This window comes from Algoriphagus chordae (assembly GCF_003254055.1).
GTDB lineage: Bacteria > Bacteroidota > Bacteroidia > Cytophagales > Cyclobacteriaceae > Algoriphagus > Algoriphagus chordae.
Map to the genome: position 1 here is coordinate 230,686 of NZ_QKZT01000002.1, position 57,671 is coordinate 288,356.

The 57,671-nt window shown below is 41.1% G+C and carries 56 protein-coding genes and 2 tRNA genes (2 of these 58 only partly in view); 29 read left to right on the forward strand and 29 right to left on the reverse strand.

Annotated elements, in window-relative coordinates:
* The 3 genes from gldG to gldA all read right to left on the reverse strand — a co-directional run.
* Positions 1-734, reverse strand: partial view of a gliding motility-associated ABC transporter substrate-binding protein GldG gene (gldG, locus tag LV85_RS03025; protein ID WP_111316708.1) — the 5' end (the start) only. It extends 955 nt beyond the left edge of the window; the window shows 734 of its 1,689 coding nt (coding positions 1-734); it begins with the start codon at positions 732-734; its stop codon lies off the left edge, out of view.
* 155 nt (positions 735-889) lie between these two features.
* Entirely contained in the window at positions 890-1,609 is a 720-nt protein-coding gene (gldF, locus tag LV85_RS03030) for a gliding motility-associated ABC transporter permease subunit GldF (protein ID WP_111316709.1), read from the reverse strand.
* A gap of 1 nt (position 1,610) precedes the next feature.
* Positions 1,611-2,519, reverse strand: a complete 909-nt coding sequence (gene gldA / locus LV85_RS03035; RefSeq protein ID WP_111316710.1) for a gliding motility-associated ABC transporter ATP-binding subunit GldA — start codon at positions 2,517-2,519, stop codon at positions 1,611-1,613.
* Between the two features lie 196 nt (positions 2,520-2,715).
* On the opposite strand from gldA, the gene LV85_RS03040 reads away from it, so the two are divergent.
* The gene (locus tag LV85_RS03040; protein ID WP_111316711.1) at positions 2,716-3,936 is read left to right on the forward strand and encodes an ATP-binding protein; all 1,221 of its coding nucleotides are present in this window, start codon (positions 2,716-2,718) and stop codon (positions 3,934-3,936) included.
* On the opposite strand, the gene LV85_RS03045 is transcribed toward LV85_RS03040, so the two are convergent.
* Together LV85_RS03045 and LV85_RS03050 are read right to left on the reverse strand one after the other, a co-directional pair.
* On the reverse strand, positions 3,924-4,454 hold the full coding sequence (locus LV85_RS03045; RefSeq protein ID WP_146260414.1) for a peroxiredoxin family protein: 531 nt from the start codon (positions 4,452-4,454) through the stop codon (positions 3,924-3,926). The genes LV85_RS03040 and LV85_RS03045 overlap by 13 nt on opposite strands.
* Positions 4,455-4,617: 163 nt before the next feature.
* Positions 4,618-5,316, reverse strand: a complete 699-nt coding sequence (locus tag LV85_RS03050) for an SDR family oxidoreductase (protein WP_111316713.1) — start codon at positions 5,314-5,316, stop codon at positions 4,618-4,620.
* 147 nt (positions 5,317-5,463) lie between these two features.
* On the opposite strand from LV85_RS03050, the gene LV85_RS03055 reads away from it, so the two are divergent.
* On the forward strand, positions 5,464-6,762 hold the full coding sequence (locus LV85_RS03055; protein WP_111316714.1) for an amidohydrolase: 1,299 nt from the start codon (positions 5,464-5,466) through the stop codon (positions 6,760-6,762).
* An 82-nt stretch (positions 6,763-6,844) separates the two neighbouring features.
* Here LV85_RS03055 and LV85_RS03060 read toward each other — a convergent pair whose 3' ends face one another.
* Together LV85_RS03060 and LV85_RS03065 are read right to left on the reverse strand one after the other, a co-directional pair.
* On the reverse strand, positions 6,845-8,008 hold the full coding sequence (locus tag LV85_RS03060) for an alpha/beta fold hydrolase (RefSeq protein WP_146260415.1): 1,164 nt from the start codon (positions 8,006-8,008) through the stop codon (positions 6,845-6,847).
* A gap of 84 nt (positions 8,009-8,092) precedes the next feature.
* The gene (locus LV85_RS03065; protein WP_111316716.1) at positions 8,093-9,466 is read right to left on the reverse strand and encodes a DEAD/DEAH box helicase; all 1,374 of its coding nucleotides are present in this window, start codon (positions 9,464-9,466) and stop codon (positions 8,093-8,095) included.
* Between the two features lie 47 nt (positions 9,467-9,513).
* On the opposite strand from LV85_RS03065, the gene LV85_RS03070 reads away from it, so the two are divergent.
* The 5 genes from LV85_RS03070 to LV85_RS03090 all read left to right on the forward strand — a co-directional run bounded on the left by LV85_RS03070 (position 9,514) and on the right by LV85_RS03090 (position 15,764).
* Positions 9,514-10,857 carry a dihydroorotase gene (locus LV85_RS03070; RefSeq protein ID WP_111316717.1) on the forward strand — a complete coding sequence of 448 codons (1,344 nt, stop codon included), beginning with the start codon at positions 9,514-9,516 and terminating at the stop codon, positions 10,855-10,857.
* Positions 10,858-10,933: 76 nt separating this feature from the next.
* Positions 10,934-11,009, forward strand: a tRNA-His gene (locus LV85_RS03075).
* A 339-nt stretch (positions 11,010-11,348) separates the two neighbouring features.
* The gene (locus tag LV85_RS03080; RefSeq protein ID WP_111316718.1) at positions 11,349-13,265 is read left to right on the forward strand and encodes an amylo-alpha-1,6-glucosidase; all 1,917 of its coding nucleotides are present in this window, start codon (positions 11,349-11,351) and stop codon (positions 13,263-13,265) included.
* A 10-nt stretch (positions 13,266-13,275) separates the two neighbouring features.
* The gene (locus tag LV85_RS03085; protein WP_111316719.1) at positions 13,276-14,562 is read left to right on the forward strand and encodes a glycosyltransferase family 4 protein; all 1,287 of its coding nucleotides are present in this window, start codon (positions 13,276-13,278) and stop codon (positions 14,560-14,562) included.
* Positions 14,559-15,764, forward strand: coding sequence for a glycoside hydrolase family 57 protein (locus LV85_RS03090; RefSeq protein ID WP_111316720.1), 1,206 nt, complete (start codon positions 14,559-14,561; stop codon positions 15,762-15,764). Before LV85_RS03085 ends, LV85_RS03090 begins: the two co-directional genes overlap by 4 nt.
* A gap of 339 nt (positions 15,765-16,103) precedes the next feature.
* On the opposite strand, the gene LV85_RS03095 is transcribed toward LV85_RS03090, so the two are convergent.
* The 5 genes from LV85_RS03095 to LV85_RS03115 all read right to left on the reverse strand — a co-directional run bounded on the left by LV85_RS03095 (position 16,104) and on the right by LV85_RS03115 (position 20,337).
* Complete coding sequence (locus LV85_RS03095; RefSeq protein WP_111316721.1) at positions 16,104-16,688, reverse strand: hypothetical protein; 585 nt, start codon at positions 16,686-16,688, stop codon at positions 16,104-16,106.
* Positions 16,689-16,718: 30 nt separating this feature from the next.
* Positions 16,719-17,540, reverse strand: coding sequence for a 3-methyl-2-oxobutanoate hydroxymethyltransferase (gene panB / locus LV85_RS03100; RefSeq protein WP_111316722.1), 822 nt, complete (start codon positions 17,538-17,540; stop codon positions 16,719-16,721).
* A gap of 4 nt (positions 17,541-17,544) precedes the next feature.
* Positions 17,545-18,036: a phosphoribosyltransferase family protein gene (locus LV85_RS03105; RefSeq protein ID WP_211318366.1), complete on the reverse strand. Its 492-nt coding sequence runs from the start codon at positions 18,034-18,036 to the stop codon at positions 17,545-17,547.
* 61 nt (positions 18,037-18,097) lie between these two features.
* Positions 18,098-19,021, reverse strand: a complete 924-nt coding sequence (gene rsgA / locus LV85_RS03110) for a ribosome small subunit-dependent GTPase A (protein WP_111316724.1) — start codon at positions 19,019-19,021, stop codon at positions 18,098-18,100.
* Positions 19,022-19,092: 71 nt separating this feature from the next.
* The gene (locus LV85_RS03115; RefSeq protein WP_111316725.1) at positions 19,093-20,337 is read right to left on the reverse strand and encodes a 3-deoxy-D-manno-octulosonic acid transferase; all 1,245 of its coding nucleotides are present in this window, start codon (positions 20,335-20,337) and stop codon (positions 19,093-19,095) included.
* A gap of 179 nt (positions 20,338-20,516) precedes the next feature.
* Between LV85_RS03115 and LV85_RS03120 the strand changes: the two genes are divergently transcribed.
* Entirely contained in the window at positions 20,517-21,002 is a 486-nt protein-coding gene (locus LV85_RS03120) for a low molecular weight protein-tyrosine-phosphatase (RefSeq protein WP_111316726.1), read from the forward strand.
* Positions 21,003-21,135: 133 nt separating this feature from the next.
* On the opposite strand, the gene LV85_RS03125 is transcribed toward LV85_RS03120, so the two are convergent.
* Positions 21,136-22,260, reverse strand: coding sequence for a Gfo/Idh/MocA family protein (locus tag LV85_RS03125; protein ID WP_111316727.1), 1,125 nt, complete (start codon positions 22,258-22,260; stop codon positions 21,136-21,138).
* Positions 22,261-22,353: 93 nt separating this feature from the next.
* Entirely contained in the window at positions 22,354-23,622 is a 1,269-nt protein-coding gene (locus LV85_RS03130; protein WP_111316728.1) for an aspartate kinase, read from the reverse strand.
* Between the two features lie 57 nt (positions 23,623-23,679).
* Between LV85_RS03130 and fbp the strand changes: the two genes are divergently transcribed.
* Entirely contained in the window at positions 23,680-24,717 is a 1,038-nt protein-coding gene (gene fbp, locus LV85_RS03135) for a class 1 fructose-bisphosphatase (RefSeq protein WP_111316729.1), read from the forward strand.
* 66 nt (positions 24,718-24,783) lie between these two features.
* Positions 24,784-25,950, forward strand: a complete 1,167-nt coding sequence (locus LV85_RS03140) for a PQQ-dependent sugar dehydrogenase (RefSeq protein ID WP_111316730.1) — start codon at positions 24,784-24,786, stop codon at positions 25,948-25,950.
* A 186-nt stretch (positions 25,951-26,136) separates the two neighbouring features.
* Here LV85_RS03140 and LV85_RS03145 read toward each other — a convergent pair whose 3' ends face one another.
* From LV85_RS03145 to LV85_RS03155, 3 genes are all read right to left on the reverse strand, one after another.
* On the reverse strand, positions 26,137-27,195 hold the full coding sequence (locus tag LV85_RS03145) for an NAD(P)H-dependent glycerol-3-phosphate dehydrogenase (protein ID WP_111316731.1): 1,059 nt from the start codon (positions 27,193-27,195) through the stop codon (positions 26,137-26,139).
* Positions 27,173-28,870 carry a 1-acyl-sn-glycerol-3-phosphate acyltransferase gene (locus tag LV85_RS03150; RefSeq protein WP_111316732.1) on the reverse strand — a complete coding sequence of 566 codons (1,698 nt, stop codon included), beginning with the start codon at positions 28,868-28,870 and terminating at the stop codon, positions 27,173-27,175. Before LV85_RS03150 ends, LV85_RS03145 begins: the two co-directional genes overlap by 23 nt.
* Before the next feature lie 83 nt (positions 28,871-28,953).
* A complete protein-coding gene (locus LV85_RS03155; protein ID WP_111316733.1) occupies positions 28,954-29,436 on the reverse strand; it encodes a DUF4199 domain-containing protein in 483 nt (160 codons plus the stop codon).
* 147 nt (positions 29,437-29,583) lie between these two features.
* On the opposite strand from LV85_RS03155, the gene LV85_RS03160 reads away from it, so the two are divergent.
* From LV85_RS03160 to LV85_RS03175, 4 genes are all read left to right on the forward strand, one after another.
* On the forward strand, positions 29,584-30,558 hold the full coding sequence (locus LV85_RS03160; RefSeq protein WP_111316734.1) for a polyprenyl synthetase family protein: 975 nt from the start codon (positions 29,584-29,586) through the stop codon (positions 30,556-30,558).
* 84 nt (positions 30,559-30,642) lie between these two features.
* Entirely contained in the window at positions 30,643-31,602 is a 960-nt protein-coding gene (locus LV85_RS03165; RefSeq protein WP_111316735.1) for a glycosyltransferase family 2 protein, read from the forward strand.
* A complete protein-coding gene (locus LV85_RS03170) occupies positions 31,592-32,398 on the forward strand; it encodes a carbohydrate deacetylase (protein WP_111316736.1) in 807 nt (268 codons plus the stop codon). The genes LV85_RS03165 and LV85_RS03170 overlap by 11 nt, the downstream gene beginning before the upstream one ends.
* Positions 32,399-32,539: 141 nt before the next feature.
* On the forward strand, positions 32,540-33,505 hold the full coding sequence (locus tag LV85_RS03175) for a Fic family protein (RefSeq protein WP_111316737.1): 966 nt from the start codon (positions 32,540-32,542) through the stop codon (positions 33,503-33,505).
* Between the two features lie 144 nt (positions 33,506-33,649).
* On the opposite strand, the gene LV85_RS03180 is transcribed toward LV85_RS03175, so the two are convergent.
* The 4 genes from LV85_RS03180 to thrA form a co-directional block, all read right to left on the reverse strand.
* Positions 33,650-33,988: a hypothetical protein gene (locus tag LV85_RS03180; RefSeq protein WP_146260416.1), complete on the reverse strand. Its 339-nt coding sequence runs from the start codon at positions 33,986-33,988 to the stop codon at positions 33,650-33,652.
* 79 nt (positions 33,989-34,067) lie between these two features.
* Positions 34,068-35,363, reverse strand: a complete 1,296-nt coding sequence (gene thrC, locus LV85_RS03185) for a threonine synthase (protein ID WP_111316839.1) — start codon at positions 35,361-35,363, stop codon at positions 34,068-34,070.
* Between the two features lie 4 nt (positions 35,364-35,367).
* Complete coding sequence (locus tag LV85_RS03190; protein ID WP_211318367.1) at positions 35,368-36,306, reverse strand: homoserine kinase; 939 nt, start codon at positions 36,304-36,306, stop codon at positions 35,368-35,370.
* Positions 36,303-38,753: a bifunctional aspartate kinase/homoserine dehydrogenase I gene (gene thrA, locus LV85_RS03195; protein WP_111316739.1), complete on the reverse strand. Its 2,451-nt coding sequence runs from the start codon at positions 38,751-38,753 to the stop codon at positions 36,303-36,305. The genes LV85_RS03190 and thrA overlap by 4 nt, the downstream gene beginning before the upstream one ends.
* A gap of 419 nt (positions 38,754-39,172) precedes the next feature.
* On the opposite strand from thrA, the gene LV85_RS03200 reads away from it, so the two are divergent.
* A complete protein-coding gene (locus LV85_RS03200; RefSeq protein WP_111316740.1) occupies positions 39,173-39,595 on the forward strand; it encodes an META domain-containing protein in 423 nt (140 codons plus the stop codon).
* A 7-nt stretch (positions 39,596-39,602) separates the two neighbouring features.
* On the opposite strand, the gene LV85_RS03205 is transcribed toward LV85_RS03200, so the two are convergent.
* Genes LV85_RS03205 through LV85_RS03215 form a run of 3 tightly spaced genes read right to left on the reverse strand, consistent with a single transcriptional unit; the run spans position 39,603 to position 41,211 of the window.
* Positions 39,603-40,058: a hypothetical protein gene (locus tag LV85_RS03205; protein ID WP_111316741.1), complete on the reverse strand. Its 456-nt coding sequence runs from the start codon at positions 40,056-40,058 to the stop codon at positions 39,603-39,605.
* Between the two features lie 6 nt (positions 40,059-40,064).
* Positions 40,065-40,523: a nuclear transport factor 2 family protein gene (locus LV85_RS03210; protein ID WP_211318368.1), complete on the reverse strand. Its 459-nt coding sequence runs from the start codon at positions 40,521-40,523 to the stop codon at positions 40,065-40,067.
* 10 nt (positions 40,524-40,533) lie between these two features.
* Positions 40,534-41,211: an SDR family NAD(P)-dependent oxidoreductase gene (locus LV85_RS03215; RefSeq protein ID WP_111316742.1), complete on the reverse strand. Its 678-nt coding sequence runs from the start codon at positions 41,209-41,211 to the stop codon at positions 40,534-40,536.
* A gap of 59 nt (positions 41,212-41,270) precedes the next feature.
* On the opposite strand from LV85_RS03215, the gene LV85_RS03220 reads away from it, so the two are divergent.
* On the forward strand, positions 41,271-42,164 hold the full coding sequence (locus LV85_RS03220; RefSeq protein ID WP_111316743.1) for a mechanosensitive ion channel family protein: 894 nt from the start codon (positions 41,271-41,273) through the stop codon (positions 42,162-42,164).
* Entirely contained in the window at positions 42,145-42,483 is a 339-nt protein-coding gene (locus tag LV85_RS03225; protein ID WP_111316744.1) for an MGMT family protein, read from the forward strand. The genes LV85_RS03220 and LV85_RS03225 overlap by 20 nt, the downstream gene beginning before the upstream one ends.
* Here LV85_RS03225 and LV85_RS03230 read toward each other — a convergent pair whose 3' ends face one another.
* Complete coding sequence (locus LV85_RS03230) at positions 42,484-43,926, reverse strand: sodium:solute symporter (protein ID WP_111316745.1); 1,443 nt, start codon at positions 43,924-43,926, stop codon at positions 42,484-42,486.
* Positions 43,927-43,979: 53 nt separating this feature from the next.
* On the opposite strand from LV85_RS03230, the gene LV85_RS03235 reads away from it, so the two are divergent.
* The 3 genes from LV85_RS03235 to LV85_RS03245 all read left to right on the forward strand — a co-directional run bounded on the left by LV85_RS03235 (position 43,980) and on the right by LV85_RS03245 (position 45,108).
* Entirely contained in the window at positions 43,980-44,273 is a 294-nt protein-coding gene (locus LV85_RS03235; protein WP_111316746.1) for an ATP-dependent Clp protease adaptor ClpS, read from the forward strand.
* 12 nt (positions 44,274-44,285) lie between these two features.
* A complete protein-coding gene (gene recR / locus LV85_RS03240; RefSeq protein ID WP_111316747.1) occupies positions 44,286-44,906 on the forward strand; it encodes a recombination mediator RecR in 621 nt (206 codons plus the stop codon).
* Between the two features lie 128 nt (positions 44,907-45,034).
* Positions 45,035-45,108: transfer RNA gene (locus tag LV85_RS03245), tRNA-Ala, on the forward strand.
* 86 nt (positions 45,109-45,194) lie between these two features.
* On the opposite strand, the gene LV85_RS03250 is transcribed toward LV85_RS03245, so the two are convergent.
* Together LV85_RS03250 and LV85_RS03255 are read right to left on the reverse strand one after the other, a co-directional pair.
* Entirely contained in the window at positions 45,195-46,481 is a 1,287-nt protein-coding gene (locus LV85_RS03250) for a type II toxin-antitoxin system HipA family toxin (RefSeq protein ID WP_245942121.1), read from the reverse strand.
* Positions 46,478-46,795, reverse strand: coding sequence for a helix-turn-helix domain-containing protein (locus LV85_RS03255; protein ID WP_111316748.1), 318 nt, complete (start codon positions 46,793-46,795; stop codon positions 46,478-46,480). The genes LV85_RS03250 and LV85_RS03255 overlap by 4 nt, the downstream gene beginning before the upstream one ends.
* Before the next feature lie 199 nt (positions 46,796-46,994).
* Here LV85_RS03255 and LV85_RS03260 point away from each other — a divergent pair, with 199 nt between their 5' ends.
* From LV85_RS03260 to LV85_RS03275, 4 genes are read left to right on the forward strand one after another with little or no spacing between them, the layout of a single operon-like run.
* On the forward strand, positions 46,995-47,414 hold the full coding sequence (locus LV85_RS03260) for a hypothetical protein (protein WP_111316749.1): 420 nt from the start codon (positions 46,995-46,997) through the stop codon (positions 47,412-47,414).
* Between the two features lie 44 nt (positions 47,415-47,458).
* Positions 47,459-47,881, forward strand: a complete 423-nt coding sequence (locus LV85_RS03265) for a hypothetical protein (RefSeq protein WP_111316750.1) — start codon at positions 47,459-47,461, stop codon at positions 47,879-47,881.
* A 16-nt stretch (positions 47,882-47,897) separates the two neighbouring features.
* Complete coding sequence (locus LV85_RS03270; protein WP_111316751.1) at positions 47,898-48,170, forward strand: hypothetical protein; 273 nt, start codon at positions 47,898-47,900, stop codon at positions 48,168-48,170.
* Entirely contained in the window at positions 48,170-49,006 is an 837-nt protein-coding gene (locus tag LV85_RS03275; RefSeq protein WP_111316752.1) for a Cof-type HAD-IIB family hydrolase, read from the forward strand. The genes LV85_RS03270 and LV85_RS03275 overlap by 1 nt, the downstream gene beginning before the upstream one ends.
* A gap of 59 nt (positions 49,007-49,065) precedes the next feature.
* Here the strand turns inward: LV85_RS03275 and LV85_RS03280 are convergent, their stop codons facing one another.
* Positions 49,066-49,743, reverse strand: a complete 678-nt coding sequence (locus tag LV85_RS03280; protein WP_111316753.1) for a DUF2461 domain-containing protein — start codon at positions 49,741-49,743, stop codon at positions 49,066-49,068.
* 132 nt (positions 49,744-49,875) lie between these two features.
* On the opposite strand from LV85_RS03280, the gene LV85_RS03285 reads away from it, so the two are divergent.
* On the forward strand, positions 49,876-50,202 hold the full coding sequence (locus LV85_RS03285) for a DUF6364 family protein (protein WP_111316754.1): 327 nt from the start codon (positions 49,876-49,878) through the stop codon (positions 50,200-50,202).
* Positions 50,192-50,611 (forward strand): type II toxin-antitoxin system VapC family toxin, encoded by a 420-nt coding sequence (locus LV85_RS03290; RefSeq protein ID WP_111316755.1) that lies wholly within the window; start codon positions 50,192-50,194, stop codon positions 50,609-50,611. Before LV85_RS03285 ends, LV85_RS03290 begins: the two co-directional genes overlap by 11 nt.
* Here LV85_RS03290 and LV85_RS03295 read toward each other — a convergent pair.
* Positions 50,604-51,899, reverse strand: a complete 1,296-nt coding sequence (locus tag LV85_RS03295) for a UDP-N-acetylmuramoyl-tripeptide--D-alanyl-D-alanine ligase (RefSeq protein ID WP_111316756.1) — start codon at positions 51,897-51,899, stop codon at positions 50,604-50,606. The two genes, LV85_RS03290 and LV85_RS03295, sit on opposite strands and share 8 nt — an antisense overlap.
* Before the next feature lie 94 nt (positions 51,900-51,993).
* Here LV85_RS03295 and LV85_RS03300 point away from each other — a divergent pair, with 94 nt between their 5' ends.
* From LV85_RS03300 to LV85_RS03310, 3 genes are all read left to right on the forward strand, one after another.
* The gene (locus LV85_RS03300; RefSeq protein WP_111316757.1) at positions 51,994-54,078 is read left to right on the forward strand and encodes a T9SS type A sorting domain-containing protein; all 2,085 of its coding nucleotides are present in this window, start codon (positions 51,994-51,996) and stop codon (positions 54,076-54,078) included.
* Between the two features lie 60 nt (positions 54,079-54,138).
* A complete protein-coding gene (locus tag LV85_RS03305; RefSeq protein ID WP_111316758.1) occupies positions 54,139-55,842 on the forward strand; it encodes an amidohydrolase in 1,704 nt (567 codons plus the stop codon).
* Between the two features lie 429 nt (positions 55,843-56,271).
* A protein-coding gene (locus LV85_RS03310; protein WP_111316759.1) for a S9 family peptidase crosses the window boundary here: on the forward strand, positions 56,272-57,671 show its 5' end (the start). 1,534 nt of this gene lie beyond the right edge of the window; the window shows 1,400 of its 2,934 coding nt (coding positions 1-1,400); it begins with the start codon at positions 56,272-56,274; its stop codon lies beyond the right edge, outside the window.

A 57,671-nucleotide genomic window follows, 5' to 3' on the forward strand; every position in this document is an offset into this window, starting at 1 on the left:
ATAAAAATCATCTTGAAATGGGCCAAATCTGCTGGCTTTTCTGCCTGCTCCAATGGCACCTTATACAATTCAAACTCTCCATCGAGTGCCTCCACCATACCATAACCATCGTCCGAACTCATCTCTCCATGTCCCATAATCATGGCTATGGAGGATGACTCAGGAGAAATCAGCTTGCGAATAGCATTGCTCAACTCAAACTCTAAATTCTCAATGGATTGATTCAGTATCTGATCAGAACTCATTCCACGCTCTCCTTTTAGAATCAAGGCTCCTGTTTCAAATTCTTCATTACTTACCAAAACCCCAGGGAAAATCAGTTGAGTCTGTAAACCGGTTGCTTGATTGACGGAAAGATTGGTAGGAACAATACCGTATTGAGTCAGTGAGAGCACAAACTCCTCTTGCTCTGCAGACTCAATGCTTAGCGGATCAAAATAAGAAAAGCTGATTTTCTCAGGGCTGTAAGCATTGAATGTACGAACCGTTTCCTCAACTGATTTTTGCAATCTTCGAATTCCTCCTGGAAGATCATTACCCACCAAAAGTATATCCACGTGAAGTGGCTCTGTGATTTCGGAAAGCACTTGTTCAGTTGCAGGATGAAGTGAAAAACGTTTTTCCTCCGTCAGGTCAATTCTGAAGTGAAGGAATTGCGCCAGCAAAAAGAATAACAGAATCCCTCCGAAAAGGAATAACCAAGGCTTGGCGGTATTTCCATTTGACTTTTTCATTTAAAGGCACATCCGGTTTTTGTCAGTAAAAGGACAAAAGCAACTTTTGCTTTGTTTAACACTAGAATATAGGCCGCTTCGGTCTTCGGTCTTCGTTCTTCCGTCCTCAAAATCAAGGGCAAGATGGCTAATATCGTGATGTTGGATAGTCTTCTTCATTTATTTCTCAAAACCAAAACTGCCCCAGCCAAAAACAACCATATCATCCCCAGCATAAAGAAGATGTCTCCTGAATATACTACCCCCCTACTCAAACTGATGTAATGATAACTCAAACTCATTTCCTCCACCCAATAGCCGATATCCCCAACCTGCATTTCTGCAAAAGCTGAAAACCCGAAGTATAGCACAAAGCATAAAAACACGCCTAAAACAAAGGCAACTACCTGCTGAGAAGTAAGCGAGCTAGCGAATAATCCCACCGCTGCGAATACTGCTCCGATCATAAGCAATCCAATCCATGAACCGAAAAAGCCAGCTTGGTCAATATTCCCAATAGGATCTCCTAATTGAATAATGCTGTAGAGATAAAGTAAAGTCGGCAAAACTGCCACCAAAACCAGACAAAGCAGCGCGAAATATTTTGCCAATACAATCTGCACTAAAGAAAGAGGCGAAGTTCTCAGTAGCTCCCATGTCCCAGTCTTGCGCTCATCGGCAATTGCCCGCATGGAGAGTGCCGGAATCAAAAAAGTAAATACGTAAGGTGTATAAGTAAACAGTGCTTCCAGATCTGCAAAACCATATTCTAGCACGCTACTTTCTGGGAATACCCAAACGATCAAACCAATCGCTACCAGAAACAAGGCTAACACTAGATAGCCAAGTAGGCTTCCGAAAAAGGCATTGATTTCTTTCAGAAAAAGGCTTTTCATACTATGCGTTGGTGATTTCTCGAAAGATTAACTCCAGATTTTTCTTGCGTTGATTGAGGCTGATTAGGTTCAATGAACGCTCAGTAATGACCTGCATAATGGCTTTTCTGGCAGAAGATGGATCGCTGGTAGAAATAAGCAATTCATTTTTCCCTTTTGCACCAAAATCTACCATTCCAATATTTTGAAACCAGTCGCACTGCATATCCTCCTCTGTTTCCAGAATTAAGATCGTTTCTGCGGCATTGGATTTCAAATTCGAAAGTGCGTCGGACACCAAGATTTTACCCTTATCTATGATGACCACATCATGACAAATTGCCTCCACTTCCTGCATGATATGGGTGGAAAGAATAAGTGTTTTATCCTTCGCCACTTCTTGAATCAGACTCCTGATTTCCACAAGTTGATTGGGATCGAGACCTGTAGTAGGCTCATCCAGAATAATAACCTGCGGATCATGGATCAATGCTCTAGCCAAGCCTACTCGTTGTCGGTAACCTTTGGAGAGCTGAGCAATCTTCTTATGTTGCTCAGGTTCGAGACCGGTACGATGCAGTAATTCCTGCGTTCTGGATTTCAATTGCTGTCCAGACACCCCATACAGTCCACCAGAGAACTCTAAGAATTCCCGCACATACATATCAAGGTAAAGTGGATTATGCTCTGGCAGATACCCTATCAATCGACTAACTTCCTTGGGCGAATTTAGCGCGTCCTTGCCCATCACTTTCACCTCGCCCGAATCAGCAGACAAAAACCCAGTTATGATTTTCATCGTGGTGGATTTCCCTGCGCCATTTGGCCCCAAAAAACCAAGTATCCTTCCCGGCTTTGCCGAAAAAGACACTTCATCAAGTGCTTTTTGTTTTCCGTATAGTTTGCTGAGTTGGGAGACTTCTAGTGACATGTAGCTTTTTTTGTCAGGTCAAAAGTAAGGAAAAAATAGAGTTTTCATTAGGTGAGACAGGTTTGGAGCATAATATCTAAGTCCAAGCTTTTACTTTCCGACTTTCTTTTATTGTCAACACCTTGTATTAGAGATACATGATACCTTGTATTTCAAATACAAGATATTATATTAGCATTGATTTACAATAAGTTATATGATACAAAAGCAAACACTTGGGGAAATAATCTTAGACCAGAACGAGAATTTCCTGCAAAAATCTCTAATCGAAAGAGAGGAAACCTTACCTGACTACACGAATCAAATCGTGATAGTTAGTGGTGTAAGGCGTTGTGGGAAAAGTGTGCTAATACGTAACAGCTTTTCTGAAAAGCAATCTGGTCTATATCTAAATTTTGAGGATCCAAGACTGGTAAACTTTGAGCCAACAGATTTCCCCAAACTGGAAGAGCTAAGACAAGATTTTGGGAAAACGACCATCCTTTTAGATGAGTTGCAATGGGTAGAGGGTTGGGAGGTTTTCGCAAGATCATTACATGAAAAAGGACAGCCGTTGTACATCACAGGCTCCAATGCCAGTATGCTCAGTCGTGAATTAGGAACACGGCTTACCGGCAGATACAAGCAAATAGAACTATTCCCATTCAGTTATACCGAGTTTTTAAGCTTTAAAGGCTTAGCTCCCGAGGAAGTAAGTTTTGAATCCTATTTCCAATTGGGAGGCTTTCCTGAATATCTACAAAACCAAGATCAGGAATACTTGAGGACATTGATGCGTGATGTATTGACCCGTGATGTGGCCGTACGAAGAAACATCTCTAACGAAACTCAACTGATCCGATTGGGAGTATTCTTAGCGTCCAACATTGGAAAAGAATTCAGTTATTCTAAAATGTCACAACTGCTCGAAATCAAGTCAGTCAGGACAGTGATAGATTATTGTGATTACTTAGAAGAAAGTTACTTATTTGATTTAATTCCTATGTATTCCAAATCTATCAAAAAGCAACTGGCTAATCCTAAGAAGGCATATTGCGTAGATCCTGCATTAGCATCAGCAAATTCGCTTTCCTTCAGCAAGGATCTAGGACGAAGACTAGAAAACTTCGTGTACTTACACCTGAGAAGATCATTTCAAACAATCCATTACTACAGAACTAAAAACTCTGAATGCGATTTTCTAATCAAATGGAATGAAGAAATAATAGGCGCAGTACAGGTCTGTTGGGAATTAAACCCCGACAATCTAAATAGAGAAGTAAAAGGAATCCGAGACGCAATGAAAGAAACTGGGCTTAGCTCTGGTTTTATCGTCACATACAATCAAGAAGACCATTTCGAAGGGATAACTGTGATACCCGCTTGGAAATGGTTTTTAACTACCTCAATGCAACATTTTGAAATTTACTTGCCCTGAGCCAAATTCCCCAGCAATAGGTCTATTTCAGTAATCCCTACATATTCGGCTACCAGCTGCTTTTTGGCATCATACACATAAATGGAAGGAACACTTCTGATTTGATAGAAGCTAGCGACGTTCATGTCAGCATCAAGTAGAAAATGAACGAAAGGCTTACTTTTGATATTCAAGCTATTTGCAAAACCTATCATTTCCTCCACAGGCTGTACAGTAGTCAAAATCAAATTGTAATCCTTGAACTCATCTATCCTTTTGGAAAGTGTACCGAGTTCTTCCTGGCACAGATGACAAGTGGAGCTAAAGTAAATAAAAAGAGTTGGCTTATTTCCTGCCAGCTCATGGATGGAATATGCCTTCCCATTTATGTCATTCAAGGTGTAATCCGGAAGCGTGTTTGGCGCAGTAAGCGTAGTCGGCGCTGCTTCAGCCGAAGGACCTACTTGGGATAAATAACCCATATATGCCGCACCTGCTACCAGCACAACAATAAGAATAATCAGATTTGTTTTTTTCATGACTTCGATCTCTGGAAAATTATTCTTCAAAGAAAACAAATAACTTCCTTAAAACCCGCTAAGAGGCAAATTTCTACTTGATGTAATAAGGGAATGACTTAGCGCTTCACCAAGAAATATGTCTCAAATGGACATGAGATCATGTTTTAGTTTCTGTAAACACCTATTTCTTCCCTCTTGGTCTTAGAGGCCGGCATTCTACATCTGCCACGAAGTAATTCGGGTGAGTTTCCAGTGTTTGCACGATAGTCAAAGCAACATCCTGAGGACGCATCATGTTTTCATTCGCATTGGCACCCTCTATATCATCGAAGAAATTGGTCTGAGTAGATCCCGGATAGATCGTAGAAACTTTGATCCCAAAATCCCGCAACTCCATATACATGGAATGGGAAATCCCACGAACAGCATGCTTTGTCCCTACATATCCTGCAAAATTGGCGACACCATTCAGTCCTGCGATAGAGGCAATATTAAGAATATGTCCTTCATCAGCGGCTTTCATGGCTGGCACTAGTCTCTTGCTCACATAGAATATCCCGTGGACATTGGTATCAAACATGTCTTTCCAATCCTCAGAGGACATTTCTTCAAATTTCCCGGCAACTCCAAAGCCAGCATTGTTGACAAGAATTCTAATATCTGCACCTAGTTTGCTTGTAGTCTCCTGAAAAGCCTTTTCTACCGAATCCTCTTTAGAAACATCGCAGGTGAAAAAATGAAAATTCGCATGTTGATAATCTGGTTTATTTCTCCCCCAGCCTGCCACGACAGTTCCTTTTTCGATTAACAATTTGACTACTTCCAGTCCTATCCCTTTGCTCACGCCTGTAACTACTGCGATTTGATTATTGAGTTGCATATTGAAATTTTAAAGTGATTACCCTTACAAAGTCATTTCAGATAAAATAGTTCTTTACTCTTTCCAGTTTTTGCATTCTAACAAATGGATAGTTACTGTTTGCCCTAATTTTCTAAATTTGAGTATTAGCTAACCATACCATCAACCATGAAAAAATTATTTTTACCATTAATGCTTGCGCCAATTTTTGCCGTAAGCAGTGCTGTAGCTCAATCCAGTCTCCGGCCGACCATCGACACCAAGGCAAATTCAATCGAATCAAAGGTGATTGAGTGGCGCCGAGACATTCACATGTATCCTGAACTGGGCAATCAAGAAACCCGAACAGCTAAAAAAATCGCTGATCATCTCCGTTCACTTGGAATAGAAGTGACCGAAAATGTAGCCGTCACTGGAGTGGTGGGTGTACTGAAAGGCGGAAAACCTGGGCCAACTGTCGCGCTTCGTGCAGATATGGATGCCCTTCCAGTCACCGAGAGAAATGACCTTCCTTTCAAATCCGTAAATACTGCAACCTACAATGGTCAGGAAACCGGCGTGATGCATGCTTGTGGTCACGATACTCACGTAGCAATCCTGATGGGTGTAGCCGAAGTGCTAGCCAGCATGAAGGACGACTTAGAGGGTAATGTCAAGTTCTTATTTCAACCTGCTGAAGAGGGAGTTTACGATACTGATTTAGCCGGCGCAGAGCTCATGGTGAAAGAAGGCGTGATGGACGATGTGGATGCTGTTTTCGGTCTACATATCAATTCCCAAACAGAAATCGGGAAAATAGGCTACCGATCCGGACCAATCATGGCTGCAGTTGACAACCTAGAAATCACGGTAAAAGGAGTGCAAGCCCATGGTGCTTATCCTTGGTCAAGTGTAGATCCAATTGTGGCGAGCTCACAGATTATCATGGGATTGCAGACTATTCTTTCCAGAAGCGTAAATGTCACCCAAAACCCAGCAGTGGTAACTATTGGAGCCATTCACGGTGGTATCCGTCACAATATTATCCCAGAGGAGGTTAAAATGATCGGCACTGTCCGAACCTTTGGAGATGAACAGCAGGAACTGGTCCACAAGCGGATTACTGAGATCGTGCCCAACATCGCCGCAAGTGCTGGAGCTACCGTAGATCTGCAACTCAAGAAACTTTATCCTTCCACGGTAAATAATCCTGATTTGACAAAAGAAATGCTGCCATCATTAGAAGCAGCAGCCGGAGCAGAAAATTTGATTTATCTCAATCCAGTGACTGGAGCAGAGGATTTCAGCTTTTTCCAGCGAGAAAAGCCAGGTGTGTTTATATTTCTAGGGGGAATGAAAAAAGGCGGTGATCCATTGACTACCCCTTCTCACCACACTCCTGGATTCTATATCGACGAAGGTGGATTTGTCTTGGGAATGCGAACCTTGAGTTATTTCGTAGTGGATTATATGGAAAATAATAAGTAAAGAGTATTAAAACATAATTTTCAATAATTGCCAAAACCCGATTCCTGATGAATCGGGTTTTGTGTTTCTAGGCAATTTTTAATTAAAACAGAGGAGGTATCTTATAGTCACCCTCATTATATTTTTCAAAAATGAGATTTGAATCAGACAGCTTTTTATAGGCCGCTACTTTCTGGGCCAGGTCATTACTGATAAATGCTGCTAGTAGCTCATCTATTGCAGCATCACCCATTACCTGCTGTAAAGCATGCCCATCTTTGAGAAGTAACAACGTGCAATTGGCATAGAATTCGGCCAGTATATCATAAGATTTGGGGTAAATCATTTGATCAAAAGCAGCTCCGATCAGCACCATTCTTCCTTGGAACTCGAGCATTCGATCATAGTTGGTTCCGTAAATCGGGAAATTGGTTTTCAGGTATGCATCCCAAATCGGCTGACTCCATTTCTTCATTAAATCTAAGCTTGGGTTTGTTTTTGGAGAAGCATCTTGCAATCCCATGAGCGCTAGAGAATGCTCAAACAATCTGACAGCTAAGCCGAAGTTTTCTTCGATATTTTCTCTTGCAGAAAAGCCTGTCAAAAAATCCTGATACTTCATAAACTCGAGCAGGTTGTGCATTGACCTGCTTTTCATCCTGACACTTTCTCGGTCATAATTAGCATAATAGCTAAAATCAACTACTTGCTCCTGATTGAGTTTCAGCTCTTGGAAAAACAAATCATAAGGCGGAAAACTTAGGTTCTTTTGTATATCAAACACCAAGGGATTGACGCTGATAATTCTGCTTACATGCTCGGGAAAAAGTGTCAGATAATGCTGCAGCACAGTTGCGGATGAGGAATAACCCAACAAAATCGCCTGCTCATCGCCAATAAGCTTCTTTCTGATCAGTTCTATATCTCGAGCAACTTGATCTTGGTTGTAAAGCTTATAGGCCAATCGATAATCAGGAACTCCGGAATGCATTACCCCGCTCCTCAATTCCTCATTATCCTTTCTTCCCTTGATCAAAACAATATTGCTAGATTCTGTGATTTCTAGCATTTCATAAAAGGGAACGAAAAGAACATCAAAAGCATCCTCTAAGAGAAACACTGTTTCCTTCCCCGCATCAAATTCATTTAAGAATTCAACTTGAATTTCGATTTCCCTTGAATTAGGAAGATGATGGTCGTAAGGGACTAAAATAGATTGTGCTTGAAGTGAAGCACTCATAAAAAGGAAAAGCAGGGCTAGTCTCACCTCTCTAATTTTATGGTTTAAACTCAATCTACTAATAGAGCTCGATTTGTTTTATAGAAAATTAACTCCTTATCGCCCACTCTTCTATTTGCCCTTGTTTTTCTGATGCTTGGTCTTCAGCTGATTTCTGTTGGTCTTGGCTTTGGAATTTTTATTTCCACGCTTCTTCTCTTTTTCCTGTGCCTCTAGGTGTGCATTTGGCTTTTTATATTCCTTCTTCTCATGGAATGCTCCTTTATAATCAGGATTGTCCCGTTGTAGCAAGCGATCTAGCTCACGAGCATAAGCTTGCTTTTCTTCAAAAGGCGTAGCAGTCACATCCACTTCATTAGGGATTTCTGCTTCCTCCACCTTCATGCGGATGATCTCCTCGATCTTATCAAAGTGATATTCCTCGGCAGGATTTACAAAACTGATAGCCTTGCCTTCGTTTTCAGCCCTACCTGTTCTGCCGATTCTGTGTACATAATCCTCATAGATCAGTGGCACATCGAAGTTGACCACATGAGAAACCATCGTCACATCCAATCCTCTGGAAGCAACATCCGTAGCCACCAAAATCCGAACATCGCCACCCTTGAAATCTTCAATGGAATTGATACGTGTATTCTGCCCTTTATTCGCATGAATCACTCGCACTTCTCCGTAACTTCTATGGCTTAGAAAAGCAAATACCTCTTCGGCATTTCTTCGGGATCGGGTAAAAATTATTGCTCTGCTGATATCTTCATTTTTAAATAAATGCGCGAGCAGGCTCAATTTCGTTTTAATATTTGGCACAAGGTATTTCACTTGACCTATAGTCTCAGCTGTAGTCGCCTGAGGAGTAACTTCTACTCTTTCAGGAAACTCTAAAAACTCCGCGGCGAAACGATCGATTCGCTCTCCAAAAGTTGCAGAGAAAAGCAAATTCTGTCTCTTTCTAGGAATGATTTCCAAAATCGATCTGATCTGAGGCATAAAGCCCATATCCATCATTTTGTCCGCCTCATCCAAAACCATGGTTTTGATTTCCTTAGTCAGGATCTTTCCTTTTCTATAAATATCCAAGAATCTCCCAGGAGTGGTCACGATAATATCAACACCTTTCTCTAGGATTTCTATTTGGGTTTTTGGTCCCAAACCTCCATAAAGTGCTACCATTCTCAAGTCGGTATTAGCAGACATCTGAATGACTACTTCTTCGATTTGCATCACCAACTCACGGGTAGGAGCCAAAATAACTGCTCTGGCATGATCTCCTTGGGCATATTTCACCTTCATAAGAACCGGCAACACATAGGCAGCAGTTTTACCTGTCCCCGTCTGCGCAATCCCTAAGACATCATGACCGGCAAGTGCCAGCGGAATTGCTTTTTCCTGAATAGGCGTAGGATGAACATAGCCCGCATCCGCCACTGCATTCAATAGCTGTCGATTTAGCTTAAATGCTTCAAAAGTTGAGGCCTCATTGCTCATGATTCGTTAATTTTGGTTGAATAAGTAAAATCCAAAAAGGAGTAAAGATGAAAAGTATTCTGATCACCGGTGCAAATATAGTCAATGAAGGTCGGATAAGTCCGGGCGATGTGTTAGTAGAAAACGGAAGAATCTCAAAACTGGGGGAAGATCTCAGTACTGAGAAGGCAGATATCCATATTGATGCCAAGGGAAAACATCTTTTCCCAGGACTGATAGATGATCAGGTACACTTCCGAGAGCCTGGGCTTACACACAAAGCAGAGATCTACACAGAGGCAAAAGCCGGAGTAGCTGGTGGCACTACCTCCTATATGGAAATGCCGAACACTATTCCTCAAGCGACTACCCTAGAATTACTTGAGCAGAAGTACTCCAGAGCTGCAGAGGTTTCATTAGCCAACTATTCATTTTATATGGGAGCGACAAATAGCAATCTGGATGAAATCATGAAAGTGGATTTCAGCAAGGTATGTGGCTTGAAGATTTTCCAAGGCTCTTCCACAGGAAACATGGTCGTAGATAATATCGAATCATTAGAGGGGATATTTAAAGAATGTAAAGCAATCATCGCCATCCACTCTGAGAATGACGAGATCATCGCAGCCAACCTAGCGGAGTACAATTCTAACTATGGTGATGATATACCGGTAAAATACCATCCGAAAATCAGATCTGAAGAAGCTTGCTACGATGCTTCGAGTCGGGCAGTAGCTATGGCAAAAAAGCATGGGACACGACTTCACATTCTTCATATCAGTACAGCAAAAGAACTAGGTCTTTTCACCAATACTATTCCATTGGAAGAGAAAAAAGTAACTGCTGAGGCATGTATCCATCATATGTGGTTTTCTGAAGCAGATTATGACACCAAAGGAAATCTGATCAAATGGAACCCTGCAGTGAAAACGGCTGAAGATCGAGAAGCAATTTTCAATGCTATGCTCGACGGCACCATTGACGTGGTGGCGACGGATCATGCGCCACATACCTTAGAAGAAAAAGCGCAAGTTTACACCAAAGCACCTTCAGGTGGACCTTTGAATCAACATAGCTTGGTGGCTATGCTGGACTTCTATCATCAAGGGAAAATCAGTCTGGAGAAAATCGCCTTAAAAATGTGTCATAACGTAGCAACCTTATTCCATATCGAGGAAAGAGGCTTTATCAGAGAGGGATATTATGCTGATTTGGTGTTGGTAGATTTAAATAACCCATGGAAAGTCGCCAAAGAAAATATTTTATCTAAGTGTGGTTGGTCCCCATTTGAAGGACACACTTTCAAGTCAAAAGTCACACACACAGTCGTTTCTGGACATTTGGCGTACGAAAACGGTCTATTTCACGAAGATAAAAATGGTGAGCGCATGAAATTTTCAAGAAATTTTTAAAAATCATCTTGCGCTGATTCACCTTAATCATTACTTTTGCAGACCGTTTGGAATAAACGCATCCAAATGAATAAATGGTGATTGTAGCTCAGTTGGTTAGAGCGCTGGTTTGTGGATCCAGAGGTCGCCGGTTCGAACCCGGTCTTTCACCCAAAAACCCCTCATTATGAGGGGTTTTGCTGTTTATAGACAAGCTGTTGGCACAGCATTTGATAAAAACTGACAGAACTAAACCAACTACAGATGTTTACTTTGTTCAAATCCCCGCCAAAATTCCCTCAAGTAAAGCCTATCAACATTAGAATGGCAAAATGTTACTTGATGAAATTTGAAGAATCGCTAAGAAATTTCGAAGAAATCCAAAAAGAAGCGATTCACTCCTGATTTTCTAACAGAAACCAAAGGTTATGGAAACATAACCTTTATTTTTTCCAATTTCATTTTTCTTGTCGGTACAAAACTCTATTTTTAGCAACATAGAATTTTTCCGCATGAGTTATATCCATTTCGATAAAACACAATTAATCAATCTGAATTATTCTCTTGAAAGAGAAATAATCAGAACCAATCGTTCGGGTGCTTATACCAGCACTTCGATTATTGGCTGCAACACCCGAAAGTATCACGGGCTACTCGTCGTTCCACAACCGCAAATTGATTCTCAGAATCATGTCATGCTTTCTACCGTTCACGAGACAGTGATTCAGCATGGAGCGAGCTTTAATCTCGGCATCAGTAAATTCCCCGGGAATTATTCTCCGAGAGGCCATAAATATCTGAAAGACTTTGATTCAGAGCCTATCCCGAAGTTGACCTACCGTGTAGGCGGGGTGCTATTGCAAAAAGAATTGATCCTGGACACCAATCGTGATCGATTGATGATTCGCTACACCTTATTAGAAGCGCATTCACCAACCAAGATTCGAATCCAGCCATTCTTGGCATTTAGAGGATTCCACGATCTATCTAAGGCAAACACCTTCATCAACAAGAAATATAAAAAAGCTCCAAATGGCGCAGTTTTCCACTTGTACGATGCCTATGATCCACTTTACTTACAAGTTTCCAAGAAGGTAGATTTTGTGCCTGCACCAGATTGGTATTATAATATAGAGTACATCTTGGAGCGAGAGCGTGGATATGAGTATCAGGAAGATTTATATGTTCCTGGATATTTCGAATTTGAAATTGAAAAAGGAGAATCTGTTATTTTTTCGGCAGGACTGACAGAAGCAGATCCTAAAACGCGTCAAAATGCCTTCAACAAGGAAATCGCTAGAAGAATCCCTAGAAATAATTTTGAAAATTGTCTCAAGAACTCAGCTGGTCAATTTCTAAGACAGCGAGATGGAGATACCAGAGTCATAGCCGGATATCCATGGTTTGGATGGTGGGGCAGAGATACATTTGTAGCTGCACCTGGCCTTACCTTAGCCACCGGAAACCCGAAGACCTTCCTGGAGATCATGGACACCATGTCTCGTGATCTAAAAGGGCCACTTTTCCCTAATGTAGGATCTGGTGTAATCACCAATATGAATTCTATCGATGCGCCACTTTGGTATTTCTGGGCCTTACAGCAGTACATCAAGTATACTGGCGACAGCAAGACCATTAAGGATCGCTACTTAGGAAAGATGAAGGGAATTATTGACGGATACCTGCAAGGGACAGATTTCAATATCCATGTGTTAGAAAATGGCCTTGTTTACGGAGGAGAAGAGGGTAAAGCACTTACTTGGATGGATGCCGTTACGCCAGATGGACCTGTAACTCCAAGATCGGGCTGCCCAGTAGAAATACAAGCGCTATGGTACAATGCATTATGCTTTTACCATGAATTGACAGGAGATGAAACAATGGCAGCACATGCTACAAAAATCGCTGACACTTTTGAAAAGGAATTCTGGTCAGAAGAACATGGCTATTTGGCAGATTATATCAATGGCGAAGAAAAAGATTGGGCAATACGTCCAAACATGGTTTTTGCGACCTCCTTGCCTTATGTAATGATCAGCGATGAGATATGTGATCAGGTTCTAGAGACAGCTAAATCAAAATTACTTACTACCCGAGGAATGCGTTCCCTTTCTCCTGATGATCCAGCCTACAAAGGATATTATTTCGGAGATCAGATCAGCAGGGATGAAGCTTACCATAATGGAACAGTGTGGGTTTGGCCACTTGGTCATTTTGTAGAGGGATATATTAGGCTTCATGGCAAGTCCGGAGCCAATTTCATCCAAAAAATCGTAAATGGTTTTGACGGGGTAATGACACAATACGGTATAGGGGCAGTAGCAGAAATATATGATGGAGATCCGCCGCATCGCTCCAAAGGAGCGATATCGCAGGCATGGAGCGTATCAGAATTACTTAGAATGATGGATTTGGTCAAAAAGATATAAAAGACTTTTTATGAAGGTGCTAATGTTTGGGTGGGAATTCCCACCACATATTTCAGGAGGTCTTGGTACAGCGTGCTATGGTTTGGTCAAGGGATTGGCTCACCATCATCAAGACATCATATTTGCAGTACCTAAACTCTGGGGAGACGAAGAGCCCTTGGCAGATTTTGTCAATGCGAGTGATGTCACCATAGATTATCGAGAAAAACGATTCAAAAAATTCTGGAAAAACCTGACTTACTTAGAAGTAAGCAGCTTTTTGGTACCATATCTCGGTCCAGATGAATTCAAGAAATTCACAGACTATGCTATCCATGATAGGACAGACGTAGATGAGAGTGTTTTTTCAAACAAATTTGAATTCAGCGGCAAGTACGGCAAGGATTTGATGATGGAAGTATCCCGTTATGCCTTAGTAGCCGCGCATATCGCCAAGGACAAAGAACATGACATCATCCATGCACACGATTGGCTTTCTTTTCCGGCAGGTATTGCAGCAAAGGAAATTAGCGGCAAGCCATTAGTAGCACACGTTCACGCCACCGAATATGATCGATCAGGCGAATCTGTCAATCAGGTCGTCTATGACATAGAAAGATCAGGAATGCATGCTGCCGATCATATAGTGGCGGTAAGCCAGTTGACGAAGAATATCATAATTAACAAATATGGAATCGATGCTAATAAGGTAACTGTACTACACAATGCAGTATTAGACGCTAGCATTATCAAGTCCAGCTACAACAAGAAGGTACCGGAGAAAATCGTGACTTTCTTAGGTAGAATCACTTTCCAAAAAGGCCCTGAGTACTTTGTAGAAGCCGCCAAAAAAGTCATCGAGCGTGACCCAAATGTGCGCTTTGTAATGGCCGGAAATGGAGATCTATTGAATCGAATGATTGATCGTGTAGCCGAACTTCGGATTGCTACCAAGTTCCATTTTACAGGTTTTCTAAAAGGGGACGACGTAGATCACATGTATGCTATCTCAGACGTGTATGTGATGCCATCCGTATCCGAGCCCTTTGGCATTTCACCTCTAGAAGCCGTACGACACAACACACCAGTGATTATCTCCAAGCAATCCGGTGTAGCTGAAGTTCTTACTAATGCCATCAAGGTTGATTTTTGGGATATTGACTCCACGGCAGACGCAATTTTCGCATTGCTTCATTACGATGGTATTTCCAAAATGTTCAAAGAACTGGGAACTGAAGAATTGAAAAAATTAAAATGGGAGCATGTGGCCGAGAAACTTGTCACTGTGTACCAAAAAACATTATCGCAGAAACCATGAGAACCATATGCTTTTACTTCCAGGTTCATCAGCCTTACCGACTGAAACCTTATCGCTTTTTTGATATCGGAGACGATCATCATTATTGGGACGATTTCTCCAATCGCAGTATCATGAGAAAAGTAGCACAGAAATGCTACCTCCCTATGAATGCTTTGCTATTAGATTTGATCCAAAAACATGACGGCGCCTTTAAGGTAAGTTTCTCTATGTCCGGCGTGCTGCTTGATCAACTTGAAGCCTATGCTCCAGATGTGCTAGAAAGCTTCCAAAAACTAGTAGCAACTGGCCATTGTGAATTGCTCAATGAAACTTATGCACACACCTTAGCTGCTTTGAAAAGCAAGGATGAGTTTCAGAGTATGGTGAAAAAGCATCAGGAAAAAATCAAGAAACTATTCAATGGCTATCAGCCAAAAGTCTTTAGAAATACAGAGCTAATTTACTCGGATGAGATCGGTGCCACAGTAGCAGAAATGGGTTTTGAGGCCATTCTGACGGAAGGGGCCAAACACGTATTAGGATGGAAAAGTCCTAATTATGTCTATTGCAATAGCATAGATCCTAAGTTAAAAGTGTTGCTTAAAAACTTCCAACTTTCGGATGACATCGCTTTTAGATTTGGCAACAAAAGCTGGGATGACTATCCACTCACCACAGACAAGTTTGTGAAATGGATAAACGATGTGCCACAAGAAGAGGAGACCATCAATCTATTTATGGATTATGAGACCTTTGGTGAACATCAGTGGGCAGAGACAGGTATTTTCGAATTCATGAAAGCACTACCTGACGCTGTATTTAGCAAAACTAATTTCAGCTTTTCCACACCTTCCGAAGTTGCTGAAAAGATTGCCCCAGTGGGCAAGATACATGTTCCTATTCCCATCTCATGGGCAGATGAGGAGCGTGATTTGACAGCTTGGCTAGGAAATGATCTTCAGGATGAAGCCTTTGATAGGCTATTCGAAATGGAGAAACTAGTGAAAGACATTGATGACGAAGATATTCAGCGTGATTGGGCATACTTACAAACCAGTGACCACTTTTACTACATGTGTACCAAATTCTTCTCCGATGGAGATATTCACGCATACTTTAGCCCTTACGATTCGCCCTATGATGCATTCATCAATTACATGAATGTGCTTAGTGACTTTATGATACGGGTAAAAGAGAAAAGTATTCTCCCACAGATTTAAGATTTAGTATCTTCTATTAAACTAAAAAAGACCGCTTCTGATCGGTCTTTTTGCTTTTATGGGGTTCAACGTTTTCTTACTTAGAACACATATCCATGCACTTCATTTCTGGAAGGTTTACAGAAAATCATTCCGATATTCCGGGTCAGAATCAAAAGTAGGTTCTTTGTCATTCAACATAATTTCGCCAGTTGATTTCCCTCTCACTTTTTCAATTCTCACCAATCCTTACCATTCCCTTCATCGGTCAAAATGAAAGAGTTTGATGCCTTGACAGAATTACATAGATCTTAGCCAAAAAAAAAGCCTCGAAAGGCTCTGAATTCATTGGGTCAATTACTATTCAACAGCAGTATCATTAGGGTCTCTAAAAAAGACATTAAAGTCCTTTGACTTACTAATAGATTGAGATTCTAATAATATTTCATTTCCCCCTAGACTCGGGCTGAAATAGAAAACATGTGAATTATCAGCTATATATTTCATAAGTGTAGACGCAGTTTCATCTTTATAAATATCCTTTTCAAGGAAATCATAAATAGGAGCCCCCACTACTAAAGCTCCTGATTCTTTTGGGGTGATAAGAATAGGATTTACACTCTCATAATCTGCCAATACCAATGTATCCTCTTTACCATTATATTCAAATATTGAATATAGGAAAGGACCACTGTCTGTCTTATCACCAAAATACTGGTCGAGTACAATATAAATGGAATCAGCAGAAGGGTTTTTATATTCAAAATAATAATAAATCCTTGGGATCACGTATCCCCTATTTGAATTAAGAGAGTCATCTTCATAATGGCTGATATAAATTTGACTTAACAAAATTTCAATAGCTGTAGTTCTATCCCTTTTCCCACCAGAAGTATTGCATCCAATAAGGAATATTAACATGACAGCCACAATTACTATTTTCATTCCTTTCGAATTCAGACAGTTACAAACTAATCAATAACTCTCTCCCTCATTAGGAAAGTCCTTACTCTTCACATCTTTGATGTATTGACCAAAAGCCTCCATCATAACCCCTTCCAGATCAGCGTATTGCCTCAAAAATCTCGGTTTAAATTCTTGTGTGATTCCCAGCATATCATGAACCACTAAAACTTGTCCATCTACTCCACCGCCGGCTCCTATTCCAATGATGGGAATGGAAACTGATTCTGCTACTTTTTTGGCTAGGTCTGCAGGGATTTTCTCCACTACTATCGCAAAGCATCCTAGCTCTTCCAAAAGCTTAGCGTCCTCCAACAATTTGTTTGCCTCTGTGTCTTCTTTGGCTCTTACAGTATATGTTCCGAACTTATAGATCGACTGAGGCGTCAATCCCAAATGCCCCATGACAGGAACTCCAGCACTCAGTATTCTAACCACAGACTCTTTGATCTCAGACCCACCCTCTACTTTCACGGCATGAGCACCTGATTCTTTCATGATCCGAATCGTAGAGCGCAAAGCCTCAGAGCTATTTCCTTGGTAGCTTCCAAAGGGAATATCCACCACCACAAAAGACCTACTCACTGCACGCACTACAGAAGATGCATGGTAGATCATCTGATCCAAAGTGATAGGTAAGGTAGTCTCATGACCAGCCATGACATTAGAAGCCGAATCACCCACTAGAATAATATCGATCCCAGCGGCATCCACGATTTTGGCCATGGAATAATCATAGGCCGTAAGCATGGAGATTTTCTCACCCCGATCCTTCATCTCTTGAAGGATATGTGTGGTGATTCGCTTAATATTTGCAGAAGAATGTACTGACATAATGTTAGTGTAGATAAACGAAGTAATTATCTCCCGAGAAATCTACTTTGATATGCTCATTGAGTGTAGTAGAAAGTTCGAAACCAGTGTAATCAGGTCGAATTGGAAAAAGGCCATGACTACGATTTACCAGTACAGCTATCTCCATTCTAAAGAGTTCTTCACCCAAAAAAGGCTTCATAGCGTAAACTAGCGTTTTACCAGTGTTGAGCACATCGTCCACCAAAATCAAGGATTTTCCCTGCAAATCAATTTCTTTGGAAAGCTGCACCTTGCCAGAGGCGATATCTGTTTTATCTAGCATGATTTCAGTTTGCTCGATAGTAAGTGGGGAGATAGCTCTAAGTTCGGCGGCTAACAAGTCGGCAAGAATCCTTCCCATACCTGATATCCCCGCAAATACGACCGCCTTTGAGTTGAGATTTCTCTCGTATATCTCATAGGCCATTCTGGTGATTTTCTTCTTTATCTGCTGATGATTGAGTACTTCGCTCATAGTATTTTTCAAAAATGAAAATTAGTCCAATTCTACTTGGATTCAAAATCAACTAGGATGCTTATCTATAGTCATCCTCCTCATTGAGAATATTCAAATAACTTTCGTATCGGTAAGGATGAATAAAGCCTGCCTCCACCTTGTCTATCACCACACAGCCGGGTTCGTTCACATGTTGGCAATCATTGTATTTGCACTGCCCTAGGTATTTTCTCATCTCAGGAAAATAATGTGAAAGCTCAGTATCCTCAATTTCTAGAATCCCAAATTCTTTTATCCCTGGAGTATCGATGAGATCTCCACCATTTTCTAAGGCAAAAAGCTCTGCAAAAGTAGTCGTATGAACACCTTTGGATGTAAAGCCAGAAACTTCCTTGGTATGTTGTTCGGCTTCTGGTACCAAAGCATTAAGCAAGGTGGACTTCCCTACTCCCGAATGCCCAGAGATGAGCGTAGATTTCCCCGCCAGAACAGCATCAAATTTATCCTTCAAATTCTCTTCCATCAGCGCTGAAACTTCCATCACTTGGTATCCCAGTGGCTCATAGATCTCATGAATATCCAAAAGCCAATCTTCCGCTTTTTCCCCTGACAACTGATCCATTTTATTCACTACCAAAATCGCTGGAATTCTGAAACTCTCCGTACTGACAAGGAATCTATCTATAAAACCTAAGGATGTCCTCGGACTCTTCATGGTAATGACAAGAATAGCTTGATCCAGATTGCTGGCGATGATATGCGAAAAATGCTGCTTTCGTGTAGACTTGCGGATCACGTAGTTTTCTCTGGGCAAAATATCAGATATCACCGCAGTTTCCTGATTCTCTTCCTTAGCCAATTCCACCCAATCCCCCACGGCAATAGGGTTTGTCAGCTTAAGATCATCTTGCTTAAACTTCCCTTTCAGTCTGGAAGCAACAACTTCACCCTCGGTCTGCACCAAATACCAACTACCAGTAGATTTTATTACTCTTCCTTTCATCTATTTATTGTTTTTCAGAGGTCACCCGATACATACACCAAGTGTATATCTCACCTCAGGCCGGCTCGATTTCATTTTTCTAACACTAGTTGCTCTACCTTGTTTATGATTTTAGCTGCCGCTCCTACATTCATTTCTACCCAATTTCTTGCTGCCTCAGTGCTATTCTGATAGAAATCTGCATGCTCCAATTTCTCAAAAACTAATTTCAAACTCGCGACGTCACTCACTTCGAACCCACAGCCATTTGCCTGACTTTCTGCTGATTCGGGAAATTTATCTGTCTTTTCAAGTTTCCCAAAAATCACTGGAATCCCGAATCCTAAGGGTTCCAAGATATTATGCAGGCCTTTTCCAAAAGCCCCTCCAATATAAGCAAGCTTGGCAAATTGATATAAGGAGCTCAGCATGCCTATGTTATCAATAAACATCACATCCGGAGACAGGTCCGAATCCCATTGAGAATACCTAGAGGCAGTCAAGGTCAACTGTTCAGACCAGCGCTTCATCGGTTCAGGACTCAAATCATGTGGGGCAATTATCCATCTATATCCCGGATTAGCATTCATCAGAGGAATCAGCAAATCCATATCCTCTTGCCAGACAGATCCCGCCACTACCGTAGGCATATCAGCAACCCAATCGGCCAAATCTGGAAATTCTTTATAATTATTAGCCGTCTCCGCCACACGATCAAATCGCGTATCACCAGCTACACTAGTCTGCTGATAATCAATCGACTTTAGTATATCGACTGTCTTTTGATTTTGGGTGAAAATATAATCGAACTGAAATATGATCTGTCTAAAAAAGCCATCTCTTTGAAAGTAAATCTGATCTGCCCGAAAGGATGCAGAGAAAAGAAATAAGGGAATCTCTCTAATTTTGATAGCCTTGATATGCTGATACCAAAGATCATATTTGACAAAAAAAACAATATTAGGAGTTAAAATACTCACAAATTTCTCAGCATAAGTCTTGCTATCTAAAGGCAAATAAGTAACAAAATCTACATTGGGCTGAGGCTTTTTGATGACATGGTCAAAGCCTGAAGGACTAAAAAAACTAACTGCGATAAGCTGTGCAGGTTGCACCCGCTTCAATTCTGCTATCAAGGGTCTAGCTTGCTCATACTCGCCCAAAGATGCTACATGAAACCAAGCAAGCTCTCCGGCATTTTTTGATCTGAACTCTTCTAGTCTCTGAAATAGATTTTTCCTTCCGGATGAGAACTTCTGAAACCGGGGTATAAAAGGCCCTACTAGTAGTAAGAGTATCCTAGCAATAAATATCCCAATCCTATAGATCCATTTCATATATCAAAAGTAGCCATTTGAGGTGGAAAAGTTTTATTTGCATCAAAAAGCCAAGCGATGAGTTATGAAAAGCTTGAATTTGCGTTTTTTCTAGAAAAAACACATTCTCCTCCGTGCATTTCAGGCTAAAAATTGGTACTTTGAAAGCCTTTGTTTTTTCAGTTCATAGGTAAGCTATTATGATTCGAGTTTTATTTGTTTGTCTTGGCAATATATGCAGGTCTCCTTTGGCCGAAGCTATTTTTAATAGTAAGGTAAAGCAAGCGGGAATGCAGGCACAGTTCAAATGTGACAGTGCGGGTACTTCTGACTTTCATATTGGTGAATTACCGGACGAGCGCACCATCAACTGCGCAGCTAAATACCAGCTTCCATTGCATCACCGCGGCAGGCAAGTAAATCGTACTGATTTTAGAGATTTTGAGTATATCCTGGCCATGGATGACAATAACCTGAGAAATTTAAACAACCTAAAAGTTCGCTATGGTTTTGCCGATAAGGAAATCTTCTTGATGCGCGATTTTGTGGATGCAACTCAAGGCATGTCCGTTCCAGATCCATATTATGGTGGAGAAGAAGGCTTTGAGGAAATCTATCAGATTCTAGATGAGGCACTCGATAGTTTCCTTGCCAATGTCAAAGCCAGGCATCAGCTTTATGCTTAAACAAGTTTTGCTATAGCGCTACTTTTTCAGAATAAATACCAGCCAATCCTCCAAAGAAAAGGCATGGCCTAGCTCGCAGAAATCAGTCTAATAAATAGTTGAATAGCAAGATAGGCCAGTGTGCCATCTGAGATTAGCCAAGGTTCAAGGATACTTTCTCTCCTGTTTTCACAGCTTTGAAAATCGCGTCTATAATTTTCATATCCTTCACTCCCTCTTCCCCATTTACAGGAACTTCGGGCTTTTTGCCATCAAATAAAATCGCTGCCATTTCATCCATCTGTACCGCCTGATGAGTAACATGTGGCTTATCCAATGGCCCTTTATTAGTCTTTCCTTTGATAGGACCATAGCCTGTAGAAGGCTGCATTTCCGCATATCCTTTTGTTCCATTTAGGAAAAACTTATCCAAATTATTCATGCTGTAAGTGGAAAGACAGGAGGCCACTGCCCCACTTGGAAAACCCATTTGAAACTGAATAGTCTCATCTATTCCCTCTTTGAATTTCTCGGGATTATTCTTGGTCTCCTGCGCTGTCACCCAGATCGGTTCTTCTCCCAGCATATATCGAGCTCCATTGATCGAGTAAATCCCAATATCCATCATCGCTCCTCCACCCGAAAGTGATTTCTGCAATCTCCACTGGCCAGGGTCCCCGATAATAAATCCACTCAATCCCTGAAAAAACAAGGGCGTCCCGAACTCTCCTGCTTTACGCATCCTAATTACTTCCAAGGTATTTGGTTCGAAGTGCATTCTATAACCTATCAGCAATTGGACTCCTGCCGCTTTGCATGCATCCACCATGGCTTGACCATCCGCCGCATTCACTGCCATAGGTTTCTCACAGATCGCGTGCTTGCCAGCTTTGGCTACACGTATCACCTGATCTTTGTGCAGGGCATTCGGGGTAATCACATAGACCGCATCGATGTCCGGATTGTCTTTGATGGCATCGAAGTTTTCATAATTGTAGCAGTTCTTGGCAGGAATACCATACTTAGTTTTCCAGGCTTCCACTTTGGATGGAGTGCCACTGATGACACCAACCAATTTGGTTCGTTTGGTTTCTTGAATAGCTTCTGCTACCCGAGTTCCATAACTTCCCAAGCCCATAATTGCTACACGCAATGTTTTGTCTTCCATTTTATTAGAGTTAAGAAAATCAGGCATAGCAGAGATCGGATTAAGAGTTGACATATTTAATGCTAAGGCTGAAAGCCCGGCTTTTTGTAGAAAAATTCTTCTGGATTTCATGGATGGGTTTAGGTTAATGAGTTTGAATCACCTGAAAATATTGATTTTTGAGCAAATTCCCTTAGCATTCAATCAATGACTTCTCCTTTGAGGCTATTTAAGCCGACGAACCAGCTGAACAGTGTTTCTTGTACTTTGCTCCAGCATGAGCTCGTAACCATCCAGTAATTTGGAAACAGAATCAGTATTCGGATATAGCACCGTCAGCAATTCCAAGCCTTCATTATACCTAATCTCAAAATCCTGATTGAGTAAAGTGAGCAATTGCTCCAGCTTAAACAACTCATAATCAATAACTATAGAAATACTAATAGCAGAAGTTTGTAGCATATTCACGTGCAGCTTCAATGCTTGTAATTGCTCATAGACTTGGTGGATATGTTTTTCTTCTATAAAGGTGAAATCGGTCACTTTTAGGCTGACAAGAATTTGATCCTTTTTCAATATAAAGGTAGGAATAGACTCAGTTTTGGCTCTCGCATGGATCTTCGTCCCAGGTTCCTCTGGATCTAAAAAGGACTTCACAAATAGCGGAATCCCAGCATTCGCCAAGGGTTTAATTGTTTTCGGATGGATTACCGAAGCTCCATAGTACGTCATTTGAGCAGCTTGCTGATAATCCAGCTCCACAAAAAGTGTAGTACCGCTGAAAATCTTAGGGTCAGCATTGAGCACTCCCGGCACATCTTTCCAAATAGTAACCGAAGCTGCATCCAAACTACCCGCCAAAATCGCAGCCGTAAAATCAGAGCCCTCCCTACCCAAGGTAGTTGGTCTGCCAGCCCGATCTGCTCCGATAAATCCCTGGGTTAAAACAGGAAATTGCTCCAGCTTTGGCTTCAGTTGGGATTGGCAATTCCTCCGGGTTCTCTCCCAATCTACTTTTGCAAAACGGAAATCACTATCCGTGCAAATCAGTTCACGTGCATCCTGCCAAAGCACAAGCAAATCCTGAAAGCATAAATACTCCATCACGATCCGGGATGAAAGTATTTCCCCAAAACCAATGATACGATCGTAATATTCATCGTAGTTATCCTTGCTGATTGACTTGTTCAATTCATGATGGAGCAGGATGAAGTAGTTCTCGATTTTGGGAAAAATCACATGTCCTTCAGGAAAGAGTTCGCTGCAAATAGCCAAATGAAAGTCTTTCAAAATTGTACTATTTCCAGAATAATCCTTACGATCTAATTTTAAAGAGATAATATTTTCCAAGTGATTTGTAGTTTTTCCCATGGCTGAAACCACAATCACGAAATTATTTCGCAATCGATTACGCAGAATATTAGCTAAGTTTTGGACTGAAAGCGCATCCTTCACTGAGGCCCCTCCAAATTTGTGAATTTGAGTTTTTGTCATAAAAATATTTGCTTACTTTTCCAAAAGATTAAACCATCAATTGAACTATTCTAATACATGAAAATTCTTCCTTATCAACCCGATCAAAGCGGGCTTGCGTACTCAGTAGGTACTACTCTAGACCGATTCATCAAGCTCAAGCAAAGTGATTTCCCTTTTGCCTCCGGTGAGTTATCACAATTGCTTCGTGATATAGCTCTTGCTGCCAAGATAGTAAATCGCGAAACTACTCGCGCCGGACTATCGAATATTGGCGGAGCTTTTGGCCAAGTCAATGTACAAGGTGAAGAGCAGCAGAAACTCGATGTAATTGCCAACATCCGATTTATGCGTGCTTTGAGTAAAGGTGGCGAAGTCTGTGCCATAGTTTCCGAAGAAGAGGATGCTGTGATTGATTTACAGAATACTTCAGGCAAATATGTCGTCGCAATCGACCCACTGGACGGAAGTTCGAACATCGATGTGAATATTAGTATAGGAACAATATTCTCTATTTATCGACGAAAAACTCCTACTGGCAGCCCGATACAAGTGGAAGATATCATGCAGGCTGGCACAGAGCAAGTCGCTGCAGGCTATGTGCTTTATGGCTCCTCCACTATGCTCGTCTATACCACTGGCTGCGGGGTCAATGGCTTTACCTACGAACAATCTTTGGGCGAATTCTTTCTTTCTCATCCAAACATCCAAGCTCCAAAAAACGGGGAAATCTACTCTGTAAACGAAGGCACTCAAAAAGAATGGGAGGAGGGATTTAAAGCATATATAGATCAATGTAAAGAAAAAAGATACTCTGCCAGATACATCGGCTCACTTGTAGCCGACTTTCATAGAAACCTTCTTAAAGGCGGCATATATCTTTACCCAGCCACCAATAAAAATCCTTCAGGAAAGTTGCGCTTACTCTATGAAGCAAATGCTCTAGCACTGATTGCTGAGCAAGCGGGCGCCTCAGCCACTGATGGGTGTCAACGAATTTTGGAAATCCAACCAACCACACTTCATCAAAGGACACCACTTCTGATTGGTTCTTCAGATATGGTAAAAGAGGCTGAAGCATTCATGAATTGTTCCGTAGAAAAACCGCTTTCTTAATCACTTCATGTAAAAAAGCTAAGGATTCAAAAGATGTATTTTATCTTGCAGGCTTATTCAAACACTATGAAAAATATCAAAGCCTATTTACCTATAGCAATCTTGATCTCCGGCGCCTCCCTATGGGCTTCTTGCTCGTCCAATGTAGAGGAAGTTACAGCAGAGCCGATCGATGAAACTTATGCAGTGCAAACTGAAAAGATGTTGATCAATGTTGACACACTATATACTGAATTCGAAAACCCTTGGGGCATGACCTGGCTGCCAGATGGCAAGATGCTTGTCACTGAGAAAAAAGGTGAAATCCTCATTTTCAAAGACGACAAGTTCACAGGAGAAAAAATCCAAGGACTGCCAGCTTTTTGGACGCAAGGGCAATCAGGACTTTTGGATATCACAGCTCATCCGAAATTTGCTGAAAATGGCTGGTTATATATTGCCTACGGAAAGCAAATGCCAGACAGCACTTCATCTACTACCATTATGAGATTCAAACTAGATGGTAACAATGCAGTCAATCAAGAGGAGCTTATCCAATCTCTTCCTGCTTGGAAAAAAAGCGCTCACTATGGTAGCCGAATTGTTTTTGACAATGAAGATTACCTCTACTATTCTAGCGGAGAGCGTTCAGACACTCCTACCAATGCGCAGGATTTAAGCAATTCACATGGGAAAATCCACCGTATTCATGACGATGGCAGAATCCCAACCGACAATCCATTTGTAGATACCGAAGGAGCTGTTGGTTCGATCTGGACTTATGGAAACAGAAATCCTCAAGGCTTGTATTTCGATAAGGAAAACAACAAACTGTATGAATCTGAGCATGGCCCACAAGGTGGTGATGAGCTAAACTTGATCGAAAAAGGCAAAAACTACGGTTGGCCTGTGATCACTTGGGGCATTGGTTATGACGATAAACCAGTATCTGATATTCAGGAAAAAGAAGGAATGGAACAACCTTTGACTTATTATGTTCCATCTATCGCGACTGCAGGTATGACGATGGTGACATCAGATAAATACCCAGCATGGAAAGGTGACATTCTTATCGGTGCTTTGAAAAAAATGCACATCAACCGTGTAGATATGGACGGATCTGTAGCTGGTCAGCAAGAAATTATGTTACAGGATATCGGACGTGTTCGTCAGGTTTCTCAAAGCCCGGATGGTTATATCTATGCAATTACTGAAGGAACCGGACTAATGGTGAAATTGATTCCAATCAGATAACCGTAAAAAATAAGCTATTTGAAAAGCCACTTTTGAGAAATCTTAAGTGGCTTTTGCTTTTTATATCCCTTTGCAGCCTTCCACCATGATATGAGAGATCAATAGTTGGCAGAATGTAATGATTCAAATCCTGCTTCTGGAGAAGCAGGATAACACTGCAATCTCCACCTGCTTTGTGGTTAAAGCTTAGACAAAATCCACATCCACATTAAATGGATACTTCATTAGAAAATGGAGAGCAGCTTCAATTTCCAGATCTTCGAATAGCACACGATAAAGATTTTCAGTGATTGGAGCTCGTAGATCAGCTGTTTCTAGAAATGCTTTGATGATTCTTACAGTATTGATACCCTCTGCCACCTCATCCATATCTGCCAGAATAGTATCTAAGGAATCACCTTTAGCAAGTCGATAGCCTACGGTATAATTTCTAGAATGAATAGAGTTGCAGGTAGTAACCAAATCTCCTATTCCCGCTAATCCCATCACAGACTTGATGCTTCCTCCAAGGGCATTGCCTAAGTGAATCATCTCCACCATTCCGCGACTGATCAGCAAACCTTTTGCATTTTCACCCAGCCCCAATCCTGCCAATGCCCCAGAGGCGATCGCAATGATGTTTTTCAAGACTCCACTGATCTCCACTCCAATAATATCCGAATTACCATACACTTGGAATTTCTCAGATCTCAACAAGCTTTGACCTTCAAGGATCACTTCATTGTATTTACTTGCTATCACCGTAGCAGCAGGCTGACCTTGTGCAAGTTCTTTCGAAAGGTTTGGCCCCGCTAAGCAACCTACTCGCACAGCGACAGTTTCTTCGAGAATCACCTCACTCATGGTCAATATTTGGCTTCGCTTGATTTTCTTGACCGTCTCTATGTTTTCTCCTGGCTTGAGGTTAAGACAAAGTCCTTTTGTGCCATGAATAATCAAATGATAAGGAAATAGAAAAGGTGAAAAAGTTCTCACCACTTCCTGAAACCCTGCGGAAGGAATCATAAAAAACAGAACATCACAGCTCCGACATAGCTCCTCTGGATCTGTGGATGCTATTACATTTTCACTTAGTGTCTTTCCTTGAGCTGTATGGCTGGTATTGATCTCATCGACCACCTCCTGCTTACGCGCATAGACCATTACTGGGTTTTTGGCAGCAAGAATATTTGCGATTACTGCGCCAAAGCTTCCCACTCCTATTACACCGATGTGCTTTGGCTTAGTAGAGTTTTTCGAGTCCATATCCTGTTAATCTGTTATGATAAAAATAAAGTAGACTCATATCGTCTGTTCCTATTTCGCCTTTTTCATCTTGGACAATTGGGCGCTTCGCATGATACATGCCTACGTTCTCAATTCCATGCTTGATGATTTCATCCATATCAAGCGAAAGGTGTGGCGCGGTATTGATTAGTCCCTGAGTCTTTAACTCATTGATTCTATCCAACACTAGCTGACAACTTGCCTTGAAATCTTCATATGGGATCGAGATATCTTCTTCTGGGAGCCTGAGCAAGTCAAACAAATCCAACTTTCGGTTTTGCTTTTTGATCATCTCAAAGGCTACAAAAGCCACCAAGTGGGAATTAAACACACGGTTGATTTTATGAAATTCCTCTACAATACGCTTGCCGAGCATATTTGTATATTCTTCCTCTCGCTGATTATCTATAGACACTTTTCCCTCAGACACGAAGTAATCTCGCGTATTAATCATTCGGCCTTTTTTATCCAGGCTCCGTCCTTCTTTATCTACATAGTTGCCTAGCACGTCCATTGCTTTACCTACAGAGACAGAGATATCAGAACCTTTGGTAAAAAACTTGATCAGGAACTTAGAGATTTTATAAGAATTGGAGAATTCATCATTCTCCTTATAGTACCGTTCTTGTCCAGTGATGCTCAAATGATCACGAATCAAACTTGGTGCTTCCAATACAAAGTGATAATTGATCGTCACTGGCACTATAAAAATCTTACCTGAAATATCGTTGATGCCATTTTCGAAATTTGCGCGCTGAGCCTCTATAGCGGTACTCAGAAGTCCAAGTTTGAGTTTGGATTCGATCATTCCACTCCGAGATCTTGTTCCTCCTGGGAAAAATAGTGAGTGACAACCAAACTGAATAGCTTCTTTGGAATAGGTTTTCAGCGTCTCCAGATACATCAGGTTTTTCTTTCTTCTATCCACTTTGTATGCTCCAAGTGAATTCATGAAGTACGCGAAAATGGAAATATTAAAGAGATTCAATCCAGCTCCATAGATGAATGGCGGCAAACCTAACACAGATATCACCCATCCGATCAGTATACTATCGAGATTACTAAAATGCGTTGGAACCATGACTACAGTCCCCTTTGTAGCCAGATCACGTAATTGATCCGTTTCTCCTGTAATCTGGATTTTGTCCTGAAGACTATATTTTTTACTGAAAATAGATCTAAACCCTTTCACACGTGCAGCATTCAACAGACGTGAGAATCCGTAAGTCACTACTGAACGCGTGAACTTATAATGCGTAGCCTTGAAATTACTTGCTATTTCCTCAGCATATCGCGCAGTAATTTGATTCAAAACGGCCTTGTATTCTTGAAGCTTTTTGACTTTGCTTCTGCCATTTTCAGTACTTATCTGTACCAAAGAGGATTTCACTCCAGACCAAAAAGAACCATCATCATCTGGATCTACCACCCAAGGATTCTGCTTGATTCGGAGTTTTTCTCGGTATAAGGTTGTCTCCAACTCCTCTTTGAGAATATCAGGATTGTTGCTAGTCAGGTTGAGAATCCTATCTTCTGAAAGATCCGCCACTTTCTTCACAAACTCCTTCCGCTCTCGCGCTAGTTTTACTACTGGCCATTCATCTTTGCTAGGGTGAATTGGCTCGTACTTATGTTTGATATATTTCTCCTCCAAATGGCTGGCTTTTATTAAAAATCAAGTCAAAGATAGTGAAAAAGCCCCTTCTTCTGTCAATGATAAGGCTTAAGAAAGGATCATCAGTGAGACTTAGATTTTACGAAAATAGCCACAATGGCTGAAGTAAGTAAACCCATAACCAATGCTCCTATCATCGACTGTATTATATAACTTTTCAAATTGAAATATTCTTCCGCTTCAGCAGAGGTCATTTTTCCCATCTCCACAGCATACTTACTTACATTCGTAAAATAATCAGGGGTAATAAACTCGCTGGTGATGTACTGAGTAAGAGGGCTCAAAATTGCCACTATCAAGGTGATCACCAATCCAGCTATAAATCCCTGCTTATAGCTCATCACGCCGTGATAGAAATTCTTCCTCTTATCTAGCAAAGCAAAAATATAAATAGCGATAGAGGGTATCGCCACCCAGTTGGTCATCGCAGCATGATCAGCTATCTTTTCATCATGCCAGCCCATGGATTTCTCAAAAACCATCCAAGCCAGCATCATGAGAATAAAGATTATTGCCCACTTGATTTCAATCTTAATGTTTTTCATAGTTACTTGAGTTAGGAATGCAAAATATCCAGTACAAAATACATAATTTCTCAAAATCAACCTCATTTTCAATTGATTGCTACAGGTAGGCTCTCATTCCCTTGTCCATGAGAGAAAGGGTATTATTTTTACAACATCAAAGACCGGATGAAACCAGACCTTAAGCAAATACAAGTACCAATAGAGAACGAAATGGCTCAGTTTGAACTGAAATTTCGAGACTCTATGAAATCTAAGGTCAAGCTCCTCGACCATATTACTAATTACATCGTCAAGAGAAAGGGCAAGCAGATGCGACCTATGTTTGTTTTTTTGACTGCAGGTGTCTGTGGTGGAATAAATGACGCCACACATAGAGGCGCTGCTCTGATAGAATTGTTACATACGGCTACGCTAGTTCATGATGATGTAGTAGATGATGCTAATTACCGTCGTGGATTTTTCTCCGTAAATGCTCTTTGGAAAAATAAAATAGCAGTGCTCGTTGGAGATTATCTGCTCTCTAGAGGTCTGCTCTTGAGTGTGGAAAATGGCGATTTTGACTTGCTGAAAATAGTCTCCAATGCGGTAAAAGAAATGTCTGAAGGTGAATTACTTCAAATTGCAAAAGCCCGAAAACTCGACATCACGGAGGAAGTTTACTACGATATTATTCGACAAAAAACTGCCAGTTTACTAGCTTCTTGCTGTGCTGTAGGCGCATCTAGTACGCAAAGTGATGAAAAAACAATCGCCAAAATGCGGGAATTCGGAGAGAAAGTTGGGATGGCATTTCAGATCAAAGATGATCTTTTTGACTTTGGTGATGATGAAATAGGCAAACCTGTAGGTATTGATATCAAAGAGAAGAAGATGACACTTCCTCTTATTTTTGCATTGCAAAAGGCTGATTGGTTAGAAAAAAAGAAAATCATCCATCTTATTCGTAATCGAAGCGAGGATAAAAAAGCCGTAAATCAAGTGATTAGCTTTGTGAAAAAAAGTGGTGGACTAGATTATGCTAAAACCATCATGGACAGATATTTCATAGAAGCCCTCGATATCCTGAAAACATTTCCCGAATCAGCCTACAAGACCTCCTTGGAGGGCTTAGTAAGTTATACGATTGAAAGAAAGAAGTAAAGGAGGGCTAGTCCTTTTCCATTAAGAAATAGTTTTTCTAAGTTGCTAGCCAATCTGTTGCCAGTTATATTTTAAGCACACCTTATGTCCTCAGAAAAAGTATCCATTATTGTCCCACTGTACAACGAACAAGACAATGTATCCATTCTTGCTGAGGAGATTTATGTAGTCGTTCAGCAAATAGCTAATCCATGTGAGGTGATTTTGGTAAATGATGGTAGCACCGATAATACATGGGCAAGCATTGAAGAAATATGCGCGCGTTATCCGGTTTTTTCGGGAATTGATCTAGGTGGAAACTTCGGCCAATCCATCGCTTTACGATCTGGTTTTGAAAACTCCAGTGGTGAAATCATCATTTTTATGGATGGTGACATGCAGCACAATCCGGCAGATATCCCAAGGTTTATAGAAAAAATAGATGAAGGTTACGATATGGTGGGAGGGTCTAAGCAGGAGCGGCCCGAAGGCTTTATCCAGAGTAAGCTCTCCAATATGGCGCATTGGCTTATCTATAAAATAACCAAAGCCAAGATGGATTATTTTGGAGCGACCTTCCGGATATATAGAAGATTTCTCCTCGAAAACACCAATATCCTCAAAGACACGCATCGTTTTCTAGGAGCAGTTTTGGCAAAGAAAGGTATTAGACAAACTGAGATCCCTATCACCATTCGAGAGCGCCATGCAGGTAAAAGCAGCTACAAAATCACCAAGCTTTTTTCTGTGATCATTGATCTCATTTTCCTGAAATTTGTGGTGACTTACATGAATAAGCCCTTCCGCCTATTTGGTGTGTTTGGCCTTATCATCTTTGTCTTGGGAATGGTCCCACTCATTTATATCGTAGGAGGAGCATTATTTTTCGATTTTAACGTCCGAATAGATTACATCTCCGAATTCGTGCTTTCCATATTCTTCATCTTGATTGGGATTTTCATGATTAGTTTCGGAATCGTAGCCGAAATCGGCATTTATAATTATTTCTCCGGGGATCATATTCGCCCATATTCCATTCGAAAGAAAACCAAACATGAGAAGTAAGACTCTGATTATCAATGCTGATGATTTCGGTTATGACCTAGAGGCTACTGCTGGAATCTTAGAACTGCTATCAGAGCAAAAAATCTCCAGTACTACTATTATGGCCAATTTGGTCAACCAGGCGGATTTACTCTCCGTGCAAAAAATCCCAGCCATTGGAACAGGTCTTCATCTAAATCTTATCTCTGGAAAGCCCTTGTCTTCGCCAGCAGATATCCCCAGTTTAGTGGGACAGGATGGGAATTTTCTTGGAGCAAAGGGCCTGCTTAAGAATGCTTTTTTGAATAAAATAAAACCCGAGCAAGTCTACTTGGAGATAAAAGCACAGTTAGCACTCCTAGAGACCAATGGAATTCACATAAGCCATGTCGACAGCCATCAGCATGCTCATCAATACCCAATGATTGGACCTATCATTCAGTCAGCCTTGGCTAGGCTGAAGATCCAGAAAATCAGAAATTCGAAGCCATTGGGTGCTTCGGTAGCTTTTAGATCAGTATTACTTCAGGTGTTCACTACGCTATCGGGGATAGACAAAAAATCTTTTGTATCGCCTGAAGGGATCATTGCCAAATTCTCTTTTGGACAGGAAATCACCATGGATGGGTTTGAAAAAGCACTTACATCATCATTCGAAAAAGCCTGTAATTTGGAATTCATGACCCATCCCGCACTGGAGGATCGTGAAGATTCTTACCTGAAGCGGAAAGAAGAATATTTGTTTTGGAAAAATGAACCCGTCAAAGAACTGCTGTCTTCACAAGGAATTCGCTTAATTCATTTTGGGGAGCTCTAATTCACAGATTTCGTTTAAAGGGATCAGAGCCAAATTAAAAAGAAGAAATAGACTAGCCATTTTTATGGTTGTATGTACTCCATTAGCCCTCTTCTATAATCTCAAATTTGATACCTTTGATAGTATCAAATGATACTATCAATGAGACCTCCATATGATATTACCCCAAAGATTCTACAATTGATCAGCTCGATCTCTGAAAAAATAGGTGAAGCAAACACACTGTTTTTAGACAAGCAATCACCTCAACTTCGTAAGCAAAATAAGATTAAGACTATCCACTCCTCTCTTCAGATTGAAGGGAACACGCTTTCCGAAGATCAGATAACTGCACTAATTGAAAATAAAAGGATCATAGGGCCGCAAAAAGATATCACAGAGGTTGTGAATGCGATAGATGTTTACGAGAATCTAAATTTCTTAAAACCCTTTTCTGAGAAATCATTCCTCGCCGCACACCAAACTTTGATGAAAGGACTAATTGACCGACCAGGTAGCTATAGAACAAGTGGGGTTGGTGTAGTCAAAGGATCAGAAGTTGCCCATGTAGCTCCTCCAGCTCACAACGTCCCTGGGCTTATGAAAGAACTTTTCCAGTATCTGAAGAATGATGAGGAAATTTCTTTAATCAAAAGCTGCGTCTTTCACTACGAAATGGAGTTTATTCATCCGTTTTTGGATGGAAATGGAAGAATGGGAAGACTTTGGCAAACTATAATTCTTATGGAAAGATATGCTGTCTTTGCATTTCTACCCTTTGAAACACTGATCAGTCAAGGCCAAGATGAGTACTACCGTGCTCTAGCGAAAAGTGATAAAACTGGAAAGTCCACATTTTTCATCGAATACATGCTAGCTATCATAGACAGTTCACTTGGAAATCTATTAAACACCAATAGTCAAACTTTGACTTCAGATCAACGGATCAGGCATTTCCTTTCTTTGGACAAAAATGAATTCACTCGTAAAGACTACATGGATGTATTCAAATCTATTTCTTCGGCTACTGCCAGCAGGGATCTAAAAAAAGCAGTAGAATCAGACTTGTTTTTAGCTAAAGGAAAAGGAAATCAGATGAGGTATTTCATAAATAAAATCAAAAACTAATAACACTCCCTTTTATTACTCTTGAAAAACAAACTATTATTATTTTTTTATAAAAATGAATAATGCCATCTGCAATCAGCCAAACTTCATGTATTATAATTGGAGAATACAGACTGCTCAGAACTATTAAAAGAAACCGTATTATTAACAATCATCAAATTCTCCTGTTTCTCTAAATTTTTGAATTTTCAACTCCCATTCTTTATACCGTATGCTTTGGAAATATTCTACTACACTTTCTCCATCATATTCTTCGGGTGGGGCAGGTTCATTGCCACTCAAATATCCTTGTAACCAATATTTAGATTCAATGGACATGTTTTTTATCTCGCTGAACGATATACAAATTGTAGAATTTTTTATAGGACAATAAGCATCTATTCTTCCTTTGAAAGTGTGAGGGTTTCCTATTAAAAAATGTTTTCCCTTACAATTTCCTAACTCAATCCAAAGAATTTGGTCACAATCAGGTTTATCTGTCATTCTGATGTACATTTTATTATAAAGCCAATCTAATCTTTATGGGGTAGTCAGATCCATCTCAAGAACTTGCCAGAAAAATCTAAAGTGAAATCAAATACCCTTTAAACTCCTCAAAGTCATTCCCCAAAACCTCCACTTTTTTCTCTCCATCCATAAAAGCAGCTAATCGCTCAGGAAGCTCAAGCTTCAAATTCAATGCTTTTTCTACGGTCTCCCTAAACTTCCCTGGATGTGCTGTTTCTAGAAACACTCCTTGATAATCAGAATTATCAGCCATAAAATCGGTCAATCCCAAATACCCTACAGCCCCATGGGGGTCCATGGTATAGCCAGACTTTTCGACCTTTTGCATCACTTCTACAGTCGCTTCATCAGAGTAGAAATAGCCTTTTACATTTTCTTTTAGCAGCTGCTCATCATTCCCATAAAGGGCTAGTAAACGAGGGAAATTACTTGGGTTTCCTACATCCATGCTATTACTGATAGTAGCGATCGAAGACATCGAGTTGAAATCAGCTCCATTCAAAAAGTCAGGAACTACCTTATTTACATTTGTAGCTGCTACAAACTGGTCAATCAGCAAGCCCATTCTTTGCGCTAATATCCCCGCTGCGATATTCCCGAAATTTCCAGAAGGAACTGCAAACGCTACTTTTTTATCGTTTTTAGGAAGTCGGGAAAAAGCATAGAAATAGTAAAGACACTGAGGAATCCAACGAGCCACATTGATAGAATTGGCCGAGGTAAGCAAAAGCTTTTCATTCAGCTCAGCATCCAAAAATGCTTCCTTCACCATTCGCTGGCAATCGTCAAAAACACCATCAACCTCCAGCGCAGTGATATTTTGTCCCAAGGTTGTGAACTGCTTTTCTTGAAGCTCACTCACTTTCCCCTTCGGGAAAAGAATTATCACTTCCACACCATCCACTCCCAAGAAGCCATTCGCCACAGCAGATCCTGTATCACCAGAAGTCGCCACCAAGACTCGCACTTTCCGATCAGATTTCTCCATCAGCATGCTCATCAGTTTGGAACAGAATCTCGCTCCAAAATCCTTGAATGCCAGCGTAGGCCCATGAAAAAGCTCTAAGCTGTAGACATCTTCCTCCACCTTCACCAGCGGCGCGTCGAAAGTCAGTGTATGATCAACCAATTCTTTGATCTGTGCTTGACTTAATGCGGTGGAGAACAAGGCTCCAATCACCTCATAGCCGATTTCCTGAAAGCTCATTTCAGGAAACTTATCCAACAGGTCTTTCGCTAAAACAGGGATTTCCACTGGCATATAAAGCCCTTGATCTGGCGCCAAACCTCTAATGACTGCTTCGGCAAGATCTACTTGATGATCCGAATTATTTGTACTAAAAAATTTCATAGGCTTATTTTTCTTCAATCAGGTATGCTCCTTTGGTATTTATCTCTGAGAAATAAACATCTACACCGAGCCCAATACTGGAATAAACTTCTTTGGCAGCCGAAGCAATGGCTTGTGCTGTATCTTTTCCTTTAGAGAGTGCAAAAAGAGTAGGTCCCGAACCGGAAATACCCATCCCCAGGGCACCGGCTGTTTTGAGCGCTTCCCTTACTTCGTAGAAGCCCGGAAGCAACACTGCACGATATGGCTCCGCAATCACATCACGTAAGGATCTAGATATCAATTCAAAATCTCCTTCATAAAGTCCTGCAATCAAACCTGCAACATTTCCTGACTGGATAGTCGAATGCTTCATCGGTATCTTATCTCTAAGCACCGACCTAGAATCTGCCGTATTCAATTCATAATGTGGATGCAAAAGCGTGCAGTAAAGACCATTTGGAACTGGCAACTTGATCACGTCCAGCGGATGATAATCACGGATAAGCACAAAACCACCCAATAAACTTGGGGCTACATTGTCAGCGTGAGCCGCTCCACAGGCGACTTTCTCCGCTTCGATCGCAAAAGGAAGCAAATTCTTTTTCTCAAATGGCCGACCTAGTAAACAATTGGCAGCTTCCAAAGCAGCAACGGCACTTGCCGCACTTGAGCCCATGCCTGAACCAAGCGGCAAACCTTTAGTGAGATAAATATCCATCCCCACCTGCTCATCCAATTCATCCAACATGGCCTGAATAGCTACTGCACAGGTGTTTTTCTTAGCCTCCAAGGGAAGCTTCCCTCCGTCTCCTTCTATCGAAACTACACGTAGTCCCGGCTCATCCTTTCGAATCAACTCAACGGTATCTCCCATCGCATCGATGGCGAAGCCCAGAATATCAAAACCACAAGAAACATTCGCAACTGTAGCTGGGGCAAAAGCTTTTACAGAACGTATCATTCTCGAGTGTAATTACCGATTCTAATCACATCTGCAAATACACCCGCAGCAGTTACATCTGCACCAGCACCAGGACCTCTGATGATCATAGGTCTATCACGATATCTATCTGTAGTTAATAGAATCATATTATCACTTCCTCCCAATCCACTAAATGGATGCGAAAGTGGTACCGAATTCAATCCAACTTTTGCTTTTCCATTTTCAAGTGTAGCCATAAAACGGAGTTTCTCTCCCTTGCTTGCAGCTTCTTCTAGCATGTCAATAAATTCCTGATCATGCGTTTTTAGCTTTTCGAAAAATTCAGGAACAGAAGCAGCATCCACACAGTCTTCTGGCACCATGCTTTGAATATCAATGGAATCAAACTCCAAATGCTGCTCAGCCTCACGACCCAAAATCAAGATTTTTCTAGCAACATCCATCCCACTCAAATCATCGCGTGGATCCGGCTCCGTAAACCCAAGTTCCTTAGCCTTCTTGACTACTTCAGAGAATGGTGTTCCGCTTTCAAGTTCGGAGAAAATATAATTCATAGAACCACTCAAAACCGCTTCGATCCTGATCACTCTATCTCCGGAAAGCATTAAATCCTGCAAGGTATTGATCACAGGCAGTCCTGCAGCCACGTTAGTCTCATACAGGAATTTCACACCGCGTTTTTTCGCGATTCTCTTCAAATTCATATACTGCTCCATAGAGCCTGAATTCGCCTTCTTATTTGGTGTAACGATAGCGACTTTTGCCTCCAAAATTTTCGAATAAAGCTCTGCTACGTCCTGACTAGCAGTACAATCCACAAATACAGAATTGGAGAAATTCATTTCTTCCATGGTTCTGATAAACTTGCTCAAATCAGTTTTCTCATCTGATTCGCTCAAGGCATAAGGATCTTTTAAATCAAAGCCATCTTCATGAAATGCCATGAATCTACTATTTGCCATACCATGAATCTGGATATCCAGCGCACTTTCTCCACGCAATTTTTGCTGTTGATTTGCTATCATCTTAATCAAGGCCTGTCCGATCAAGCCCACTCCCACTAAGAATACGTGGAGCACTTTATTCTCGGAAAGGAAAAATGCCTCGTGGAGCGCATTGAGCGCTTTTTGCAAATCTGGCTGTGGAATTACGGCCGAAATATTCAGCTCCGAACTCCCTTGAGCAATTGCCCCTACGTTAATGTTATTTCTGCCCAGCGCACGGAACATGCGTCCAGATGCACCTGGGTTTTGCTTCATATTTTCTCCTACTACAGCTACTGTGGCCAAATCATGAAGGAGATAAACTTCTTCCATTTCTCCGGATTTGATTTCATAGAAAAACTCCTTTTCAATCACCTCTTTCGCCAAGTAGGCTTCCTGAGTTTTGATTGCCAAGCAAATACTGTGTTCAGATGATGCCTGAGAAATCAACAAAATATTGATTCTTGCCTCGGACAATGCTTTGAAAACACGGCTAGTCCCGACGGTTGAGTCCAGCATGCCAGCTCCCTGCACAGTAACGATAGATATATTGGAAATAGAACTTATTCCCTTAATCAGCGCGCCTGGGCTTACTTCACCATTGATAAGAGTTCCTGGGTTTGCAGGCTCAAAAGTATTTTTGATATAGATCGGGATGCTCTTACGCATCGCTGGCTGCATAGTCGCTGGGAAAATTACTTTGGCACCGAAATGCGAAAGCTCCATCGCCTCATTATAGCTCAATTGCGGGATCGTAAATGCGGTATAAACCAATTTAGGATCCGAAGTCAGTACTCCTGACACATCAGTCCAGATTTCTAAGTTTTCCGCATCCAATGCTGCTGCGAAAATAGCGGCAGTGTAATCCGAGCCAGACCTGCCCAAGGTGGTCGTTTCTCCTTTGGCAGTGGAGGCAATAAATCCGGTGATCACCTTGATACCATCATGGGTAGCAAAATAATCCTTGATCGCAGCATTAGTGACTTCAAAATCAACTTTCGCCTGTCCAAATCGATCATTGGTACGGATCACATCTCTAGCGTCTAGAAACTGGCTCTTCATGCCATTGCCACTCATGGACTCCGCCAAAATAAAGGCAGCTAAGCGCTCACCAAAACTGGCAACGTAATCGAGCGTACGAGCAGAATTTTCTTTGATCAGATAAATCCCATGGAAAAGATCTTCCAATTCTTTGAAGCGGACTTTCACAAAAGTCATCACCGTGGACTGGCTCTGGACGGCAATTAGCTGACGTACAATAGTTAGGTGCTTTTCCTCCAGGCTTTGCAACAGCTCCCTATAGACCTCGTCTCCTTCTCGAGCAAGCTGCGCAATTTTAAGCAAGGTCTCCGTGACTCCACCAAATGCTGAAAAGACTATTGCGATCTCTTCCTGCTTTAGTTTGTGTTGAATGATAGAAAAAACACGTTGAATGTTTTCAGGGTTTGCTACCGATGAGCCACCAAACTTGATGATTTTCATAATTATTACTACTGAAATTATTAACTTGAGAAATTAAAATTGGCCTAAATCTGGCCTGGGGGCGGGTACTTAATAGATATGGACGGGATCAACCCGTAATCGTGGTACCAATCCATGTCGTCATAGAAAAAGTGGTGCAGGCTCTCGCTTCCATGGCTGGAAGTAGATCTAGGTCAGAAGAGATTTTTGCTGCAAATACCATAACTGGACAATTGACAGGACAATCTTACTGCCAAAATCTTTATTCCCCAAACAATCCATTAGAGTTTTTTGAAAAAAACCGAAACTCTGTTAGAAATAACTCAACAATTCCCTGAAAATCTGAAGATATAGTAGATTCGTTGCTTAAGTAGCTAAAAAGCAAAATTGAATTTGGAATCAATTTGCCTATTTTAGTATAACACTAAACCCTGCACCTTATGAGAGCTTTCAAAAACCTATCCTTTGGTCTTTTCTTCCTCCTGTTTGCAAGTTGCGGAAGTACCAAGGCCATCAATCCCATGAGCCTGCTAACAGGGAATAGCTGGTTGCTTTCCTCCCTTAAGAGCAATGGCTTAGACATGAATCAATTTGTGGGCGGTATCCCTTCACTGAGTTTTTTAGACGGCGGCAAACTCGCTGGCTTCTCTGGATGCAACAATTTCTCAGGGAATTTCTCACTGGAAGGCACAGCCATCAAGCTTGACCCAGGAGCCATGACCAAGAAGATGTGTCCTGGCTCGGGAGAACAAGATTTCATTTCTGCCCTGTCCGAAGTAGGAGATTTGAAAATTGAAAAGGACAAACTCACCTTACTTGATGGAGCTACCGAGTTGATGAGTTTTGTACCAAAGAAAGACTGAGTTAATGCTACTTCAGATCAGTGATCAAAATAGATCTTCCTCGGAATTCTATTTGATCACTTTTTTTGTGCCCAACCAAAATCTCACCAAGTGGGGAGTTTTTACTCAGCATAAAAAGCTTTTGTCCATCAACAATTAATTGTCCAAGACTGATAGAAATCAAATAGCTATCCGTACCAACTTGAACTAGACTTCCTTCCTGCACGGTAGCAGAGGGCTCTTTGATGGCTTGGAATCTGCATAATTCATCAAACTCGAAATTGGCTTGCTTAAGTTGATTCTCAACTGTCATAAGATCACGGGACATGGTTTCCCGGCCCGTCTCAAATTTGTCTCCGGCGCTACTTTTTGTATCCTCCAAAATCCCATCATTGATCGCCTTACGCTCGGCTTTCAGAAGGTTGATTTTTTCTTTCACCTGCGCTATCGCAGTCTGGTAGATTTTTTCTTTAAACGTATTCATAAATTATCAAGAGCAGCCGTCTTTCCGGCGAGTATCGATGATGTAAACAATTTTCCAGCCTTCGGCCATTTTTACTAATTGAAAGGAATTCACGCCACAATGGCTGAATTTCTCATTGAAATAAAACTCATACGGAGTCCAAGCTGTTGCCAATGGCCCGTCTATAGTGATCTGGTAATCTGTGATTCTTTCGTCAAGCTTTGCCTCTGCAGGAAGACCAGCTATCCCCTTCACGAAATCAGCGACCGAACCAGCTTTCACCAGCCCAGTGTCACCCCTTGATTCTATAGTCTGCATGATTGAATTTTCTGAAAAAACAGCGGAAATCTGATCGGTGTTTTTTGCTCTCATTCCATCAAACAGAGATTCTATCACTGCTTTTACAGCATCTTTTTCTGTTTGTGAAAAGCCTGGCACAGTCACTAAAAGGGTGAATATCAGGAGTAAAATCGATTTATTTTTCATAACGATCGTATTAAACTTCTCCATAAAGCTTGAAAGTCATATTGCGAAGCGCATGCATATTTACAGCATAATGCATTGCTTCGGCTATCTCATCGGCACGAACCCACTTACTGAAATCTGCATCAGGCATCGACTCGCGATTGGGCGGCGTATCTATGATACTTGGCACAAACACATGAGCTCTAATTGGTGTATTCTTAGTTTCTTCACCTACTATTTCGGCAAGTGAAATCACTAATTTCTTACTCAAGGAATAGGCCAAAGTTCCACCAGCACTCTCGATTTGCAAAGCAGGTTTAGCGCCTACGAATAGGAAAGTACCTTTATCTTGCTTCTTCATGACTGGCAAAAAGCCTTTTACTAAATGGAATGCGGAGAAAAAATTCAAGGAAAACATTTTCTCTAGATCAGCCTGGCTGGTTTCTTCTATTCCTCCCATCGCAAATCCTCCGACTAAAAAGGCCAAGGCGTCTAGACTTCCGTATTGCAAATGATACTCTTTGATAAATTCGGCAACTGCTTTTTCATCCGTCACATCTACCTCGTAGCTATCATCAGCTTCTTCTACCAAGTGACCTCTGCCAGGATGTAGTAAGGCAATAATATGATATCCTTCTCGCTTGAACTTCTCAACTACTGCGGAACCCAAATTCCCTCCTGCGCCTGTGATAATGATATTTCTACTCATACTAGTCCAAAATTCTTTCTGATATTTGTTAAAATTAGGCTTAATTTTTCGAAAACGATATGAATCAACTCAAAAGCATCATCAAGAATCAGGAAAACAAGCGTAGGAGAAATTTCCTTTTTAAGCTGCTTTTACTCCTAATTTTGATTGTAGGTTTCGAATCAAATACTTGGCTTACACCTTTTTTGGATCGCTATACCATTCTAGCTAATATAGTTCGCGCTTCGATCTTCCTGATCAGTGGAAACCTGATCATCTCACTTGCCCGAATTATCACGCTTCAGTTTTATCTCAAAAGAACGGAGGATTCCAGAGTGCAACCCAACTTCGTGATAGGCATTGATCGTCTCGCGACCTTGCTGAATATGATAGTTATCTTGGTGACGGTTATGCTACTTTTTGGTGTAGAACCATTAAAATTTCTCACAAGTATTACGATTGTCGCAGCGGCAATTGCCTTACTGACCAAGGAGTACATTACCAATATTGTGAACGGTCTGATAATCATGTTTTCCGATCAATTGGAGATCGGAGACAAGATTTTAGTCGGTAATAATGTGGGCTTTATCAGAGACATCACACTCATCAATATGGAGCTCAAAAGTGAAACAGGCGAAATCATCATTGTTCCAAATACGCTGGTTCTAACCTCTGAGGTAGTGAATTACTCGAAGAACAATTCTCATCAGGTCATCTTAGATTCCGAGATTCCATTTTATTCAGTCATTCAATTAAATGATTTGGAAAAAACACTGAATGAGTCACTCTCTGGCTTCTCAGACTATGTGTTTGTGGAAGGAGCACAACTGAACGTGATCGAGCGAAAACCTGAAAGCGTCATCATTCGATATCAGTTTCCAATCAAATCAGGAGAAAAAGTCGTAGAAAAGTCTGTCAATAAAGCAATTAACCAAGCCTTAATCAACTGGTCTCATGAAACCCGAAAAGCCTAATTATTTCGATTTGGTGTATCAAGTAGTTCGCTTGATTCCGAGCGGAAGAGTGACCAATTATGGATCCATTGCTCAGTATTTGGGAATAAAAAGTGGAGCCAGAATGGTGGGCTATGCTATGAATGCTGCCCATACCATGGCAGATGTGCCAGCACATCGCGTGGTAAACAGTCAGGGATTATTGACAGGAAAAGAACACTTTGAAACTTCTACCAAAATGCAGGAATTACTGGAAAAAGAGGGAGTCAAAGTCGTAAAAGACAAAGTTCAGAATTTTGATAAAGTATATTGGAATCCAGATGTAGAGTTGGCGCTGTAATTATTTTTTCCTCAGCAAATACAAGCCTACAAACATAATCAAGCCATTCAAGATCAGCGCTTCGAAACCGAACTTATAACCCCAGAATAATTCCTCTGAATTGGATGCTATCGCAAATGTCAGCAAGGGTGCAAAAACAGCGAGGTAAGGCACGAATTTGTCTTTCACCTGCCACTTCGTGAAAAGGCCAAAGGAATATAACCCAAGTAAAGGCCCATAGGTATATCCCGCTATCACAAAGACAGAATTGATAACAGACTGATTATTGATCCAGTAAAAAGCCATAATCACCAAAAACATCACAAAGGTGAATACGATGTGAACTTTCTTACGAACTGACACCCGTTTTTCCGCAGGATATCTTTTGTCAATTTCCAGAAAATCAATGCAAAATGAGGTTGTCAAGGCTGTCAGCGTAGAATCAGCACTGGAATAGGCCGCAGCTGTAATCCCAAGTACAAATACAATTCCCGCAAAGGGAGAGAAATACTGAGTCGCCAATAAGGGAAAAAGCTCATCTGTTTTCGTTGGGAGCTGTACTCCATGCGTCTCTGCATAAAGATATAACAGCACGCCCAAGGCCAAGAAAAGCAAGTTCACAAAAACCAGAATCGTCGTAAACCAGAACATGTTCTTCTGAGCATCTCCGATGTTTTTACAAGTCAAATTCTTTTGCATCATATCCTGATCCAAACCTGTCATCACGATAGTAATGAATGCGCCAGAGATAAATTGCTTGAAGAAATTGGTGCCTGCTTTCCAATCCCAATTAAATATCTGCGAACGTGGATCAGAAGAAACAGCATTTACATAATCAGAAACTCCGTCGAAGTTCAAAGCATTCCCCACCATAATCACACATACCACCACTGCGGCAAGCATAAAGAATGTCTGAAGCGTATCTGTCCAAACAACTGTTTTGATCCCTCCACGATGTGTATAAATCCAGATCAAGCCAACTGTAATCAACACTGAGACCCAAAATGGAATGCCTAATGAATCGAACAGAATAAGTTGCAAGACACTCGCGACTAAGAACACGCGAATGGATGAGCCTAAAGTTCTTGAGAGAATAAAGAAAAAAGCTCCTGTCTTATAGGACCAAAAGCCGAACCTATCGTCTAAGTAGGAATAGATCGAGACGAGATTCAATCGGTAATAAAGCGGCAAGAGCACTTTGGCGATCACGAAATATCCCAGTGTATACCCCAAAACAACTTGGAAGTAAAAGAAGTTAGAGTTACCTACTTCACCCGGAACCGAAATAAAGGTAACTCCTGACAATGAGGCTCCTATCATCCCAAATGCCACCAAAAACCAAGGTGATTGGCGATCTCCAGTAAAGAAGGTATCAGCAGAAACTTTGCGAGAAGTATACCAAGAAATGAGAAATAGCAGTAAAAAATAACAACAGATTACCAGAAGGACTAGTTGGGAATTCATAAATCGTCTTGAAGTGGGTTCGCTAAGTTGTTCAATATTCTTAATTTTGCAAAATGAATCATTCAAACGACCCGCTTCCATATATCGAAGAATCAGAAGTTCTGGTGGAGGATTTGATAGATATTGAATCCAACGACCTGATTGTCTACAATGACGAATTCAACACATTCGATCATGTGATCAAGATTCTAATGAAAGTCTGCAAGCACAGCATTGAGCAAGCGGAGCAATGTACCATCACGATACACTACAGAGGAAAATGTGCGGTAAAAAAAGGCAGCATTACAGAGCTAAAACCTATGTGTGAAGCTATATTAGATGCTGGAATCCAAGCCGAAATCGTTTAAATCCACCCTGAATTGAATTTTCCTTCCAAACTGATAGAAGATGCTGTCACCGAAATATCCAGACTTCCTGGGATCGGTAAGAAAACTGCACTTCGACTAGCACTTCATCTGCTCAAGCAGCATGAGGCAAATACCGAAGCCTTGGCTTTGGCGATCACTCGCATGCGTACTGAGATCCAGTATTGCAAAACCTGCCATAATATTTCAGATGCCGAAGAATGCAGTATTTGCATCAGCCATCGACGTGACGGCTCTATCCTTTGCGTGGTAGAAGACATTCGTGATGTGCTAGCAATAGAGAACACTAATCAATTTCAGGGAAAATACCATGTGCTTGGAGGAGTGATATCTCCCATCCAAGGTATAGGACCAGAAGAATTGAAGATAGAATCTCTACTATCAAGAGTAGAACTTGCTTCCCAAAGCGAGCCTATTCAGGAAGTTATTATGGCTCTTAGTGCCACCATGGAAGGTGATACCACCTCTTTTTATCTGGCAAAAAAACTGAAGGAAAAGGGCGTACGGGTAAGTTCCATCGCACGAGGGATACCGGTAGGCGGGGAACTAGAATTTACGGATGAGGTCACCCTTGGCCGCAGTATCATGACTCGAATTAATTACGCTACAGAGTAAAATTTCCTTTGCACAGCAAAAACCTACGTCTATATTTGCAAACCCAAATGGGGGATTAGCTTCGGCCGATCTACCGAGCGTACCGACAAAGGTCGGGAAGGTTATCGGTTCAATTAGGACATAATTTTGGGGGATTAGCTCAGCTGGCTAGAGCGCCACACTGGCAGTGTGGAGGTCACCGGTTCGACTCCGGTATTCTCCACGAAAGCTTCACAGAAATGTGAGGCTTTTTGTTTTCACTAGAAAGCTAGAGATTGACTTTAATGTCAGCCCGTATTTTTCCGCAAATTAGCTTTTCGACGCTTTTTGAAATGCTTTGGCTTTTGCTTCAATTTGTTGATTAGGTATTTTTAACTCTTTGGCAACCTCTCTCCATGAAGTAACTGCGTTATTCACATCCTCTATTATTGCAAAGGCCTTTTCCTCATTGAGGCGGAAAAAAGGAATAACGGTAAGTGCTAGATTCAAATCGAGCGAGTTGTCATTTTCTGAAATATTCAATTTCAACCCAGATCCTGTTTCCACTGGATTTATATCATATGCCGGCGATAGTCTCCAACCCTTTTCAGATAGAATAAAGCCATGATTTCGCAAGTGATCATCTACATTTGAAACACAAATGTTAAATACTATTCTACGCCATAATTGTTCTAAATCTTCCTCTACAGACGCGCCATTATTCATAATGTATTCGGCTAACTCTAGGTAACTAACACCATCTAAATAGTCTTGGCCATCCGTATAGCCTAGCAGAGTCATAGCAGAAGCAAAATGAATTCTGCTTCCGTCGGGGTTGCGGTCAAATCTCTTAGTCAAAAAAGTGTGGTTCTTTGTAGAGAACTTTTGTGCAAACCCTTCAGCCATTATTATTCCAGCTTTCTTTGCCAAAGTATGAACAACCATTTCCCAGCCTCCAATATCTGTGTCATCATTTTTGCTTGGGAATTTAGCTATCCAAAGAGCCTTATTCTGATCTAAAACGCTGGCTTTTGGTCTTGCCCCACCCAAAGAAGCACCAGGAGCAACCAGCATATTCAACCATTTCAGATAATCAGGATCTTGTATCACATCGTCTTCTTCTAATCGAAGACTGATTTGTTCCAATTCACGGATTGAAGTCCATGGAGGACTTGCCAATTTAGAATCATTGCTCAGATATACTTCTGATTCATCAGTTTTAAATCTTAAGCCGCCCATTCTATGGCCATCAAAAACTCCCAACAAATAATCTGTTTCAAACAGATTATTCTCAGGCCTTTCTTCCAGTCGTGCCAACGCCGCTTCTCGTCTTCTCATAAGTACTCTACCCCATCTGTCAGGAGAAGAATCTAAGAACAAACCGAAGTTTGATTTGGAGGTCTCATTCAGATATTGCTTGCCACTATACAATTGCAAATCTGGATCTAGAAGTTGTGCATAATTTGATTCAAGCCACTGTGAGTCATACTCAAAGGAAAAAATCTCTTTACCTCGCAAAAGTTCAGCACGTAAAATCCCCATCAATTGTGCGGATTCCAAGCTTGACCAATCCGCATAAACTAGAACTTCTCTATTTCGAATTGCCGTTGCCATCATTTGAGTCTTTTAGGTGCACGATCTTTAGTGATCAGGTTTGCATCTTGAAGTTTCCTCCCAAGTTCATCATCCTTCGCGAGCAATAGAAAGTCCTGTTCCAAACCTAACACCCGTAAAACATTAATAAAATTGCCAATTCCAACCCCGGAATGGCCTTGTTCGATTTTCACCAAAGTGGATCTCCCAATACCAGCGCGCTCCGCTACTTGTGCACTGGATAGCTTTCGTCTCAAACGTGCAAGCTTAATATTCTCACCCAGTTCGATAAGAATTCGTTGACTTTTTGGAAATAAAACGGGTTTGCTATTTGCCATAATGTATCTTAATCTATACAAAAGTATAATATTTTGTGTTATTAATGAAACATTATGATTCGCTAGAAGGGAATCTATTACCCACCGAAATCTTAGTAGACAATTTAATCTAGTAGAATATCGACAATAAGAAATGTATCACTTCCTACTTCAAATCCGTATAGGCAATACTTTTGAGGTTTATCTAAACTGAATAGCCATGCGCCATCTACTTGTTCTGTTTCTGTCTGTCTCTTTATTTTTTTCATGCAATGACAGCAATGATTGCGAAGGGTTTGAAGTAGGAAAGGAGTTTGAAATAGCAATCGAGCAACAGCTAGAGAACTGCCTAAAAAATATCTCTGTCAAAGTTATAGAAATTCAAGATTCTCGATGTCCAGCTGGCGCACAATGTATCTGGGCAGGGATGATTGTCCTGAGAGGAGAATTAATTGTTGGTGGTCAAAAGCAATATATTCTATTAAGCACCAATGAAAATGCAAGTGGATTCCCAGATGAATTTTCAACGCTAGAATATACCGTCAAGCTGGTTGATGCCATTCCCTACCTAGATCTAAATAAACCCTACAAACCCGAAGATCAACGAGCCATTTTAATCATCTCAAAAAGATCTACCTAAGATTGTTTAAATTCGCATGACCTAATTCCTAACTGGAAATCAACATGCGTAATCGAATTTTTATCCTTCTGTTTTTTCTTGGCACAATCAGTTCCTGTTCCTGCAATCCTGAAAAGATTGCAAAATTTGCGTTCAAAGGCATGGAAGCAATGATGGGCGAGGGATTTATGCCATCTGAGGAAATCCGAATGCTCGGGAAGTTCCAAGGAATGAATGTCAACCTCAGTAAGTCAACTTCAAATGACAGCACCACTTCCACGATTTATTTGAAACTGGAAAATGGTGATCCGCTTATTTTAGGAAATCAGCCAGAAATCCTTGCGCGTAAGTGTGCTGAACTATATCTCAGAGATTTTGAAAAATCTGAAGATTATCAGCAAATTACAGTACAGTTTATTCAAAATGACCCTACAAATCCTGAAAACGTTGCCATGCAGGAGTACATGTTTGACACGAAAGATTTTTAACTAAACCTATTTATTTATGGAATTGCCAAACGAATACAAAAAACCACCGACCTCTCTGGGTGAATGGATAATCGCAGTGCTAGTCAAGCGCCTTCCTCTTATTGGGCTGATTATGCTTATCGTATGGGCGACAGACAAAAACACAGATCCTGACAAGGCTAATTGGGCTAAGGCTGAATTAATCGTTAAACTCATTATTTTCGCCGCTGTAATACTATTTATCGCCGTCATTGGCTTTGGTGTCTTCGCTAATTTTGCTGATGAAATTGACTGGTCAGAAATCGATTAATGAAAATAAAAGCCTTTTGCTCTGATATTGATGGCACTCTCCTCAATTCAGTGCGTGATCTATCCCCTCGACTTAAAGCCGTTGTGGCTGATTTACCTGTAGATTTCCCCGTGATTCTAGCAAGTTCTCGCATGCCTGATGCAATGCGACATTTGCTTCATGATATGAATCGATTTCCTCAACCTTTGATATCCTACAATGGTGGCTATGTGCTCAGCGCTGATGGAGAGGTGCTCGAAGATGTGAGCATTTCAGTAGAGCTGGTAGCCAAAATCCTTCAACTCACACATAAAACTGATATCCATGTGAGCTTATATCAGGGTGAAAATTGGTATGAGGAAAAAGATGATTACTGGTCTCAGCGGGAAGTGAGAAACACGAAAGTAGCTTGTACCTGGCTTCCTGGTCAGGACGTGTTGGATCTTTGGTCAAAGGATAATTCCGGCGCTCACAAAGTTATGTGCATGGGCACAAACGAAGAAATAGCCTGGCTTTTCGGAGAGCTTCACTTTGAGCATTCACTGGACCTGCATCTCTATCGCTCCAGTGACACATATCTGGAGATCGCCCCAAAAGCTATTTCCAAAGCCACAGGATTGAAGAAAATCTTAGAAAATGCTTATGACTTCGGTATGGAATCCGTGGTGGCTTTTGGAGATAATTATAATGATATCGACCTGCTTCAATCAGTAGGCTGGGGTGTCGCAGTGGAAAATGCAAGAATGGAGGTTAAGGCTGTTGCAAATGAAATTACTCATCACAACAAAGAAGATGGCGTCGCAGCTTCTCTGGAGAAAATTCGAAATTCGAAATTTGAGATCAGTACTGAAATCTAAACTCTTGGTTCTTAAATCTATTATCTAAAATCTAGCGACTTGCTACTAGCTACTTAATGCTACAACAATCCTGAGCCATCCTCCACTTCCTCAATCGCCCTTGACAGAAATTCTTGCAAGGGTCTCATTTTCTGAAAGCCATCTAAAGCGAGGTTGATAAAGTTTCGTGATTCTATATCGCGATCTGAGATCTTTGAAGAAACGGTGAAGCTTTTCAATCTTAAATAGTCAATAAATTCATGATCGGCCTCGTAATCTCGTGGGCTGGTCTTGAGTTTTTCTCCATTTATTTGACCAAAAAGTGATTTGAAGTGCGGGTTACTTTCGATTTTGGCTAGTTCTGCTCCCGAGTAATCAATTTCCTTCCTGATTTTTTTCAAAGTCTCCGACTGAGGCATCCAAATACCTCCTGCCAAAAATGAGTTGTCCGGCTGAATCTGGAGGTAATACCCTGGCCCCTCTGACTTCTTTCCTTTAGGCGAGAAATAGGCTCCGAAATTGGATTTATAGGGAGCTTTATTAGCCGAAAAGCGAATGTCTCTGTTTTGTCTAAACACACATTCTTTGGGCTGAAATACCAGCATCGCCGGTTCCCATTCTCCAATCCCTTTCAACAATTGTCCTACATCTTTCAGAAATTCAGCTCTTGTTTCCAAATACCATTTCTTGTTGGCATCCATCCATTCTTTGGAGTTATGTTCGGCGAGGGCAGCTAGAAAAGGTAAGTATGGACGCATTATTTTTGTTTTTTGAACGTAATGATTTCTAAAATTGTCAGGACGCTGACATGGAAGTAAACTTTATCGAGGCAAAATTGATTTCAATAAGGAAAGAAATCTTCTTAAATTATATCGAATAATCCAGAAGTCATGACAACGAAGGTAACATTAGACATCAACGAACGACTTGCCGAAAAAGCGAAAAAGTATGCTGAAGAGCAAGGGCAAAGTTTATCTGCTTTGGTAGAAACACTTTTATCGGATGTAACTAAACCTAAGGAAAAAGTTTTAGAGAAAATAACTCCCAAGAACCCTGAACTTGTGAAGAGGATATTAGATGGGACTGAGCCGATTCCAAAAGATTTGGAGGCTTTTTTTTCACGCAAAGCGAAAGTTAATCCTGAATTTGAGTATTCCGAATTGTCAGAAGACAAAAAGACACTTACAGAGGAATTAATGAAAAAATATGGTTCCTAATATATTTGTTGATTCGGATGTTTTCTTGGATACTTTATTAACTCGAGATCCATTTGCAGAAAAATCAAACACAATATTTCTCTTGGCTGCAAAAGGAGAAGTCTCAATTTTTCTTTCAAGCCTCATGATTTCCAATTCCTTTTACGTGGCTAGAAAAGAAATAGGGAAAGAGATAACAATAAAGTCCATACAACAGATTTTAGATTATTGCCAAATTCTTCCTGTTGGAGATGCGGAAATTAGAAACGCCTTCCGAAATGGGTTCACAGATTTTGAAGACGCTATTCAATTTGAAACAGCCAATCAAAACTCAAATATAGAAGCTATCATTACCCGAAATAAAAAAGATTATAAGTTATCCACACTTCCAGTGTTTTCTCCTCAAGAATTCCTCGCCCTCTTTAAATAAAATCAACCAAGCCTTCAAGCTTCATCCCACGGCTACCTTTGATCAGAATCAGATAACCTTCTAGCTTGCTATCCTGAAGCCAAACTCGGAAGGAAAAAGGATCAGGAAAATACAATGCCTTTGGGTATTTAGTTAAGGCAGATACAATCAGCTGTCCCGTAAAGCAAACTTTTTCAATCTCATATTCGCTGATAATTTCTCCCAATCGCGCATGTTCAGCTTCCGCATGCTCTCCCAACTCAAACATATCACCGATGATCAGCATTTTATGTTTTTTGCCAGTCATTTCGCCAAAGGTACGGATAGCCACTTCCATGCTGGAAGGATTAGCATTGTAAGCATCAAGGATGATCAGATTACTTCGCTTTTCTACCAGCTGAGAGCGCATATTTGAAGGCTTGTATTCCACGATAGCCTGAATAGCTTTCTTCATTTCCACCTCAAAAAACTTCCCTATCGTCAAAGCGGTAGCGATGTTTCCAAAATTATAGGCTCCGATCAATGAGCTTAAATAAACCTCCTCCGAGCCTTCAGCTGAAAACTTCACAAAGGGATTTGCTTCCTCAAAAGTCACTTCACAGAAATCTCCTTTAGCTGGATAAAGGATTGGATCTTCGAATCTCTTACTCAGGTTTGAAAGGATTGGATCTTGAGAATTGATAAATGCCTTTCCACCATTTGATCTTAGAAATTGAAACAATTCCGTCTTGGTTTTCAGCACGCCTTCTGGCCCGCCCATTCCTTCCAGATGTGCTCGGCCAATATTGGTGATCACGCCATGAGTAGGCTCAGCGATCAGACAAAGTTCTTCTATATCTCCAGGCTTATTTGCCCCCATTTCTACGATAGCGAGCTCTGCATCTTCTCCTATTTCCAATAAAGTAAGCGGTACACCAATGTGGTTATTTAGATTTCCGACTGTCGCTGACACATTGAATTTTTGACTCAAAACAGCCTTCATCAGCTCTTTGGTTGTCGTTTTACCGTTCGATCCTGTCAGTCCAATGATCGGGATCTCCAAAGTTTTACGATGATAATTCGCCAAATCTTGAAGCATTTTCAACCCGTCCTCTGCTAAAAAGTAACGCTCATCATCCTCCACAAAATGCTTTACATCGTCGATCACAACCAGAGATGCTCCCATTTCCAAGGCTTTAGGAGCAAATGAATTTGCATCGAAGTTTGGGCCTTTGAGTGCAAAGAAGATGTTGCCCTTTTCGATTTTGCGGGTATCTGTACTGACACCAGTACTATTTTTGAAGAGGGTATATAAAATGGAGATATTCATCGTTTTCAAAGGAATTAATTCCCAAAATAAAGGAATCATTCACATCTTTGAATCGAGACTCACGTATTAATTTTGTCTTTCTCTTAATTATCCAATGCGCAAATTCTGTATTATAATTTTTCTACTTGGCTTTTCGGAGCTTAAAGCGCAGGATATTTACAGTCTAAATCAGCACCCTGACATTGAAGTAAATGGAGAAATCCTCAAGGCACCTTTTGCAGGAGGAATCAATGCTGCGCAAATTCAAAAAATAGACCTTACTGGAGATGGAATCGAAGAATGGGTGACCTGGGACATCAATTCCAGACAAGTTCTAGTGTTCAAGAACGAGGAAGAGTCCTTCACGCATTTACCTGAAATAAGCTATTTATTACCTGCTGACATCGCAGGTTTTTTGGTGTTTGAGGACTTTGATGGAGACGGAAAAAAGGATCTTTTTACAGCTACGGCATTAGGAATCAAAGTTTATAAAAACACTTCCAATGGATCTCAAATATCCTGGACGATTGCACAAAATTTCCTGAGAATCGATAATGGAGGAAATATCCAAGTGAATAATCTGGATACTCCACTTATTCAGGACCTGGATGCAGATGGAGATTTGGATATAGTGATTTTCAATTTCGCATCCGGCGATTACCTTGAATTTTATAAAAACACAAGCGTCGAACGCAAAGGAACTGCTGATGTAGATGGCTTCGCTTTTCCTGAAGTTTATTGGGGAGATTTTGTCTTCTGTGGCTGCGCAGATTTCTCATTTGGAAAAACATGCTCCGGTTCTCCTTTGGCGAAAATCAACCCTTCGCTAGAAGGAAGCAGAGTAGAACATGCCGGAGGTCATTCCATTTTATACTCAGACTTTAGTGGGGATGGCGTCAGCGACTTGGTTCTCGGTCGCGATGAATGTAGTGTCCTCTATTACTTAGAAAATATTGGCACAGAATCACAACCTGTATTTACTAAATTCTCTAATCAACTTCCTGGATATGAAGAATTTCCCACTTTCCCCATTTTCCACATTGGCCAGCGCAACAATGATGAATTAATCATCAGTTTAAATAGTAATGAAGCTGCTTATAATTTCGATATTGACTATGAAAATTCTATCGTCAAAATGGATAAGGAGGGAAATTTTGATTTCGGATTCCTCCAAAACCAACTCCTAGACCTTGGTGAAAATACTAAACCTATCTTTCTAGGCAGTAATAACTCTGGCGAAATACTTGTCTCTGCAAATACCACCAGAGAAGGGGAAGTAAGGTCCGAGATCTCGAGATTTCAATTTAATAAAGAAAAAATCACACTGGTAGAACGCGATTACCTAAATCTTTCTAATCTCAAATTACTTGATGCTCAAATCATAAAAACTGTGTCCACAGCTGGCAATGAGTTTACGCTTGTTTCTGGAATTCAGTTTGACGACAACTTTCCTACCCAAGTTATATACCAGCTACAAAACGAAAGTTTCATTCCTTTTACATTAAGTGGATACTCGCCAAGCCGGGGTGATTATCTAAGCTTCTTCAACTACCAAAAATCAGATTATTTCTTAGTCGCAGGCCAAAATGGCAGTTTAGCATTATATCAAGTAGATCTTGACTCTCAATCAGCAAGTCTACTGGAGTCCAATTTCCTGGGATTCGAGGACAACCCTGCCAATCGAAATTTGTCAGTTGCTGTTCTCCAAACTGAAAATCCAGATCTGTATGCTGTGGATCAACTAGGGGAGATCTTGAAAATTTCGAACTTCATGGAATCTGACTTACGAGAACAGATACTTGTAAAAATCGGCAACCAAAATCTACCTACCCTATTGGGCAGAAAAAACTGGATAGCAGTGGTGAATCCCCTTTTCAACGAAAAGCCTGACTTAATTTTAGGCACAGGCGCTGGTGGAATGATCTACCTCAATTCGGAAGATCCAACTAATCCTGATGAAGATGATTTCAGAGTTTTGGTTTACCCAAACCCAAGCGATGGTCCTATTAAAGTTATTTCCAACATGGATGCCAAAGGCCGTTTGATCAATTCTCTAGGTCAAGAGTTGCTCAGCGATATTATTTTTCCTGAAAATACTCAAGTGGAAATTCAAGCAGGTTTTCTTGCCCCTGGATTGTATATTTTATCACTTGAAGTTGGTGGCAAATTCCAAGAGTCCCGCAAAATCTGGATGCGCTAATTTCAGAATTGGCTTTTTGTATTGTTCGAAAAAAGGTACTTTCGGATATAATATAAATCCATGAAAAACATCTTCTTACTTGCAATCTTGGGGATTTTCCTCATTTCTTGCTCCACGGACAAGGCTGAGTCAGCCGATCTGATTTTTACCAATGGCATCATTTACACCGTCAATGAATCTCAGCCCACCGCAGAAGCAGTAGCTGTAAAAAACGGGATGATTTTGGCCGTAGGCACAACTGAAGAAATCGAAAAACATAAGGCTGAAAACACCGAAATGATCGATTTGAAGGGAGAAACAATGACTCCTGGCCTTATCGAATCCCACGCCCACTTGATGGGAATAGGCTACAACAAGCTAGAACTTGACCTCATGTATGTCAAAACCTACGATGAACTGGTAGAGAAAGTAGCTGAGGCAGTCGCCAAATCAAAACCCGGCGATTGGATCACAGGACGTGGCTGGCATCAGGACAAATGGATCGAAAAGCCCGAAAAAATTGTAAAAGGCTTTCAGACAAATGATCAGCTTAATGAGGTTTCTCCTGACAACCCTGTTTTTTTAAGGCACGCAAGTGGTCATGCCGCATTCGCAAATGGCAAAGCTTTAGAGTTAGCTGGCATCAGTAACCTGAAAGGCGAGAGACCTGGAGAAGTAGAAGGTGGGGAAATCATAATTGATGAATTAGGAAATCCTACAGGGATACTTTCAGAAAGAGCGGCAGGTTTAGTGGCTAGATTGATTCCAGCAGAGACACCGGAAAGAGCGGAGGAAGCGTTGACTTTAGCTTTGAAAGAGCTAAATGAAAAGGGCATTACCAGTTTCCACGACGCTGGAAGTGGACAAAATGTGATTGACCTTATCCAGAAATTCAAAAATGAAGGAAAGCTTACCGTTCGACAATATGTGATGTTAACAGGAACTCAACCTGCACTATTGGACGAGTGGTACAAAAAGGGACCCATGATCGATTCAGCTGATCACATGTTGACGGTTCGTTCGATCAAATTGAATTGTGATGGTGCTCTCGGCAATCGGGGTGCTTGGTTGCTAGAAGATTATTCAGATCGTCCTGGACATCGAGGACATGAGACATTGCCGATGTCAGTAGTTTCTGAAGTTTCTGAAAAAGCTATTCCAGCAGGTTTTCAAGTTTGTGCACACGCCATAGGTGACCGAGCAAATCAGGAGATCTTAGATCGCTATGAAGCAGCTTTTGCTAACTATCCAGATTCCAAAAAGCTGAGATTCCGCATTGAGCACGCGCAACACATTCACCCAGATGATATTCCTCGATTTGGCGAAATGGGCGTGATCGCAGCCATGCAGGCCATTCACCTGAGTTCAGATCGTCCATGGGCTATTGACAGGTTGGGAGAAAAAAGAATCATAGATGGAGCATATGTTTGGCAGAAACTAATGCAAACTGGAGCTGTGGTAACTAACGGCACAGATGCTCCGGTAGAACCTGTAGATCCTATTCCTTCTTTTTATGCCTCGGTGACCCGAAAAACTTTGCAAGGATTGCCAGATGGAGGATATGAAGGAGATCAGAAAATGACCCGTTCCGAAGCACTAAAATCTTATACTTTAGATGGCGCATTCGCAGAATTTGATGAAGATTTCAAAGGTTCTATTGAAGTCGGAAAAGCTGCTGATTTCACTGTTTTCGATAAGAATATCATGGAAGTTCCAGAGGATGAGATATTGGACACCAAAGTAGCCATGACTGTAGTGGGCGGAAAAGTGGTATATAAAAAGTAGTTCCGTTGTAGTTATTGCCAAAATCCTTGGCCCCATGTAGGCCCGCTGGGCCTACACCTTTGTAGAATTTATACCCATATAAAACGAAAGCTCCGTAGGAGCGACACCATTATTGAAATTAAGGTGTCGCTCCTACGGAGCTTTGCTTAAGCTAAAAACCGTCCTTTTCTACAAATATTTCGCTCATACTGAGCTCAATATTACTAAAGCAACTTTCACATACATCCGCTACAACTTGATAAAATTTGCTGAATTAGGCCCAGCGGGTCAACACCTTTGTAGCCAAACGTCCTAATCCTACCCGAAAAGCTCCAGAGGAGCGGCACCGAACAAAATCATTCCCATCACAATTGAAATTTTTTACCATTTGGCATGAAGCAAACCGATCTCAGAATTTTTCCCTAATTTCCGATCTAAACATAATTTACTATGAAAAGACTCTTTACCTTTTTCTGGCTTTTTTGCCTGATATGCAACCTAGCAATTGCTCAGGATAGCACGCCAAAACCAATGACTTGGAAGGATATTCCAACTTGGAAAAACATGAATCCTGGCACTTTCAAAATCTCCCCTGACGGCAAATGGATTGCTTATGGAATGACCGCCTTGGAAGCTGATGCAGAAGTGATTCTTCAATATGTGACTGATCCGGATTCCACACAGACATTCAAAATTGGCTTTACGAACTTCCCTTCTATCCAGTTCAGTGAGGATAGCAAGTGGATAGCTTTCAAAGAATATCCTACCTACAAGGAGAAGGAAGCCAACAAAAAGTCTAAAGGCAAACCGCTTCACGACAAGGTTACGCTACTCAAATTAGGTTCAGCTGATAAGGATGACAAGAAAACTTTTGAAAACGTAAGCAACTTCTCTTTCAACGAAGATGCTTCCACCCATCTAGCAATTAACCTGACCAAAGACGGTGGCGGAGATGCTAAAGGATCAGATCTTTTGATCTATCACCTCAACACTAAGAAAGCTCAGAATCTCGGTAATGTAGCCGAATTCTCCTTCAACAAGAGCGGGAATTACTTGGCTTACACGGTAGATGCTGCCAATCAATCTGGAAATGGCATCTATTTGATGAACATGAGCAATAATAGTACAAGTGTACTCGACTCAGATGATGCGTCATATAAGTCCATCAACTGGACAGAAAAAGGAGATGCTTTCGCAGCTCTGAAAATGGTCAAAGACAAAAAGTATAAGCAGGACCAAGGAAAATTACTTGGTGTGAAAAACCTAACAAGTCCAGTGGTGACAGTATATGATCCAGCGAAAGATTCTACAGGCTTTTCGAAGGAATACACCATTAGTCCAAATCGTCGCCCGATGTGGTCAGAGGATTTGACCAGACTTTTCTACGGCATTCACCCTTTGGTTTTGGCTAAAAAAGAAGAAGTAAAGAAAGAACTGGATAAGGATTCTCTACAACTTGCCGAGACTGAAGCGATGAAAAAAATCATGGCTGATACTGCTATTCACTCGATAAAGGATCTTCAAAAGGCTATTGCCAAGCTTGACACTACGAAAACAGACGATAAGAAGAGCGATGCAGACAAGCCTGATATGACCATATGGCACTGGAATGACAGCCGTCTGCAGTCTCGCCAGCAGGTGTTAGAAAATCAAGACAAGAATTACAGTTTCTATTCCATGTATACCGTGGCTACAGGCAAGCACATCCAACTTCAGGATAGCACGATGCGTGATTTGAGCATTCAAGCCAAGGAGAAGTATGCGATCGGATCTGACAATCAATCCTATGAATTACAATCTAATCTAGATGGTCAGAATTACCGTGACTTCTATATTGTTGACCTAACAAC

Bases quoted from the DNA above. Each gene is read 5' to 3' on its own strand.
- LV85_RS03225 (WP_111316744.1), top strand. From the start codon at position 42,145: ATGAAACCCGAAAAGCCTAATTATTTCGATTTGGTGTATCAAGTAGTT.
- LV85_RS03155 (WP_111316733.1), bottom strand. From the start codon at position 29,436: ATGAAAAACATTAAGATTGAAATCAAGTGGGCAATAATCTTTATTCTC.
- LV85_RS03175 (WP_111316737.1), top strand. From the start codon at position 32,540: ATGAGACCTCCATATGATATTACCCCAAAGATTCTACAATTGATCAGC.
- LV85_RS03095 (WP_111316721.1), bottom strand. From the start codon at position 16,688: ATGAAAATAGTAATTGTGGCTGTCATGTTAATATTCCTTATTGGATGC.
- LV85_RS03280 (WP_111316753.1), bottom strand. From the start codon at position 49,743: ATGCGTCCATACTTACCTTTTCTAGCTGCCCTCGCCGAACATAACTCC.
- LV85_RS03275 (WP_111316752.1), top strand. From the start codon at position 48,170: ATGAAAATAAAAGCCTTTTGCTCTGATATTGATGGCACTCTCCTCAAT.
- panB (WP_111316722.1), bottom strand. From the start codon at position 17,540: ATGTCAGTACATTCTTCTGCAAATATTAAGCGAATCACCACACATATC.
- LV85_RS03120 (WP_111316726.1), top strand. From the start codon at position 20,517: ATGATTCGAGTTTTATTTGTTTGTCTTGGCAATATATGCAGGTCTCCT.
- LV85_RS03140 (WP_111316730.1), top strand. From the start codon at position 24,784: ATGAAAAATATCAAAGCCTATTTACCTATAGCAATCTTGATCTCCGGC.
- LV85_RS03105 (WP_211318366.1), bottom strand. From the start codon at position 18,036: ATGAGCGAAGTACTCAATCATCAGCAGATAAAGAAGAAAATCACCAGA.
- LV85_RS03050 (WP_111316713.1), bottom strand. From the start codon at position 5,316: ATGCAACTCAATAATCAAATCGCAGTAGTTACAGGCGTGAGCAAAGGG.
- LV85_RS03260 (WP_111316749.1), top strand. From the start codon at position 46,995: ATGCGCCATCTACTTGTTCTGTTTCTGTCTGTCTCTTTATTTTTTTCA.
- rsgA (WP_111316724.1), bottom strand. From the start codon at position 19,021: ATGAAAGGAAGAGTAATAAAATCTACTGGTAGTTGGTATTTGGTGCAG.
- LV85_RS03285 (WP_111316754.1), top strand. From the start codon at position 49,876: ATGACAACGAAGGTAACATTAGACATCAACGAACGACTTGCCGAAAAA.
- LV85_RS03210 (WP_211318368.1), bottom strand. From the start codon at position 40,523: ATGAAAAATAAATCGATTTTACTCCTGATATTCACCCTTTTAGTGACT.
- LV85_RS03235 (WP_111316746.1), top strand. From the start codon at position 43,980: ATGAATCATTCAAACGACCCGCTTCCATATATCGAAGAATCAGAAGTT.
- LV85_RS03130 (WP_111316728.1), bottom strand. From the start codon at position 23,622: ATGACAAAAACTCAAATTCACAAATTTGGAGGGGCCTCAGTGAAGGAT.
- gldA (WP_111316710.1), bottom strand. From the start codon at position 2,519: ATGTCACTAGAAGTCTCCCAACTCAGCAAACTATACGGAAAACAAAAA.
- LV85_RS03190 (WP_211318367.1), bottom strand. From the start codon at position 36,306: ATGATACGTTCTGTAAAAGCTTTTGCCCCAGCTACAGTTGCGAATGTT.
- LV85_RS03145 (WP_111316731.1), bottom strand. From the start codon at position 27,195: ATGGACTCGAAAAACTCTACTAAGCCAAAGCACATCGGTGTAATAGGA.
- LV85_RS03230 (WP_111316745.1), bottom strand. From the start codon at position 43,926: ATGAATTCCCAACTAGTCCTTCTGGTAATCTGTTGTTATTTTTTACTG.
- LV85_RS03125 (WP_111316727.1), bottom strand. From the start codon at position 22,260: ATGAAATCCAGAAGAATTTTTCTACAAAAAGCCGGGCTTTCAGCCTTA.
- LV85_RS03265 (WP_111316750.1), top strand. From the start codon at position 47,459: ATGCGTAATCGAATTTTTATCCTTCTGTTTTTTCTTGGCACAATCAGT.
- LV85_RS03290 (WP_111316755.1), top strand. From the start codon at position 50,192: ATGGTTCCTAATATATTTGTTGATTCGGATGTTTTCTTGGATACTTTA.
- LV85_RS03300 (WP_111316757.1), top strand. From the start codon at position 51,994: ATGCGCAAATTCTGTATTATAATTTTTCTACTTGGCTTTTCGGAGCTT.
- thrA (WP_111316739.1), bottom strand. From the start codon at position 38,753: ATGAAAATCATCAAGTTTGGTGGCTCATCGGTAGCAAACCCTGAAAAC.
- LV85_RS03090 (WP_111316720.1), top strand. From the start codon at position 14,559: ATGAGAACCATATGCTTTTACTTCCAGGTTCATCAGCCTTACCGACTG.
- LV85_RS03160 (WP_111316734.1), top strand. From the start codon at position 29,584: ATGAAACCAGACCTTAAGCAAATACAAGTACCAATAGAGAACGAAATG.
- LV85_RS03295 (WP_111316756.1), bottom strand. From the start codon at position 51,899: ATGAATATCTCCATTTTATATACCCTCTTCAAAAATAGTACTGGTGTC.
- LV85_RS03040 (WP_111316711.1), top strand. From the start codon at position 2,716: ATGATACAAAAGCAAACACTTGGGGAAATAATCTTAGACCAGAACGAG.
- thrC (WP_111316839.1), bottom strand. From the start codon at position 35,363: ATGAAATTTTTTAGTACAAATAATTCGGATCATCAAGTAGATCTTGCC.
- LV85_RS03065 (WP_111316716.1), bottom strand. From the start codon at position 9,466: ATGAGCAATGAGGCCTCAACTTTTGAAGCATTTAAGCTAAATCGACAG.
- LV85_RS03220 (WP_111316743.1), top strand. From the start codon at position 41,271: ATGAATCAACTCAAAAGCATCATCAAGAATCAGGAAAACAAGCGTAGG.
- LV85_RS03080 (WP_111316718.1), top strand. From the start codon at position 11,349: ATGAGTTATATCCATTTCGATAAAACACAATTAATCAATCTGAATTAT.
- gldF (WP_111316709.1), bottom strand. From the start codon at position 1,609: ATGAAAAGCCTTTTTCTGAAAGAAATCAATGCCTTTTTCGGAAGCCTA.
- LV85_RS03180 (WP_146260416.1), bottom strand. From the start codon at position 33,988: ATGACAGATAAACCTGATTGTGACCAAATTCTTTGGATTGAGTTAGGA.
- fbp (WP_111316729.1), top strand. From the start codon at position 23,680: ATGAAAATTCTTCCTTATCAACCCGATCAAAGCGGGCTTGCGTACTCA.
- LV85_RS03205 (WP_111316741.1), bottom strand. From the start codon at position 40,058: ATGAATACGTTTAAAGAAAAAATCTACCAGACTGCGATAGCGCAGGTG.
- LV85_RS03305 (WP_111316758.1), top strand. From the start codon at position 54,139: ATGAAAAACATCTTCTTACTTGCAATCTTGGGGATTTTCCTCATTTCT.
- LV85_RS03115 (WP_111316725.1), bottom strand. From the start codon at position 20,337: ATGAAATGGATCTATAGGATTGGGATATTTATTGCTAGGATACTCTTA.
- LV85_RS03165 (WP_111316735.1), top strand. From the start codon at position 30,643: ATGTCCTCAGAAAAAGTATCCATTATTGTCCCACTGTACAACGAACAA.
- LV85_RS03215 (WP_111316742.1), bottom strand. From the start codon at position 41,211: ATGAGTAGAAATATCATTATCACAGGCGCAGGAGGGAATTTGGGTTCC.
- LV85_RS03170 (WP_111316736.1), top strand. From the start codon at position 31,592: ATGAGAAGTAAGACTCTGATTATCAATGCTGATGATTTCGGTTATGAC.
- LV85_RS03045 (WP_146260414.1), bottom strand. From the start codon at position 4,454: ATGAAAAAAACAAATCTGATTATTCTTATTGTTGTGCTGGTAGCAGGT.
- LV85_RS03070 (WP_111316717.1), top strand. From the start codon at position 9,514: ATGAAAAGTATTCTGATCACCGGTGCAAATATAGTCAATGAAGGTCGG.
- LV85_RS03085 (WP_111316719.1), top strand. From the start codon at position 13,276: ATGAAGGTGCTAATGTTTGGGTGGGAATTCCCACCACATATTTCAGGA.
- LV85_RS03055 (WP_111316714.1), top strand. From the start codon at position 5,464: ATGAAAAAATTATTTTTACCATTAATGCTTGCGCCAATTTTTGCCGTA.
- LV85_RS03200 (WP_111316740.1), top strand. From the start codon at position 39,173: ATGAGAGCTTTCAAAAACCTATCCTTTGGTCTTTTCTTCCTCCTGTTT.
- LV85_RS03250 (WP_245942121.1), bottom strand. From the start codon at position 46,481: ATGATGGCAACGGCAATTCGAAATAGAGAAGTTCTAGTTTATGCGGAT.
- LV85_RS03255 (WP_111316748.1), bottom strand. From the start codon at position 46,795: ATGGCAAATAGCAAACCCGTTTTATTTCCAAAAAGTCAACGAATTCTT.
- LV85_RS03270 (WP_111316751.1), top strand. From the start codon at position 47,898: ATGGAATTGCCAAACGAATACAAAAAACCACCGACCTCTCTGGGTGAA.